At 39.1% G+C, this 57,671-nt stretch carries 46 protein-coding genes, 1 tRNA gene and 1 pseudogene; 28 read left to right on the forward strand and 20 right to left on the reverse strand.

Translation table 11 applies throughout. From position 1 onward, the window contains the following. Together A9J31_RS15520 and A9J31_RS15525 are read left to right on the forward strand one after the other, a co-directional pair. Positions 1–110 (forward strand): annotated as a pseudogene (locus A9J31_RS15520) (IS5/IS1182 family transposase); the annotation flags it as partial. Positions 111–112: 2 nt separating this feature from the next. Further along, positions 113–379 carry a hypothetical protein gene (locus A9J31_RS15525; protein ID WP_155857594.1) on the forward strand — a complete coding sequence of 89 codons (267 nt, stop codon included), beginning with the start codon at positions 113–115 and terminating at the stop codon, positions 377–379. 163 nt (positions 380–542) lie between these two features. Here the strand turns inward: A9J31_RS15525 and metH are convergent, their stop codons facing one another. Continuing rightward, on the reverse strand, positions 543–4,232 hold the full coding sequence (metH, locus tag A9J31_RS02570; protein ID WP_067762287.1) for a methionine synthase: 3,690 nt from the start codon (positions 4,230–4,232) through the stop codon (positions 543–545). A 468-nt stretch (positions 4,233–4,700) separates the two neighbouring features. On the opposite strand from metH, the gene A9J31_RS02575 reads away from it, so the two are divergent. Continuing rightward, entirely contained in the window at positions 4,701–6,317 is a 1,617-nt protein-coding gene (locus A9J31_RS02575) for an inorganic phosphate transporter (RefSeq protein WP_067762289.1), read from the forward strand. 150 nt (positions 6,318–6,467) lie between these two features. Here A9J31_RS02575 and A9J31_RS02580 read toward each other — a convergent pair whose 3' ends face one another. Continuing rightward, the gene (locus A9J31_RS02580; RefSeq protein WP_067762291.1) at positions 6,468–8,015 is read right to left on the reverse strand and encodes a hypothetical protein; all 1,548 of its coding nucleotides are present in this window, start codon (positions 8,013–8,015) and stop codon (positions 6,468–6,470) included. 627 nt (positions 8,016–8,642) lie between these two features. On the opposite strand from A9J31_RS02580, the gene A9J31_RS02585 reads away from it, so the two are divergent. Further along, entirely contained in the window at positions 8,643–8,930 is a 288-nt protein-coding gene (locus A9J31_RS02585) for a DUF7710 domain-containing protein (protein ID WP_245668196.1), read from the forward strand. An 83-nt stretch (positions 8,931–9,013) separates the two neighbouring features. On the opposite strand, the gene A9J31_RS02590 is transcribed toward A9J31_RS02585, so the two are convergent. Next, positions 9,014–9,631 carry a rhomboid family intramembrane serine protease gene (locus tag A9J31_RS02590; protein WP_067762293.1) on the reverse strand — a complete coding sequence of 206 codons (618 nt, stop codon included), beginning with the start codon at positions 9,629–9,631 and terminating at the stop codon, positions 9,014–9,016. Between the two features lie 158 nt (positions 9,632–9,789). Here A9J31_RS02590 and nfuA point away from each other — a divergent pair, with 158 nt between their 5' ends. Both nfuA and A9J31_RS02600 read left to right on the forward strand, forming a co-directional pair. Beyond that, complete coding sequence (nfuA, locus tag A9J31_RS02595) at positions 9,790–10,428, forward strand: Fe-S biogenesis protein NfuA (RefSeq protein WP_067762295.1); 639 nt, start codon at positions 9,790–9,792, stop codon at positions 10,426–10,428. Between the two features lie 245 nt (positions 10,429–10,673). Next, the gene (locus A9J31_RS02600) at positions 10,674–12,869 is read left to right on the forward strand and encodes a TonB-dependent siderophore receptor (protein WP_067762297.1); all 2,196 of its coding nucleotides are present in this window, start codon (positions 10,674–10,676) and stop codon (positions 12,867–12,869) included. A 61-nt stretch (positions 12,870–12,930) separates the two neighbouring features. On the opposite strand, the gene A9J31_RS02605 is transcribed toward A9J31_RS02600, so the two are convergent. Together A9J31_RS02605 and A9J31_RS02610 are read right to left on the reverse strand one after the other, a co-directional pair. Next, entirely contained in the window at positions 12,931–13,938 is a 1,008-nt protein-coding gene (locus A9J31_RS02605) for a hypothetical protein (RefSeq protein WP_067762299.1), read from the reverse strand. 47 nt (positions 13,939–13,985) lie between these two features. Then, a complete protein-coding gene (locus tag A9J31_RS02610) occupies positions 13,986–15,023 on the reverse strand; it encodes an alpha/beta fold hydrolase (protein ID WP_081410247.1) in 1,038 nt (345 codons plus the stop codon). A 334-nt stretch (positions 15,024–15,357) separates the two neighbouring features. On the opposite strand from A9J31_RS02610, the gene A9J31_RS02615 reads away from it, so the two are divergent. After that, entirely contained in the window at positions 15,358–15,972 is a 615-nt protein-coding gene (locus A9J31_RS02615) for a carbonic anhydrase (protein ID WP_067762301.1), read from the forward strand. A 66-nt stretch (positions 15,973–16,038) separates the two neighbouring features. Here A9J31_RS02615 and A9J31_RS02620 read toward each other — a convergent pair whose 3' ends face one another. Beyond that, on the reverse strand, positions 16,039–16,668 hold the full coding sequence (locus A9J31_RS02620; RefSeq protein WP_067762303.1) for an arylesterase: 630 nt from the start codon (positions 16,666–16,668) through the stop codon (positions 16,039–16,041). Positions 16,669–16,679: 11 nt separating this feature from the next. Here A9J31_RS02620 and A9J31_RS02625 point away from each other — a divergent pair, with 11 nt between their 5' ends. Together A9J31_RS02625 and A9J31_RS02630 are read left to right on the forward strand one after the other, a co-directional pair. Continuing rightward, a complete protein-coding gene (locus tag A9J31_RS02625; RefSeq protein WP_067762305.1) occupies positions 16,680–17,405 on the forward strand; it encodes an ABC transporter ATP-binding protein in 726 nt (241 codons plus the stop codon). 2 nt (positions 17,406–17,407) lie between these two features. Beyond that, a complete protein-coding gene (locus A9J31_RS02630) occupies positions 17,408–19,906 on the forward strand; it encodes an ABC transporter permease (protein ID WP_067762307.1) in 2,499 nt (832 codons plus the stop codon). 123 nt (positions 19,907–20,029) lie between these two features. Here A9J31_RS02630 and A9J31_RS02635 read toward each other — a convergent pair whose 3' ends face one another. Continuing rightward, positions 20,030–20,851 carry a rhomboid family intramembrane serine protease gene (locus A9J31_RS02635; RefSeq protein ID WP_067762460.1) on the reverse strand — a complete coding sequence of 274 codons (822 nt, stop codon included), beginning with the start codon at positions 20,849–20,851 and terminating at the stop codon, positions 20,030–20,032. A 78-nt stretch (positions 20,852–20,929) separates the two neighbouring features. Between A9J31_RS02635 and mtgA the strand changes: the two genes are divergently transcribed. Both mtgA and ppk1 read left to right on the forward strand, forming a co-directional pair. Beyond that, positions 20,930–21,607, forward strand: coding sequence for a monofunctional biosynthetic peptidoglycan transglycosylase (mtgA, locus tag A9J31_RS02640; RefSeq protein WP_067762309.1), 678 nt, complete (start codon positions 20,930–20,932; stop codon positions 21,605–21,607). A gap of 144 nt (positions 21,608–21,751) precedes the next feature. Beyond that, positions 21,752–23,833 (forward strand): polyphosphate kinase 1, encoded by a 2,082-nt coding sequence (gene ppk1 / locus A9J31_RS02645; protein WP_067762311.1) that lies wholly within the window; start codon positions 21,752–21,754, stop codon positions 23,831–23,833. A 125-nt stretch (positions 23,834–23,958) separates the two neighbouring features. Here the strand turns inward: ppk1 and A9J31_RS02650 are convergent, their stop codons facing one another. From A9J31_RS02650 to rubA, 5 genes are all read right to left on the reverse strand, one after another. Next, positions 23,959–24,570, reverse strand: a complete 612-nt coding sequence (locus tag A9J31_RS02650; RefSeq protein WP_067762313.1) for a helix-turn-helix domain-containing protein — start codon at positions 24,568–24,570, stop codon at positions 23,959–23,961. A gap of 824 nt (positions 24,571–25,394) precedes the next feature. Next, the gene (oxyR, locus tag A9J31_RS02655; RefSeq protein WP_067762315.1) at positions 25,395–26,300 is read right to left on the reverse strand and encodes a LysR family transcriptional regulator OxyR; all 906 of its coding nucleotides are present in this window, start codon (positions 26,298–26,300) and stop codon (positions 25,395–25,397) included. An 11-nt stretch (positions 26,301–26,311) separates the two neighbouring features. Next, entirely contained in the window at positions 26,312–27,250 is a 939-nt protein-coding gene (gene estB / locus A9J31_RS02660; RefSeq protein ID WP_067762317.1) for an esterase EstB, read from the reverse strand. A gap of 56 nt (positions 27,251–27,306) precedes the next feature. Beyond that, positions 27,307–28,485, reverse strand: coding sequence for an NAD(P)/FAD-dependent oxidoreductase (locus A9J31_RS02665; RefSeq protein WP_067762319.1), 1,179 nt, complete (start codon positions 28,483–28,485; stop codon positions 27,307–27,309). 76 nt (positions 28,486–28,561) lie between these two features. Next, positions 28,562–28,726, reverse strand: a complete 165-nt coding sequence (gene rubA, locus A9J31_RS02670; protein ID WP_067728945.1) for a rubredoxin RubA — start codon at positions 28,724–28,726, stop codon at positions 28,562–28,564. Positions 28,727–29,250: 524 nt separating this feature from the next. Between rubA and A9J31_RS02675 the strand changes: the two genes are divergently transcribed. Further along, positions 29,251–29,796 carry an adenine phosphoribosyltransferase gene (locus A9J31_RS02675; protein ID WP_067762321.1) on the forward strand — a complete coding sequence of 182 codons (546 nt, stop codon included), beginning with the start codon at positions 29,251–29,253 and terminating at the stop codon, positions 29,794–29,796. Positions 29,797–29,924: 128 nt separating this feature from the next. Here A9J31_RS02675 and A9J31_RS02680 read toward each other — a convergent pair whose 3' ends face one another. Continuing rightward, positions 29,925–30,434 carry a YqiA/YcfP family alpha/beta fold hydrolase gene (locus tag A9J31_RS02680; protein WP_067762323.1) on the reverse strand — a complete coding sequence of 170 codons (510 nt, stop codon included), beginning with the start codon at positions 30,432–30,434 and terminating at the stop codon, positions 29,925–29,927. Between the two features lie 460 nt (positions 30,435–30,894). Between A9J31_RS02680 and lysS the strand changes: the two genes are divergently transcribed. Together lysS and A9J31_RS02690 are read left to right on the forward strand one after the other, a co-directional pair. Beyond that, a complete protein-coding gene (gene lysS / locus A9J31_RS02685) occupies positions 30,895–32,421 on the forward strand; it encodes a lysine--tRNA ligase (protein WP_067762325.1) in 1,527 nt (508 codons plus the stop codon). Between the two features lie 165 nt (positions 32,422–32,586). Continuing rightward, positions 32,587–34,038, forward strand: a complete 1,452-nt coding sequence (locus A9J31_RS02690; RefSeq protein WP_067762327.1) for a capsule assembly Wzi family protein — start codon at positions 32,587–32,589, stop codon at positions 34,036–34,038. A 345-nt stretch (positions 34,039–34,383) separates the two neighbouring features. On the opposite strand, the gene trpS is transcribed toward A9J31_RS02690, so the two are convergent. Then, a complete protein-coding gene (gene trpS, locus A9J31_RS02695; protein WP_067762329.1) occupies positions 34,384–35,397 on the reverse strand; it encodes a tryptophan--tRNA ligase in 1,014 nt (337 codons plus the stop codon). Positions 35,398–35,598: 201 nt separating this feature from the next. Between trpS and A9J31_RS02700 the strand changes: the two genes are divergently transcribed. After that, positions 35,599–36,543 (forward strand): DUF808 domain-containing protein, encoded by a 945-nt coding sequence (locus A9J31_RS02700; RefSeq protein ID WP_067762331.1) that lies wholly within the window; start codon positions 35,599–35,601, stop codon positions 36,541–36,543. Between the two features lie 30 nt (positions 36,544–36,573). After that, a complete protein-coding gene (gene ypfJ / locus A9J31_RS02705) occupies positions 36,574–37,479 on the forward strand; it encodes a KPN_02809 family neutral zinc metallopeptidase (protein ID WP_067762333.1) in 906 nt (301 codons plus the stop codon). 59 nt (positions 37,480–37,538) lie between these two features. Here the strand turns inward: ypfJ and A9J31_RS02710 are convergent, their stop codons facing one another. Then, complete coding sequence (locus tag A9J31_RS02710) at positions 37,539–38,096, reverse strand: hypothetical protein (RefSeq protein ID WP_067762461.1); 558 nt, start codon at positions 38,094–38,096, stop codon at positions 37,539–37,541. A gap of 220 nt (positions 38,097–38,316) precedes the next feature. Between A9J31_RS02710 and A9J31_RS02715 the strand changes: the two genes are divergently transcribed. Both A9J31_RS02715 and A9J31_RS02720 read left to right on the forward strand, forming a co-directional pair. Further along, on the forward strand, positions 38,317–39,816 hold the full coding sequence (locus A9J31_RS02715; RefSeq protein WP_067762335.1) for a cation:proton antiporter: 1,500 nt from the start codon (positions 38,317–38,319) through the stop codon (positions 39,814–39,816). 297 nt (positions 39,817–40,113) lie between these two features. Then, entirely contained in the window at positions 40,114–40,431 is a 318-nt protein-coding gene (locus A9J31_RS02720; RefSeq protein ID WP_067762337.1) for an MGMT family protein, read from the forward strand. Between the two features lie 71 nt (positions 40,432–40,502). On the opposite strand, the gene A9J31_RS02725 is transcribed toward A9J31_RS02720, so the two are convergent. Both A9J31_RS02725 and A9J31_RS02730 read right to left on the reverse strand, forming a co-directional pair. After that, positions 40,503–40,943 carry a universal stress protein gene (locus A9J31_RS02725; RefSeq protein WP_067762339.1) on the reverse strand — a complete coding sequence of 147 codons (441 nt, stop codon included), beginning with the start codon at positions 40,941–40,943 and terminating at the stop codon, positions 40,503–40,505. A gap of 271 nt (positions 40,944–41,214) precedes the next feature. Continuing rightward, a complete protein-coding gene (locus tag A9J31_RS02730; RefSeq protein ID WP_067762341.1) occupies positions 41,215–41,619 on the reverse strand; it encodes a hypothetical protein in 405 nt (134 codons plus the stop codon). Between the two features lie 179 nt (positions 41,620–41,798). Between A9J31_RS02730 and A9J31_RS02735 the strand changes: the two genes are divergently transcribed. Continuing rightward, a tRNA-Met gene (locus A9J31_RS02735) sits at positions 41,799–41,875 on the forward strand. Between the two features lie 235 nt (positions 41,876–42,110). On the opposite strand, the gene A9J31_RS02740 is transcribed toward A9J31_RS02735, so the two are convergent. Together A9J31_RS02740 and A9J31_RS02745 are read right to left on the reverse strand one after the other, a co-directional pair. After that, on the reverse strand, positions 42,111–43,736 hold the full coding sequence (locus tag A9J31_RS02740; protein WP_067762343.1) for an NAD+ synthase: 1,626 nt from the start codon (positions 43,734–43,736) through the stop codon (positions 42,111–42,113). A gap of 415 nt (positions 43,737–44,151) precedes the next feature. After that, complete coding sequence (locus A9J31_RS02745; RefSeq protein WP_067762345.1) at positions 44,152–44,652, reverse strand: hypothetical protein; 501 nt, start codon at positions 44,650–44,652, stop codon at positions 44,152–44,154. Between the two features lie 163 nt (positions 44,653–44,815). Between A9J31_RS02745 and A9J31_RS02750 the strand changes: the two genes are divergently transcribed. From A9J31_RS02750 to A9J31_RS02770, 5 genes are all read left to right on the forward strand, one after another. Then, positions 44,816–46,318, forward strand: a complete 1,503-nt coding sequence (locus A9J31_RS02750) for an AAA family ATPase (protein ID WP_067762347.1) — start codon at positions 44,816–44,818, stop codon at positions 46,316–46,318. After that, positions 46,306–47,742 (forward strand): VWA domain-containing protein, encoded by a 1,437-nt coding sequence (locus tag A9J31_RS02755; RefSeq protein WP_067762349.1) that lies wholly within the window; start codon positions 46,306–46,308, stop codon positions 47,740–47,742. Before A9J31_RS02750 ends, A9J31_RS02755 begins: the two co-directional genes overlap by 13 nt. 239 nt (positions 47,743–47,981) lie before the next feature. Further along, the gene (locus A9J31_RS02760; RefSeq protein WP_067762351.1) at positions 47,982–48,938 is read left to right on the forward strand and encodes a metal-dependent hydrolase; all 957 of its coding nucleotides are present in this window, start codon (positions 47,982–47,984) and stop codon (positions 48,936–48,938) included. 14 nt (positions 48,939–48,952) lie between these two features. Next, the gene (locus A9J31_RS02765; RefSeq protein WP_067762353.1) at positions 48,953–49,819 is read left to right on the forward strand and encodes an SDR family NAD(P)-dependent oxidoreductase; all 867 of its coding nucleotides are present in this window, start codon (positions 48,953–48,955) and stop codon (positions 49,817–49,819) included. Positions 49,820–49,821: 2 nt separating this feature from the next. Next, entirely contained in the window at positions 49,822–51,432 is a 1,611-nt protein-coding gene (locus A9J31_RS02770) for a flavin-containing monooxygenase (RefSeq protein WP_081410250.1), read from the forward strand. A gap of 297 nt (positions 51,433–51,729) precedes the next feature. Here A9J31_RS02770 and gltA read toward each other — a convergent pair whose 3' ends face one another. Beyond that, entirely contained in the window at positions 51,730–53,007 is a 1,278-nt protein-coding gene (gene gltA / locus A9J31_RS02775) for a citrate synthase (protein ID WP_067762358.1), read from the reverse strand. 1,028 nt (positions 53,008–54,035) lie between these two features. Between gltA and sdhC the strand changes: the two genes are divergently transcribed. From sdhC to A9J31_RS02795, 4 genes are read left to right on the forward strand one after another with little or no spacing between them, the layout of a single operon-like run. Next, positions 54,036–54,434, forward strand: coding sequence for a succinate dehydrogenase, cytochrome b556 subunit (sdhC, locus tag A9J31_RS02780; RefSeq protein WP_162270468.1), 399 nt, complete (start codon positions 54,036–54,038; stop codon positions 54,432–54,434). Then, positions 54,434–54,799 carry a succinate dehydrogenase, hydrophobic membrane anchor protein gene (gene sdhD, locus A9J31_RS02785; RefSeq protein ID WP_067762362.1) on the forward strand — a complete coding sequence of 122 codons (366 nt, stop codon included), beginning with the start codon at positions 54,434–54,436 and terminating at the stop codon, positions 54,797–54,799. Before sdhC ends, sdhD begins: the two co-directional genes overlap by 1 nt. A gap of 12 nt (positions 54,800–54,811) precedes the next feature. Further along, on the forward strand, positions 54,812–56,710 hold the full coding sequence (locus A9J31_RS02790; RefSeq protein ID WP_067762364.1) for an FAD-binding protein: 1,899 nt from the start codon (positions 54,812–54,814) through the stop codon (positions 56,708–56,710). Between the two features lie 14 nt (positions 56,711–56,724). Continuing rightward, entirely contained in the window at positions 56,725–57,432 is a 708-nt protein-coding gene (locus A9J31_RS02795) for a succinate dehydrogenase iron-sulfur subunit (protein WP_067762365.1), read from the forward strand. The last annotated feature ends 239 nt before the right edge of the window (positions 57,433–57,671 follow it).

Consider the following 57,671-nt stretch of genomic DNA (forward strand, 5'->3'; position numbering starts at 1 on the left):
AACTCAGTGCAAGGAGTTTTGATAGCCAAGTGAATGAGATCCATGCACGTGTAGCAGTTCTTAACAGATTTACGGAATTAGGTCGACCACTTACCCAAGTTACGCCTTAAATTTGGCTCAATTAGGGGCGCTTTGCATTTCAAATCTTTGTGCAACAAAGCCGTTACCATCTGCTGATAATATTATTTTATTTTCTGAGGTCACAAATGATGGAATTGATAGCTCTTTCTCAATAGGAAATAACAATATATATTTTTCTTGGGATAAAGACACTATGAATGGATTAAGTATTTCACAAGTAAAAGCAATTTCAATTACAACAGAAATTGAACTTGGATCACCTCATCCAAGACATACTCAATATAGTGATTGGATTTAATCCCCCCCTTTAATAAAGGGAAGAGTAGTCACGTAATTAAATTGATACGCGACAGTCCCCCTTTGAAAAAGGGGTACTTAGGGGGATTAAATGATTCAATAAAAAAAGCCCTCATTTGAGGGCTTTTTTAGTTCCCCCTTTTATAAAGGGGGATCGAGGGGGATTAATTCACAGAATCATCCAAATTAGGCGCTAACCAACGCTTCGCCTCATCCAAAGTCCAACCTTTACGCGCCGCATAATCCTCAAGCTGATCGCCTGCAATTTTACCCACGTTAAAGTATTGGCTTTCAGGGTTTGCATAATAGAAACCGCTGACAGATGAAGGTGGCCACATTGCAAAACTAGAAGTCAATTGCGTACCAATCTTATCGGTAGAACCTAACCAGTCAAACAATGGCGCTTTTTCTGAATGCTCAGGGCAAGCAGGGTAGCCCGGTGCAGGACGGATGCCCACATACTTCTCTTTAATCAACTCTTCGTTGCTTAAAGTTTCAGATGCTTGGTTGCCCCAGAACTCTTTACGGATACGCTCATGCAAATGCTCAGCAAACGCTTCAGCAAAACGGTCACCCAAAGATTGAGCCAAAATTGCAGAGTAGTCATCGCCTTTGGCTTTGTACTCATTGGCCATTTCTTCCGCACCAAAGATGGATACCGTGAAACCGCCCAAGTAGTCTTCTGCGACACCTTTAGGCGCAATAAAGTCCGCTAATGACAAGTTCGGTTTACCAGTCACTTTGTCAGACTGTTGACGAATGTGATGGAAGGTATGCGTAACCGATTGACCATCTTCGCTGTACACTTCAACCGAATCTGCTGCAGAACGGTTGGCAGGGTAAATACCAAACACAGCACGAGCATCAAAACGTTTGTTGTCGATAATATCTTTCAGCATGGTCTGTGCTTGTTCATACAAGTCAGTCGCTGCTTCACCTACAACTTCATCCGTTAAGATAGCAGGGAATTTACCCGCTAAGCTCCAAGAGATAAAGAACGGTGTCCAGTCAAAATACTCAACCAAAGTGTCTAATGGATAATTGGTTAGGGTTTGTGTACCAATAAAGTTTGGCTTCACAGGCGCATTGGCAGCAAAGTCAATTTTTAAGCCATTTTCTACTGATTCAGCATAAGTCAGTTTGGCTGCTTTAGGCTGTTTATTGGCAATACGCTCACGGACTTTTTCATATTCAGCACGTGTGTCCTCAACAAACTTCGGTTTCATTTCTTTAGAAAGTAAAGTTGTTGCTACACCCACCGCACGAGATGCATCGGCAACATAAATCACCGCATCATTTGAATATTGCGGATCAATTTTTACTGCAGTATGCGCTTTAGATGTGGTTGCACCGCCAATCATCAGCGGAACATTAAAGCCTTTACGTTGCATTTCTTTGGCAACAAACACCATTTCATCTAAAGACGGTGTGATCAGACCTGAGAGACCGATGATATCAACTTTTTCATCAATCGCAGTTTGCAAAATCTTCTCGCAAGGCACCATCACCCCAAGGTCGATGATGTCATAGCCGTTACAGCCTAACACTACGCCTACGATATTTTTACCGATGTCATGGACGTCACCTTTTACGGTCGCCATCAAGACTTTACCTTTAGATTGACCGCCAGACTTTTCAGCTTCAATGAACGGGTTCAACCATGCAACAGCTTGTTTCATGACACGTGCAGATTTTACTACCTGTGGTAGGAACATTTTGCCCGAACCGAACAAATCACCCACCACGTTCATGCCGTCCATGAGTGGGCCTTCAATTACATCTAAAGGACGTTTAGCTTTCAGACGTGCTTCTTCAGTATCTTCATCAATGAATGTGGTGATGCCTTTAACAAGCGCATGTTCAAGACGTTTTTCAACTGGAAGTTCACGCCATTCCAAGTTTTCTACTTGTTTTTGCGCAGCGCCTTGACCGCGGTATTTTTCAGCCACTTCAAGTAGCTTTTCCGTTGCATCGTGCTGACTTTCACCTTGATTTTGGTTCAAGATCACATCTTCAACCGCAGCTTTTAGCTCAGGATCGATATCATCATAAATCGCCATTTGACCTGCGTTGACGATACCCATGGTCATGCCTTGCTTGATGGCATGATAAAGGAACACAGAGTGAATCGCTTCACGTACAGGTTCATTACCACGGAAGGAGAACGATACGTTAGACACACCACCTGAAATCATCGCATGTGGTAAGTTTTGTTTAATCCAACCTGTTGCTTCAATAAAGTCCACAGCATAGTTGTTGTGTTCTTCAATACCCGTTGCAACAGCAAACACGTTTGGGTCAAAAATGATGTCTTCAGCAGGGAAGCCAACTTCATTCACAAGTACATCGTAAGAACGTTTACAGATTTCACGTTTACGTTCAGCGGTATCGGCCTGACCTTTTTCATCAAATGCCATGACAATAACAGCAGCACCGTACTGGCGGCATAGACGCGCTTTGTGTACAAACTCGTCATAACCTTCTTTCAAGGAAATTGAGTTAACAACCGCTTTACCTTGTACACATTTTAAGCCTGCCTCAATGATTTCCCATTTTGATGAGTCAATCATGATAGGCACACGTGAAATTTCAGGCTCAGAAGCGACAAGATTCAGGAAGTGCACCATCGCACCTTCTGAATCGAGCATGCCTTCATCCATGTTGATGTCGATGATTTGCGCGCCGGCTTCAACTTGCTGCTGTGCAACATCGAGTGCTTCTGCAAAGTTTTCTTCACGGATTAAGCGTAAGAATTTTTTAGAACCTGTTACGTTGGTACGTTCACCCACGTTCACAAAAAGTGATTCTTCAGTGATGTTAAATGGCTCTAAACCACTTAAACGACACGCAGGTTTTGTTTCAGGTACTTGGCGCGGTGTAATGTCTTTAACTGCATTGTAAATTGCGCGGATGTGATCAGGCGTTGTACCACAACAACCACCGGTAATGTTAATCAAACCGCTTTCAGCAAATTCTTTAATAAAGGCAGCTGTTTCTTCAGGGGTTTCATCATATCCACCGAAGGCATTTGGCAAGCCTGCGTTTGGATGTGCTGAAACAAAAGTATCAGCAACGTCAGCAATGGTTTTGACGTGTGGACGCATGGCATCTGCACCCAAGGCACAGTTGAAACCAATTGATAGCAAGTCGCCGTGACGAACAGAGTTCCAGAACGCCTCTGCGGTTTGGCCTGTTAATGTACGACCTGAGGCATCGGTAATGGTGCCTGAAATCATCAATGGCAATTCGTAGCCAATTTGGTTGAAGACTTCTTTCACTGCAAAGATTGCTGCTTTACAGTTTAATGTATCAAATACTGTCTCAATCAGGAGAATGTCCGCACCACCTTCGATCAGGGCATGTGCAGCTTCAATATAGTTTTCTTTCAGTGCATCAAAGGTGATGTTACGGAACGCAGGGTCATTTACATTGGGTGAAATTGAGCAGGTACGTGATGTTGGCCCGAGTACACCTGCAACAAAACGCGGTTTTTCTGGCGTTGAATATTTTTTGCAGGCTTCTTTGGCAATACGTGCTGCTTCACGGTTAATCTCAGGAACAAGATCTTCCATGTGGTAGTCAGACATTGAAACACGTGTGCCGTTAAAGCTGTTGGTTTCGATAATGTCTGCACCCGCATCAAGATAAGCTTCATGAATACCTTGAATGATTTGAGGTTGTGTTAAGACTAAAAGGTCATTATTGCCTTTGAGGTCAGAAGCCCAGTCCGCAAAACGCTCACCACGGTAGTCAGCTTCTTCGAGTTTATGACGCTGAATCATGGTACCCATGGCACCGTCGATAATCAGAATACGTTGAGCTAGCAGCTCTTTTAGGGTGGCAAGCGTGGACATAAATAACCCCAATCCGATGGAATATAAAATCGGCAAATATATTAACAGAATTCAATGCAGTTTTATTGATATTCAATCGGTTCGAATGAGCCGTTAATATCAGATTGTTGAAAAAACACACGTATTTGATTGCGTTGTGTTTAGAGTAAATATTTGGAAAGCTTCATAAATTTGTCATATACCTAAGGCATGATTGAAAAATCATCGACAGCTAGGACAATGATGACAAGAAATATGACAAGGCCATATTGTTATTGAAACATTGGGTTTCAAACTAAAATCAACTTTTAAAATTGATGATAAGTATTTGAATTATTTTGCGAATACATAGTATTTTGGTTGGTTTTTTCAGACGAGCAAATACAAATAAAGCATGAAATATTGCTTTATATGACACCACTTTGTCATATAATTGTCACAATTAAATTGAACAATATGGGGATTCTAAAATCCTCTATTCTTGCCTGCATGAATTCTAAACAAACTCCCGTAGATTCAGCGCACACGTCGACAGCAACAAAGTCGACGAATGTTCATGTGCCAACACCGAAATTCTTTATGCTGGTGTTCCTGACGTTGATCATTTCAACGTTAATCTATATTGGCTTTCAGGTCACTGCCGACTTGGCACACGTTCCGCCTTTAAGTCTTTATTCCATGATTTTACTGGGCACTGCCTTATTCATCGCACTTGGCTTTGAATTCGTGAATGGTTTCCACGATACAGCCAATGCTGTAGCCACTGTTATTTATACCAATGCTTTATCTGCACCTGTTGCTGTGATGTGGGCAGGTTTTTGTAACTTCCTAGGTGTAATGGTGGCAAGTGGTGCAGTTGCTTACGGTATCATTGCTTTGCTACCAGTCGAATTGATTATGAACGTCGGTTCTGGTGCAGGCTTTGCCATGGTATTTGCCATGCTTATTGCCGCGATTCTTTGGAATTTAGGTACGTGGTTCTTAGGTATTCCAGCATCTAGCTCTCATACACTGATTGGTTCTATCTTAGGTGTGGGCATCATGAACTATCTGTTAAATGCAGGTGGTGCTAGCGGCGTGGATATGGAACAAGTGATGAAAGTGGGTAAAGCATTACTGTTTTCACCACTGATTGGCTTTGCTTTCGCAGCAGTTGTGTTCCTATTGGTGAAAAAAATCTTCAGCAAACAGCTTGAACTCTTTCAGCCACCTGAAGGTAATAAACCACCGCCACCATTAATCCGCGCAATTCTGATCTTTACTTGTACTGGTGTAAGTTTCGCGCACGGTTCAAACGATGGTCAAAAAGGCATGGGTTTAATCATGTTGATTTTGATCGGTTGTGTACCTTTAGCTTACTCGCTAAATAAAAACCTCGACAATCAACACATCCAATCTTTCCATCAATTATCGGCGCAAACTGCAACTGCAATTTATCCAAATCATGATGAAATTGCGGATGAAAAAGCGCGTGACATACTAACCAAATACATTCAAACCAAAGAAATTACACCTGATGTTGTCCCTGCTTTAGCAAGTATGACGGATCACCTAGGTGAGCGTGTTGGTCAATATGGCGACTTAAAAGATATTCCTGAACAAGAAGTATCTTCAATCCGAAATGACATGTATTTAAGTACGACGGCTTTTAAACGTCTTGATAAATCTGAGCAACTTCCAGCAATGGCAGAAGCACAAGAGAAGACTGTTAAAGAATACCGTAGCAATTTAGATTCCTTCCTTCAATACATCCCAACCTGGGTGAAAGTTGCGGTTGCACTTGCACTTGGTCTAGGAACAATGGTGGGCTGGAAGCGTATTGTTGTGACTGTGGGTGAGCGTATTGGTAAAAACCATATGACCTATGGTCAAGGTATGTCTGCAGAGCTTGTGGCAATGTCTACAATTGCAGCGGCTGATGGTTTTGGTATGCCAGTGTCAACTACACACGTATTGAACTCTGCTGTAGCTGGTACCATGGTTGCGAACAAATCAGGTTTGAACTTTAATACAGTGAAAACTATTCTTTCAGCGTGGATTTTCACACTACCAGCAACCATCTGTTTATCAGGCTGCTTATACTGGTTGTTCTTGAAAGTTTTCTAAGATGTTTTCAATATAAAAAACGCTGCAATCGCAGCGTTTTTTTATGCTTTAAAGTTTGGTAAATAGTGCTAACCATTATTGTTTAGCACGTTAAGAAAGCATGTTGAGCACTTTTATAAATACAAATTTCAAATGAAGGATTTTCGCTATTTATTTCTTTAATTTACCAAGCATTTTGTCCAAAGGCAGTTTGTCATTGGCGAAGCCATAGAGTGCAGCAAATGGTAATGCGGTACGTGCGAGATAGGCTACACGCCACAAGCCGCCGTGATTGGCACCAGACATTATCAGCTCAAGTGGATGATCTAGTGGTGTTTCTGGGTTTGCCACAGATGAAGGATTACGTAAATCATGAATCCACAGCGCAGCCATCAAGGCATTGGTCGTTTCAGGATTAAATGACTCAACATCAAACAGTTTGGCACCATTAAATGCGGCTTTTAATAATGGATTCTTTGTGACTGAGCGTGTTGTGGTAGAGGGTGCAATATTAATACTTACACGTTGACCTTGATGGCGAGCAACGGTTGCACGCCATTGTTGAATTCGTTTCGCAAGTGCATAGTTGGGGCCTTGTTCAACCACTAAACAGTCGGCAATTCCGTAAGATTTTCCATTTTCAGCTAAAGTCGTTTGGTTATTATTTTGTTTAAAAAAGTGCTGTGCAGAAATCTTAGCAACACTTTGAGTTAATAATTTTTGAACTTTGCCACGTGCTTGATATTTATCTTGAGCAGCATTCACGATTTCTTCAGGAACAGCATATACATCTGTTGGTGTACACATAAACATAAGGCTTGTGTCGGCCTTTTGTTGGCTGACATAATCCATAATACTGTCCATGGCCATTGCTACGCGCACATGTTTTTCACCATCTAAATAAGCAATAGCTGCCAAGTCAAGTTGATGTTCACTTTGTGCAAGCCACTGTGCTACTTCAGGGATATGTGTCAGTAAATTAGCACCTAATTTTTGTTTCAGTTCCTGAATAGGTGTGTCTGCACTGAGCGCTTCAAGACTAGGGGCGTATAACGTTGCATTGCCTTCTTGAATAGTATTTAAAATACGATCCCATACTCGTTCATTATTAAGATCAATAGCGACAATATTGGCTTTCCACTTGGCAAGCCAGGTCAGTGGGCCAGCTTCTGAGGCTGCACCAAATAGCACCATGGTACGATCTGAAAGGTCAAACCATTCTGGGTGCGCCACCGCTTCGCGTAGAGCATCCGCATGACTTGGTTCAACGACACCAGCATCTTGCCATTTTTGGATTTGTTGAAGTAGAGCATCGCCTTGTAGTTTTTGCCCGTGATAGGGTACATACCATTCGGGAACTGCATTACTTTCACCTTTAAGTTTAATGGTGTGCAGAGGTTGAATAGGTAAATTCATCATTTCATCTAGGGAAATTTTTTCCTGATCACGATAAAAGTTAAAACTATGTTTGGCTTTATTTAAACCGTTGGCTGCAATACTCAATGCAGCTTCCGGACTTTGAATACCTTGTTCAACCAAGGCTTTAAAATATTCAGGATATTTCTTACGCCAGTTTTTTTCCTGTTTTGCACGTACAGAGCTTTGGTGATCTACAGAAGCTAAAGCCTCTGCAATAATTTCACGACCGGTTTTGGAGCTACTTGGTTTTTGAGTAGCAGACGAAATAGGGAACTGAAGACCTTCAATAGAACTGGACATGCAAAATATCTCACCTGACGTTGTCATTAATATACAGATGTATACATTATCTATGCCAATTTAAAAACTCAGGTGGCATAAACTGCCAAAATTGTATGAATTAACATGAATCATGACGTATTTTTGAAATAACCTAAGTACTTAAACTTGAAAAAGCCTTCTATTAAGAAAGCCTTCTTGTTACAAAGGTACGGAATTAACATTGCCTTTTTTGGCTTGTCCAAGTGGACGAAATTCACCATTCCAGTGTGGCTATTTGCTACGATCAGGGTCTACGACAATGCTCCCTTCACGAGTATGAACTGCTCAGGCAGATAGAAAACTCAAAACAAAGCAGCCCAACAATCATTGTGATTTTTTTCATTTGAACATTCCTTTTTATTATTCATTTATAGCCTAAATTACAGCATGCGTGTGTTGTGTATACATTTGAAATAAGCGATCACTAATTTTATTGGTTCATGACTCAGTTGAAGTAATTACTTATTTAAGTCGTGTTAAATACGCTTCTAAGATTAAGGTTTTGTTACGAATAATTCGGGTCAAATTACAGAAAATGTATTTAAGTGTGATATGTGTCACACTTATTATTGAGGTGTGAATAAAGAGAAAAATGGGGGCATAATTGTGTCGAACAAAGTTTATATATTCAATGCCATGCGCCCTGGCTTTGCGAGTGCAGTTTTTTCGAGTTTTGATCTTGCACAGGCTTGGATACAAAAAAATTTCGTCTGTGGGATTCTTACTGAATATCCACTTGATCAGAGTTGTTATGATTGGGCTAAACAATACGGACATTTTAAGGATAAGTCACCGATTGATCGTGCACCCATTTTTATTGCCAACTTTGTTTCTGCCTATCAAAAAACTTGGCATTTTGAACATGGTGAGCTATTACAACCTATGGATGCTTGAAAGTTAAATGATGATTTAAAAGATATAATAAAAAAGGATTCTAAAACTAGAATCCTTTTTTGTTTGAGCGCTAATATTCTATTTTAAAACGGAATATCTAAAAGTTTGTTTAAGAAATGAGGGATTAACTTTGGCTCTAGAATAATCGTCATGACGATACCATATGCCGCTCCCCACAAATGTGCACTGTGGTTAATATTACTGTTGCCACGTTTGCCAGACCAAATGCTATAAGCAACGTACAGTACCGCGAAGATGATCGCGGGAACAGGAATGAAGAATACAAAGATTAATTTCCATGGTTCAAACAAGATATAGGCAAATAGCACAGCAGAAACCGCCCCTGAAGCACCTAAACTAGCCCAATGTGTATCATGTTTATGTTTTAAATAGCTCGGAATAATGGCTGCAATCAAACCACTTAAATAGAACAGCACAAAACCCATGTCAAAAAAGTATTGGCGATAAAAACTTTCAATGACAGAGCCAAAGAAGAATAGGGTAATCATGTTAAATAGAAGGTGAGCACCGTCGGCATGAATAAAGCCGTGGCTGATAAATCGATCATATTCACCACGTTGTAGCGCAGGTGGCCAAAATAACAGACGATTCATGACTTTCTGATTTGAAAAGGCGATAAGGGAAATGACCACAGTAATCAGAATAATTGTCACAGTGTGGTTAAACGGTAATCCCAACATAAATGGCTATTCTACTTGTTAAAATTTATCTTTAATAATGCCATTAAAAAGCGTGAAAGCGTGAACTTTCAGAATAATTCCGACAATTTTAGTTGATTTTTTCGTAATGCACCGCATCTTAAGCTAAAATAGCCGCTTCAGCTTGAGGAAATATTGTCATGTCGACTGAGAACAACAGCACAGCAGTTGCTGAAGAAATTCCAAACCTATTGATCACACCAACTGCTCAAGAGTATTTGAAGGATCTTTTGGATAAACAAAACACACCAGGTATTGGTGTTCGAGTTTTTGTGGAAAATCCGGGGACGCCGCGTGCTGAATGTTGTATGGCTTACAGTGCACCTGAAGAAGTTGTACCGACAGACTATAAACAGGATTACCCAGATTTTCCTGCCTATGTCGATGCACCATCTATTCCATATTTGTTAGATGCTGTTATTGATTACAATAAAGACCGTTTTGGTGGCCAGCTGACTTTCCGTGCACCAAACTCTAAAGTGCCGCGTGTTGGCCCTGATGCATCTGTGGAAGAACGTATTACTTACGTACTTCAGTCTGAGATTAATCCAGGTTTAGCGGGTCACGGTGGTAACTGTGCATTGGTTGAAGTTGTTGAAGATGAAGAGCATGGTTTAACTGCCGTACTTAAATTTGGTGGTGGTTGCCAAGGTTGTTCTTCTATTGATTTAACGCTTAAACAAGGCGTTGAAACAACTTTAAAACAGCATGTACCTGAATTGATGCGTGTTGTTGACCAAACAGACCATAGTCAGTCTGAGGGTGCTTATTTTAAATAAGCATTCGTGAAGAAAAGCCGCTTTATGCGGTTTTTTTTTGCCCAAAGTTTTTGGAACTGAACAAAAAATAAATAGGACAACTTTGTACAAAGCATAGAAAAATTGGTTTTTACTTAGGGAATCAGTAATTTCCTATTTGTTAATGAGAATGATTATTAAAATTAGTTGCAATATTATTTTTGTTAGTTACAATGCGCAACATAACATTCAATATTTATCCATAAATTAAGTATTTGGAAACACCAATGACGAATAAAATACTGCGCTCTGCACTGACACTTTCAGTTTTAAGTGCCATGGTTAGCTTAACTCATGCTGAAGAAACACAAAAAGAAGTGAATGATGCGGCTGTAACTAAGATGGAAACGATTGTTATTACAGCTGAAGAGCAGGTGAAACAGTCATTAGGTGCTTCAAAAATTACTGCTGAAGATTTGGAAAAATTACCTGTCGTAAATGACATTTCAGAATATGTACGCCGCATGCCAGGTGTAAATTTGACAGGTAATAGTGCAACTGGCCAGCGCGGAAATAACCGCCAAATTGATATTCGCGGGATGGGGCCAGAGAATACCCTGATCTTGGTTGATGGTAAGCCGGTAAATTCACGCAATTCAGTTCGTTATGGTTGGCGTGGAGAACGTGATACTCGCGGTGATTCAAACTGGGTGCCGGCAGATGCTATTGAGTCAATCGAAGTATTACGCGGCCCAGCGGCAGCACGTTATGGCTCTGGTGCAATGGGTGGTGTGGTCAACATCAAAACTAAGAAAGTCACCAATGACGTACATGGTTCAGTCGAAGTTTTTACCAATCAGCCTGAAAACTCAAAAGAAGGTGCGAGCCACCGCGAAAGCTTTAACTTAAGCGGTCCAATTCTAAAAGACGTTTTGTCATATCGCTTATATGGCAATTACAATAAAACGGACTCTGATGCAGCAGATATCAATGGCCTTATGGAAAACGGCGCACGTATGGCCGGACGTGAAGGTGTTGAGAATAAAGATATTGCAGGGCGATTGGCTTGGCAATTAAATGATCAGCAAGTTTTAATGTTCGATGCTTCTGTCGGACGTCAAGGTAACCGTTTTGCGGGTGATAGCCAAAACAGTGTCTTTGATCCAGCAGATCCGAATAAGGCACCGATTCTTTCTGCTTTAATTGGTGAAGAAACTAATACAGTTTATCGTGACAGCTTTGCCTTAACACACGAAGGGACTTGGGATTGGGGTGATACGAAGCTCATTTCGCAATACGACAAAACGAAAAACAAACGTTTGCCTGAAGGTACCGGAGGGAGTACTGAAGGTCAGATTAACAGCCTAGAAAACAAACAAACATCTGTTCTAGAAACCTTACGTTTTAATGCTGAAGCAAATATTCCATTCGACTTGTATAAGCCGCAGGTACTCACAGTTGGTGCTGAGTGGATAGAAGATGAATTTACTGATGTAGTGAATACTAAAGCAGGTGAAGGTGGTTTTGGGGATGAGTTAACCTCAGGTGATCGCTCTCAAATGGATTCAAGAATTGCTTCAGCTTATGTTGAAAATAATATGAATCTTAGTGATACAACGGATCTTGTTTTGGGTCTACGCTACGATAACCACAGTAAATCTGGTGATAACTGGAGTCCAAGTTTAAATATTACCCAAAGAATTGGCGATTATTGGACGTTAAAAGGTGGTGTTGCTAAAGCGTATAAAGCACCGAACTTATACCAAAATGCTGAAGGTTATTTACTAAGTACCAGAGGTAATGGATGCCCAATTGGCTTAACCCAATGCGTGTTACAAGGTAATGAAGATTTGAAACCTGAAACTTCAATTAATAAAGAAATTGGAGTGCAATTCGAAAAAGACATTGTAAATGCTAGTTTTGCTTGGTTCCGAAATGATTATAAAAATAAAATTGTTTCAGGTGATACTATGCTTGAACAAGTGATTATCGGTGGGACGACATACAACGTACTACAATGGATGAATACACCGAAAGCATTAGTAGAAGGTGTTGAGGGGAGTATTACATTGGACTGGGGAGATATTTCTTGGACCAATAATGTAACGTATATGATTAACTCTGAAGATAAACGTACAGGTAATCCACTATCAATCATTCCAAACTATACAATTAATTCGATCTTAAATTACGATATTTCAGATCGTTTAGATGCAAATTTTGTATATACGCAATATGGTCGACAAAAGCCTCGTCAGTATGAAGAAATAAGTTTAGAAAACAAGGATGGTCTTGCACTCGAATCAGTGAAAAGTTACGGTCTTGCAGGGATTAACTTTGGTTATAAATTTACTAAAGACTTTAGTGGTCGTATTGGCGTAAGTAACTTGTTTGACGAAAAAAAGCTACGTGACAAGACTGTTAACCAAACTTATAACGAACCGGGTCGTGCATATTATGCAAGCTTAAAATATCAGTTCTAAGTTTTTAAATAATACCAAAAAATAAAAAAGCCGCAGTCGCGGCTTTTTTATTTTGATAACTTTAAGATACAATACCTAATATTTTTAACGTCTCATCAGCATAATAGAACTGTTCTAAATAATGACGTGAACGCTCACGCAAATAGCCTGAACCAATCATTTTTTGAATAATCGGGTTTAATAAATTGTTAAGTTCATGTTGAACCAAAGCTTCATCAATATTTAAGTCACGTAGCAATAAATCAAATGGACGTTCCTGATTACGTATGTACCAAGCATACACGCCATCATGCACTTGCTGTTTCATATAATCAGATTGACGCATAAAGTCCCAGATTTCATGCCCTAAACCGACAGTTTGAGGTAAATCTTGAACTTCAATATAGTTTTTTAAGACAGAAACAGGCATCGCTTTAATTTTATGCCATAAGTTGGCTTGAAAATGATAAAGCTTATTATCATCAAAATGCTGATTCAGTACAGACTCACTCATCTGACTCAATTTCAAAATATTCTTTTGCAAATACTTCGTGATGGTACTGTCAAGATTGGTGTCTGTAACGTTTTCTAAAACCGATTTACCCATCTTCATAAAGCGAGAGACGCCGGGCACAGATTTGGCAATTACAGAGTTGTCTAAATAATCTTGTATCGCATGTTGAATGAGTTGGCTAATCATGGCTGAAAAAGCAGGGTTGTTGACCATGGTGTGAATCAAACGCTGACGATGACCTTGTTTACTTGCAACATATTGCGCAATTTTATCAATTGTCAGTACAGGAATAATTTCAGCAATGGTTGTTTGATCATTCGCTGGATGAATTAGCGCAAACTTAATATGTTCGGCAATCTGCTCAATTAAAAACTGAGTAGCTTGAGTATTTAAGATCTGCTTTTGCAGCAAAGCATTGATTTGTTCAAAAGTCCAAATCTGTTGTAAAGGCTGTTTACGAAACCACTGATAAAACTGGGTAAACTCGGTTGCAACTGTTTCAGACTGCGAAAATTGCTGATCTAAAAAGTTGAGTTGAGCCTCAATGAGCTGCTCAATCATCGGGTTTTTCTGCATACTTTCCTTAAATACCCATTTGTAGGGCATGAATTATTAGCGATACCTCAGTTTAACTGAATCAGTTTATCTGCCAAAGGATTTTTAAATTTCTGACTTTTTGCAAGGAATGGGAGGTAATGATCAGCAACTTGTTGTTCTGCTTCAATCATGGGCATATGGCCAACATTATTCAAAATTACCGGTGTTTCGGCACGTTTTAATAATGATTTTAATTCACCAGCAACTTCTACATTAAAAATTTTATCTTGTTTTCCCCAAAGAATGAGTGTGGGCGCTTCAACGGTACGAGTTAAACGTGCAAAAGTCTCAGGCGTATAAATGCGATTTAAGGTGACCACTTGATCAATCATTTTACTGGTTTGGGGCGCTCGTGAAATAAGTAAATTTTCTTGAGCTTTCTTTAATGGGGTTGGAACGCTTGGCGGATTTTGCATTAACTTATGCATAACATCATCCAAATCACCGGGCTTTGAAACAATCAAATTTTTCAATGAATATGGATCACGGGTATAACTGGTATTGGCCTGCTTATAGATGCCCGCACTGTTGAGTAAAAATAAGCTTTGGGTATCAAATGGATATTGAGATGCGTAAACCGTGGCAATTGATCCACCTAAAGAATGACCTGCAACATTCAGCCGATCTTCAATATCAATTTTGGTTACGAATTGTCGTAATTGCTCAGTAACATTTGGTACAGACACGTCAAAGTCTGCAGGGACGCGGGTATCACCATTGGCAGGTAGGTCAGGAATAATAACGTGATAATAGGGAGTCAGGTAATGTGCAACCCGATTCCAGTTATCACGTGTGCCACCTAAACCATGGAGTAATAGTATAGAAGGATTGGTACGAACACCGCCTTCACTATAGCTCCAAGTGATATTGCCGACTTGTACTGTGCGTGAAACTAGGCCAGCGGTTTTACGATCTTGATTGAGATAATTTTGTAGGATAGATGGTGTCGATAAGGTATTCGTTGGTGTTTGTGTTGCAGCTATGCTATTCGAGCCTGCAATGAACATACAACTCAATATCGCAAGTTTAAATATGCCAGAAACCACGCAACGATGTCCTTGCATTGACCTTAACCCCTAGTAACTATATTTGATGCAATTTTTATGATCATTTATATGACAATTATCTGAATTAGCCTTAAAAGCCAATTGCTATGTTTATGAAATATATTGTAAATAAAAAATGACAGTTGTCACTGATTAGTTTTTTGATGTAGTTGTAGTTCAGCTATAAAAGTGTGAACCATTGCTGAAAAAATAATATTTTCAGATTAATGATTATTTGCAATTTGTACCAAATCCATCTGAATAATAAAAAATCGATAGCTATTCTTTTGCAAGTGACAATCGTTCTGAGTGGGATTAATATATTGCAACTTCAGATAAGGGTAATCAGAACATGCTAACAGCAGCAGAAGCTTTAGATCGTTTAAAAAAGGGAAATACTCGTTTTGTTCAAGGTGAAACGAACCATCCTAAACTTTTAACGCATCAGCAACGCGCTGAAATGGCAGGAAGCCAAGAGCCTTTTGCGATTATTTTGGGTTGTTCAGATTCGCGCGTTCCTGCTGAAATGGTTTTTGACCAAGGCTTAGGCGATTTATTTGTCATTCGTGTAGCAGGTAATATTGTTGCACCATCGCAAGTTGGTAGTGTTGAATTTGCGGCAGAAAGTTTTGGTTGCCCAGTTGTAATTGTATTAGGTCATACTCACTGCGGCGCAATCCATTCGACGATTGAAGCCTTAATGAACCCGGCAACACCTCCATCTGCAAATCTGATGTCGATTGTGAACCGTGTGCGCCCATCTGTAGAAATTTTAATGCAAACTGAATTGAAAGATGATTTAGATAAATTGTCTATGCATGCAGTTCGTTCAAATGTATTTGCATCTGTGAATCAACTTCGTCATGGCTCAGCAGTATTAGAAAACTTGATTGCTCAAGGTAAATTAAAAGTTGTTGGTGCAGAATATTCACTTGAAACAGGTGAAGTAAGTTTTTACGATTTTTAAAATTTTAAAATTTAAATGAATAAAGGCGCTCAAATGAAGCGCCTTTTTAATTTTTAGTAAATATTTTTACAAACTGCTTTTAATCATCGGATAGGCTGTATTGAGCAGAATTGGCTGAGCCTTTGCATTTGGGTGAATTTGATCTTTTTGCATCAGTGTTTTTTGTCCTGCAACACCTTGCATAAAAAATGGCAGAAGTTTTGCATTGTATTTTTGGCTGACAATTTTGTAGTTTTGTTCAAATGCCTTGCTATAAGCCGTACCGTAGTTTGGTGGAATTTTCATCCCAAATACGATGACCTTCGCTTTAGCCTGTTGGCTCTTTTGCACTAACTGCGCTAAATTTTTTTCAATGAGTGCAGGGGGTTGACCACGTAAGCCATCATTGCCACCCAGTTCAATAATCACAATATCGGGACGATGGCTTTGCAATAATTTCGGCAGTCGTGCCAAAGCGCCACTGGTGGTTTCGCCGCTCACACTTGCATTGACCACTTTATGTTGTTTCGGATACTGTTGGTCTAAACGTTTTTGAAGTAAATGAACCCAGCCTTGCTGTATATTCATGCCATAGCCTGCACTGATGCTGTCACCCACGACCATAATGGTTTTTGCAGCCAAGAGCATCGGGCTTAAACACATGCTTAAACCCAACAAGTAAGAACACAAACGAATTTTTTGAATGCGATTTTGCATATAGGGATGTTATGAGCCAACACACGACAGATACCGCCATCATGCCACAGCCGATTATTTCTGCACAGCAATTGACACAAAACATACAACTGAATGATAAGCAGTTGAGCATTTTTGAAGATCTTAATCTAGAGATTTTTGCGGGCGAGCAAGTGGCTATAACTGGTCGATCTGGTTCAGGAAAATCAACTTTGTTGGGGATATTAGCGACGCTTGATCAAGCCAGTCATGGTCAGTTGCAAGTATGTGGTCAAGATATCCAGCATTTAGATGAAGAGCAGCGCGCGAAAATACGTTTGGCGCATATTGGCTTTGTATTTCAATCGTTTCAATTATTGCCACATTTAACGGCATTAGAAAATGTGATGTTGCCGCTGCGCTTAAAAAATGATTTCAACCTAAAAGAGGCTGAGCAAAAAGCCCTTCAGTTATTGGCAAGAGTTGGTTTAAATCGTCAAGCACAGCAAACACCAAAGGTACTATCTGGTGGTGAACAACAACGGGTTGCAATAGCACGTGCCTTAGTCAGCGAGCCAGACATTATTTTTGCAGATGAGCCAACAGGTAATTTGGATGCAGCAACGGCATATGATATTGAACAATTGTTATTTCAGTTGAATCGCGAGATGGGTACGACATTGGTTTTGGTTACGCATGATGTCGCGTTAGCGCAGCAATGTCAGCGACATTTTGAAATAGTACATGGCAAGCTGATCGAACATCGACTAGGAGATTAAGCATGAATCTCCTGGCATTGTTTAAACCCTTATTACAACAAAGCTTCAAAACGACAGGTATTTATCTACTTATCATCGCTTTAACTTTGGCGATTAGTGCTACTACTGCATTAAAGTTTAGTAATGAGCAAATTCAAAACGCAGTGGCATTGCAAGCGGCTGAAATGTTGGCTGCCGATTTGGTATTGACCGATAACGAACACATTCCAGATGTATGGCAAAAAAAAGCTACGCAAGATGGTTTAGCGCAATCTAATGTTACCCTATTTAGCAGTATGGCGCATACAGCTGATCAATTTGTGATGGTCAATGTGAAAGCTGTAGATGCCAATTTTCCTTTACGTGGAGAACTCAGAACTTCACCGACACTCAATCGATCGATTCAAGCTGGAGAGGTGTGGCTCAGTCAGCGTGCGATGGAATTATTACAGGTCAAGTTGGGAGATACTGTACAGATTGCAGATGCATCTTTTCGATTTACAGCACAAATTTCCCATGACTCAAATCAAGAACTTGGTTTTGGCGGTTTTTCACCGACTGTAATCATTGCACAATCGGAAGTTGCTCGAACTAATGCAATTCAGGTGGGCAGCCGTATTGAGTATCGCTTATTACTTGCTGGGCAGGTGCAACAAACGAAAACCTATGAAAAGCAATTTAAACAAATCGTGGGTCATGATGCAGACACTACGTTTGATGAAACTCAAGCGCAACAACAGGATTCATCTCAAACGAGCTTGAAACTGCGTAATGCCAGTGAAGGTAATAGCCGCTTAATGAAACCGATCGCCAATTTAGAAACGTTTTTGCAATTGGCCAATATCTTAACAATCTTACTCTGTGGAATTGCCATTGCCTTAAGTAGTCAGCGTTATGTGCAACAAAATCAAGATGCCATTGCATTGATGAGATGTGTTGGTGCGACGAAGCAACAAATTTTAATGGCGTATTTAGCACTGCTGGCTGTGGTCTTTGTTATTTCTATTGTGCTAGGTAGTGTGATTGGATTAGGGCTTGGATTTGTGTTGCTACAGTTAATGCTGCAACTCATTCCACATTTGGCGCTTGAATTTTCAGCCTGGTCTATGCTGATTGGGCCGCTGCCTATTGCGATGTTAACCAGTGTGATTGTATTGCTTGGTTTCGTGGTTCCAAGTTTATGGCAATTGCTTAAAACGCCACCTGCACGGATTATTCGTCAGCATGAGCGTTCAGTTCGTTCCATGTTATGGATGTTGATCACTGGCACGTTGGGCTTACTCATTTTTTGCGTCATTTTAACGGAAAATCTACAACTGACCTTATGGGTTGTAGGTGCAATTATTGTGCTTTGTTTAGGGCTTTATGCGTTGATTTGGCTAGGGTTGAAAAGCTTAAAGGGCCTACGTATTAAATTATCTGCTTATATCCGGACGCCATATCAAACTGCCTTTCAAATTACCGCACTGGCTTTGGGTTTGAGTCTGATCACTGTTTTAGCTGTGTTACGTACTGACTTACTAGAGCGTTGGCAGCAGCAATTACCTGAAGGTACGCCTAACCAGTTTGTTTATGGCTTACCACCTTTTGAATTGGCTGACTTCCAACAGCAACTTAATTTGCATGGTTGGAAGGGTACTCCTATGTATCCAAACATTCGAGGTCGTTTGGTTGCAAAAAATGATTTGCCATTTTCAGAAACATTGCTAAAGACCAATAACTCTTTAAGGCGCGAGCTGAATTTGACCCAAGCAGCGACTTTCCCTAAAGATAATCAAATTATCACGGGCCAAACTGCGTTTGAAAAAATAGGAGAGGTTTCTGTTGAAGTCAAAACTGCGCAAGCTTTAGGAATTCAAATTGGCGATCAACTCACTTTCAGTTTACCTGAGGGGCTACTACAAGCCAAAGTGATTAATCTACGCAGTGTGGAATGGGAAAGTTTTAGTCCTAATTTTTTCTTTATATTTTCGCCCCAAACCATGGATGAAAATGCCGGAAGTTATTTAGGCAGTTTCTATGTACCGGAGCAAGACAAAGGGCAATTGATTCAGCTGATTCAGCAATTTTCTAATACAGTATTTATTGATGTCAGTTTAATTTTAGATGAGATCAAGCGTATTGTTGCGGTATTGGTACAGATCATAAGTCTTTTGGCATTGTTGGTCAGTGTCTCAGGTATTTTGGTGTTAATTGCCTGTTTAAACCTGTTAATGGATGAACGTAAAAAAGAAGTTGCACTGTTACGCTCATTTGGAAATTCTAAACGTAAGCTCAAAGCGATGCTGAGTACGGAAATTGGTTTAATTGGTTTTATTTCAGGTGTGGTGGGATGTGTGTTTGCTGAGGTGATTAGTGCGATTGCCAGCTATAAAATGGAGTTGATCATTCAACCCCATTGGGAAATATGGCTGATTTTACCGATGTGTATGACACTGATATGTGCGTTGATTGGTCGTTATCGATTGAGCTATTTATGTGATATTCCACCTTTAGAAAGCTTGCGTGATATTAATAATTAATCTCTTAATCGTGAAACCCTAATCATTATTATGAAACCTGAGTCATTGAATCTCAAAATATGCAAAATAGGGCGCAAACATCGCGCTCTATTTATTTAACAGATGTGATTTTCGTGGTAGCAATTAGCCAGCCAAGGATTTCTTCATTAGTAGAATAAAGTGTTCCCAAAGTGGGGCAATTGGCTGAATTAACTGTTGGCAATATTGATAAAAAAAGTAAATGATGATGATGCCAAGCATAAGACCCACGATTTTAAATAGGATGGCCTTTTGTATTTTTTCACCGATATACCAGATGAAAGCCAACAGTGCACCCATTAACATACCACCGATATGAGCTGCATTATTGATCCCGCTAATCATAAAACCCATGGCTAAGTTAATCCCCATCACCATCAGCAAGGTTTTTTTATCAAGTAAAAAGCGTTGGCCTGGCAAAATAGGCATCAATGAAAGAATAGTTAGGGCAGCACCTAAGCCCATAACTGCGCCTGATGCACCTGCGCCAATACTTGGGAATAAACTCTGATCAGCTGTTCCTGCTGCAAGGAGGGCATAGCTGTCTTGAATCGTTAAATAGCCACTCAGTAAACTGCCCATCAACCCAGCGAGAAGGTACAGACCGATAAAATAAATACGTCCAAGCATTTGTTCAGCAATGCTGCCAAAAATATACAATGCCCACATATTCAGCATGAGGTGAATTAAGCCAAAATGAAAAAACATGCTAGTGAATAAGCGGATGGGTTCCTCTAAAAAGGTTAAAGGTGCATAATCAGCACCCCATCGTAGTGCATCGAGAGTGTCGGGGTGGCTGATGTTCATGCCATTTAAAATCTGCCAGCCAAACAGTCCGACATTGATGGCGATGAGCAGTGCTGTAATCCACCAAAGTTGGATTTGTAGTTTGCTGGTTGATACAGCGGGAGGCTTAAGTTCAGACATGCTATTCTTGTACTGTGTCAATGTATTTAAAAATAAGCTTAACATGAAAAAACAGAATTTCCGGAGTAACGCACTGACATGAAAGCCTTTATTGTTCGTACATTGTTAATTCTTGTCAGCTTGTTCCTACTCGTACAGCTTTGGATTTTTAGTAGTTTGGTGTGGTGGCGTACACATCCTGTCGAATCGACCATGATGATGCGTCTTGATTATTGGTCAGAGCCGTCTAAACCGATTAAGCATGAATGGCGTGATTATGACCAAATTAGTGACTATGTAAAACATGCTGTAGTTGCTGCGGAAGATGGTAAATTTTTACAGCATAAAGGCTTTGACTGGGAAGGTATGCAGTTTGCGCTAGAGCGTAATAAGGACAAAGGTAAAGTTGTTGCAGGTGGTTCAACGATTTCACAACAATTGGCTAAAAATTTATTTTTATACAATAAGCGTTCTTTTATTCGTAAAGGTCAAGAAGCAATTGCTACTTGGATGATGGAACGAATGTGGTCGAAAGAACGCATTTTAGAGGTGTATCTTAACTCTGTTGAGTTTGGCGATAATATTTATGGTGTTGAAGCAGCAACACAGCATTATTTTGGTAAAAGCTCACGTAGTTTAAGTCGTGAACAGGCTGCGTTTATTGCAGCAATTTTACCGAATCCTAAATACTATGATGAAAATCGAAATGATAGAAAGCTAAACTATCGTAAACGGTTGATCCAAAAATATATGCGTTACAGCCACATTCCAAATTAAATGATTTGAAATATTCTAAAATATCGAAGCATCGTTTTGAAATGAAACAAAAAGCCCATTTTTATGGGCTTTTTTTATGAAATTGTCACAAATTTGAAGCATACTTAAAGCAGAACATCACACATTGTTAATTATGGGTTTGAGATGAATACCGCAGCTGAAGTCACGCCAGTTCCAACTGAATATACTTATAATGATCGCTATATCAATCGTGAACTTTCGATTCTCGATTTCCATCTGCGTGTACTTGAACAAGCGGTTGACCCCATTCATCCATTATTAGAGCGGATGAATTTCTTACTGATTTTCTCGCGTAATCTCGATGAGTTTTTTGAAATTCGTGTTGCAGGGATGATGGAGCAGCTCGATTTAGGTAATGAAAGTCGTAGCCCTGATGGCTTAACTCCGAAACAGGTGTTAGATGAAATTTCTGCGACAGCGCATGCTGCAATTGAACGCCAGTATCGTATTTTAAATCAGGAAATTTTACCTAAACTGCGTGAGGAAGATATTTGCTTCTTACGCCGTGGGGAATTAACGCCTGCACAATCGGCTTGGGTAAAAAAGTATTTCCAAGAACAAGTTGCACCAGTATTAACCCCAATCAGTTTAGACCCTGCGCATCCATTTCCACGTTTGGTGAATAAGTCTTTGAACTTTATTGTCACTTTGGAAGGAAAGGATGCCTTTGGTCGTCAAATTGACCTTGCTGTTGTACCTGCGCCACGCTCATTACCGCGTGTTGTACGTTTACCAGATGAATTAACTGGTGGTAAAGAACATCATGTGATGTTATCGGCCATTATTCATGAACATGTATCAGATTTATTCCCAGGTATGACGGCAACTGGTTGTTACCAATTCCGTGTCACACGTAATGCAGATTTGGCCTTAAATGAAGACGTAGAAGATTTAGCCAAAGCACTGAAAGGCGAGTTGAATTCACGTCGTTTTGGTCGTGCTGTGCGTTTAGAGGTTACGGAAAATTGTCCACAACATATTTATGATTATTTGCTGGATGAGTTTGATTTAGAAGAAGAGCAACTTTATAAAGTGGATGGGCCTGTCAACCTTGCTCGTTTACTCTCAAACTTCAAGCGTCCACATCTTCGTTATGATGCTCACATTCCTGTGATTCCAAAAGTGCTGAAAAAGTCAGAAAACATTTTCAGTGCCATGCAAAAGCAAGATATTTTATTGCATCATCCGTTTGAATCTTTTGCACCAGTCATTAACTTATTGCGTGAAGCAGCACGCGATCCACAAGTTTTAGCAATTAAGCAAACGTTGTATCGCAGTGGGGCAGACTCAGAAATTGTACAAGTGCTGGCAGAAGCAGCACGTAATGGTAAAGAAGTCACTGCTGTGATTGAGCTGCGTGCACGTTTTGATGAGGAATCAAACATTGCTGTAGCGAATGTATTACAAGAAGCTGGAGCAGTAGTTGTTTACGGTATCGTTGGCTATAAAACCCATGCCAAAATGATTTTGGTGGTACGCCGTGAAAATAACAAACTGGTACGCTATGTACACTTAGGTACAGGTAATTACCATGCAGGCAATGCACGTATTTATACCGATTATGGTTTGCTTACAACTGATAAAGAGCTATGTGAAGATGTGCATCGTATCTTCCAAGAACTAACTGGTATGGGCAAAATGGCTAAACTGAAAAAGTTATTACATGCGCCATTTACATTACATGCTCAACTCATCAATTTTATTGATACTGAAATTGCCAATGCTAAAGCTGGGAAACCGGCACAAATTATTGTCAAAGTGAATGCCTTAACAGAAGTTCAACTCATCAATAAATTGTATGAAGCATCACAAGCTGGTGTGCAAATTGATTTGATCATTCGTTCGATATGCTGCCTACGTCCAGGTTTGCCAGGTCTATCTGAAAATATCCGCGTACGATCAATTGTTGGACGTTTTCTTGAGCATACCCGTGTGTATTATTTCAGCAACAATGGCAATGCCCGTATTTACTGCTCAAGTGCGGATTGGATGGATCGTAACTTATTCAACCGTGTTGAAGCATGTTTTCCAATTGAAGATCCAGCTTTGAAGAAACGTATTTATCAACTTGGATTGGTTAATTATCTAAAAGATAATCAGCAAGCTTGGTTGTTACAAAGTGATGGTCGATGGATTCGCACCAAGGTGCAAGATGGTGAGATACCGCATAATTCTCAACGCGTGTTACTTGAAGAAATTAAATAAGCAAATTATGTGTTTTTATCTGATTGTTTAACTTGAATAGAGGAAGCTTCGGCTTCCTTTTTCAATTTTAATAATTATGTTTGGCAGAGTTTGAATCACATTTAAATGATGGGGTAAAGATAAGTCTAAGCATAATTGATCAATTTACGATAAATGTTTTTTATAAAACCATCAATTTGATAGGTGGAAAGTTTGAGTTCATCGACCATTTGTTCTTGTGTCGCACTGTGGCTCACCATATTGAGTATTTGATATTCTGCTGGTTTTAAACTTAATTTATGTTCCTGTTCAGATTGATTGCTAAAGGTTTCATTCAGCAAATAAGATGCAAAACTTTGATGCAAAGAAGCACCTCCACGCAAAATAACTTTTAATTGTTTATACGTATCTTCAGCTGGCTGATCCATTAATAAATATGCTGTAGCACCGAGTTGTAAAGCATGTAGAGTTAAATCAGTGGATTGTGTTTTCACTAATATAATCAAACTACTCGAAGGATATATTTTTTTAATTTTTTGAATAAAAGCGATATCAGATTGTTGTGTTACCGCAAAGAAAATAAGATTAGGCAATTGATTGAAAATATTGAATTCAGCATCTTTCAAGTTTGAAGTATATGTGACAATTTCTTCAGGGTAGCCTAAATCTTTAAGGATGTGGCAAAGTAAAGTTTTCGACGTGACCATCTGGTGATCAATGATCAAGACTGGAACTGGTAATAAAAATTCGCTTGGCATAAATAGCCCCTATTATTTTTTTAATCGAATTGCATTTGCCTAATGTGCGTTATTTAGATGTGAAAAAAAATACCTGAAACTAGGTATTTGATTGCTAAAGTATATTTAAGTTATTGTGATTCATTATATTTTTTATAATGTTTGATTTTTGATTGTTTATGCTACGCATATAGAAGCTTTTATGGTGTTTTAGTACACAAATTATGTTTAATGTAGTTTTTATGAAAGCAATAAAATAATTTTGTATCGCTGTCGAGATAAGCAATTTTGGAGAACTGTAAAGTTATTCTAAATAATAAATTTTATTTTTTAAGGTTTTTTTGGTGCGTTTTTGAATTAGAATTCTGTTAATTTTACCCAATTAATAAGACCAAAGTATAATTATTCTAATTAAGACTCAATATTTTCACTTTTGCTAAAATATATATCTGCAGTGATGAGATTAATTAATCTGTGAATGACTTAACCTAAATATATTTTATCTTATTGTATATCTGGTTTTTTATTCTCAAATGCAGATTAAAATACCCAATTATAGGGATTTAATCATGGTGAGCTTAATCTTAATATAGTTTGTATCTTCTTACTTATCTGGCTAGTGTGAAGATGATATTAAGGGTAGGACACTCAAATTGTCATACATATTCCTTATAGGGCTACTTGAATGAGTAAGCCCTTTTTCTTTACTATTTTGTAGTAAATATTCATTTATTATTTTATAGAAATAATTTGATCTAACTTTTTCTTAAACAAATTTTAACGATATTTAAATAAAAAAGAGAGCATCAATGCTCTCTTTTAAAAACTCCAAAGAACTTAATAACTTAATGTAAGTCACTAGTGATCTTTTGCAGAATTTGCAGTAATACATCAAACTCGCTTTGTAGTGGTGTACTCTTACGTGTCACTAAAGCAAGGGTACGACTTGGGCCGGCTTCAATTTCTTTAACAGCCAAATCAGGGTTTGCTTTAATCATATTGGTATGAATAGCAATCTCAGGTAAGAGTGTAAAGCCGAGGTCAGCAGAGACCATTTCAACCAATGTCGGTAAAGAGCTCGCTTTTAAGCGATGATCATTTTTACGTTCACCAATTGGGCATGCGCTTAATGCATGGTCACGTAAGCAATGTCCTTCTTCTAAAAGCATCAAACGTGAAATATCTAGATCATCCAGTGATTTTGCTTGGACTGCATTTTGATCTGCTTTGTTGTAGACCAAGAATAAAGTTTCTTTGGTAACTTCGGCAACTTTTAATCCACGAGTATCAAAAGGAAGGGCAAGCAGAACCATATCAAGGTTACCATGCTCTAACTTCTCTACGATTTTTTCACTTTGTGCTTCGTGTAAGTGCAACTGAATTTTTGGCAATTGCTTGTGGACTTCTTCGAGCAATGGCGCAAGTAAGAAAGGTGCAATTGTTGGAATTACCCCTAAGTGCAGATCACCTGTCAACGGTTCACTCATTTCACGACTTAAGCGCATTAAGTCTTGGGCATCAGCCAATAGAACACGGGCTCGGCCAACAACTTGCTCGCCAAGAGGGGTTAAACGTACATTTTGTCGGTCGCGTTCGACCAATACACCACCTAATAAACGCTCAAGTTCCATGATCCCGCCAGACAAAGTTGACTGGGTGACAAAAGAACGACGCGCAGCTTCAGTAAAATGCAGCGTTTCTGACAGTGTTACTAGATATGACAGCTGTCTTAAAGATGGTAATGCAGCCATAGTGTCCTAATTTATGTTTTAAAGTGATCAGCAAACAAACCGCTAAGATATGGAATAAAATGCGGTGGGATATCATGCCCCATTCCATCAATTAATTCAAACTTAGCACCTGAAATTGCCTTTGCAACTGCCTTACCATGGCTTGGCGGTAGCAAACGGTCGCATGACCCATGAACGACAAGGGTTTTATGCTGAATCTGTTTGTCTAGTTGCAGCAGGGAACCTGTACATAATATTGCTAAAAACTGTTGAAGTACACCCGCTGGATAATAACTTCGCTTATACAGTTTACGCGCAGTCTGTAGTGCTTCGAGCTGATTAATATAGCCTGGCGAGCCTATAATATTAAAAACGCGCAAGCTATGATCAATAATACCATCTTCGTCTCTAGATTTCGGTTTTTCAATCAGACTAAAGAGTTGTTTGGGAAAAGGGGGAGGAAGCAACGGTTGAATGTTACTGGTAAAGAGCAAGCTTAATTTTTCAACTTTATCCGGGAATCGCGCAGCAACAATTTGTGCAATCATGCCGCCCATCGATGCTCCTAAGATGTGTACTTTATCTAAACCCATACGATCAATCAGTAGCGCAACATCATCGGCCATATCATATAAATCGTAGGGTGCGCCCTGGTTTTCTAAACCCAAAGCAAAACGACCCATCAATTTAAATGTATTTAAGCGTGGCCCCGAATTACGAATTTTACTTGAAAGGCCAATATCACGGTTATCGAAGCGTATAACTCGATAGCCTTGATCAATCAAAGATTTACAGAAAAAGTCAGGCCAATACAACATTTGTGCCCCTAGACCCATTATCAGTAATACGGCTGGATGATCTGGGTTACCGCCAGCTTCTACATGCAATTCAATGCCATTACCCAAATCAACACGAGTTTCATGCATAAAAGATGTGTAAGGTGAGACATTAAACTGAAGGGCACTATTCATTATTGTTTTTCCTAAAAAAGGACGTCTTGTTTACAGGACGTCCTTGTATTTAAACCTTAAACTGAAGCGGGAATCAAGTCTGGAACCTGCTTAGTCAAAGTTAAACGTTGCTTCGCTGCTGTAGCACCCAATAATACAAATCCACGCAGTACACCATCAGCATCAATAGCACGAGCAATCATACCATCGTCCAATTCTTCAGTTTCCCATTGAATTTCAACATCAATAGGTGCGGGAAGTACGGTTAATGGTGCAGCAGGAGTTTTTACCGCTACAGGCATTGCTGGATAATGCACTGCTGTTTGTTCGCCATTTAAGGTTTTCGCCAAAGCGCGAGCCTGTTGCATAATTGGCATCACATACGGAAGTAATGTCCCATTCACTTCAGCACAGTCGCCTACTGCAAAGATGTCAGCTAAGTTGGTTTCTAGGCCGGTATTGGTTAATATACCACGACTGGTATGAATTCCAGCTGCTTTTGCCAAGTTAATCTCTGGTTGTAAACCGATTGCTGACAGTACAACATCTGAAACCAGTGTTTGACCATTTGCAAGGTTGACGAGATAGTCACCATTATCAATACGCGACACTTTTTCAACAGTTGTGCCTAATACAAACTGAATACCTGTTTCTTCAAGATTTGTTTGAAATTGATCTGCAACATGTGCAGGCAATAAGCGCCCCAAAGGTTGTGGAGCTAAGTCGACTACGGTAACTTGTGCGCCTGTGTTTTGTAAGTCATTGGCGAATTCACAACCAATTAAACCCGCACCTAAAATAACAACCCGTTTGTCGCTACGCGCCTCAAGTTGCTTACGAAAGGCTTTGTAATGGTTAAGATTGTTCACGACATGAATGTCATCACTGCCATCACCCGCAATTGCAAGGCGAATCGGATTGGCACCTACAGCTAGTACAAGTTTTGAATAGTTTAGTGTGTTGAGTTGAGCATCTTTTTCGTAACTTAAGCTGTGTGAACTTGCATCAATGCTTTTTACCCAACTGTTATTAATGATTTGCATATTTAGTTGTGCAGACATTTTTGCTGCATCGCCTAAGGCAATTTGTTCAGGTGCTTTATTGGCAACGAGAGCATTTGACAGGGTTGGTTTTGCATAGTTATAGGCATCATCTGCACAGATCATGATAAGTTCTTGTTCAGGATTTAACTTGCGTAACTCACGTGCTACGGCATAGCCCGCCATACCAGAACCAATAATGACGATAGGGTGCATACTCAACTCCAAATGCGATTTATATTTTTACAGGCAAAAAAAAGACCATAGCGAAGATGGTCTTTGAATGTGGTTATTAGATTTCAACCATTTCAAAATCTATTTTTGATACGCCACAATCTGGGCAAGTCCAGTCATCGGGGATGTCTTCCCATTTAGTACCAGCAACAATTCCGTCTTGAGGCCAGCCTTCTGCTTCGTCATAAATCCATCCACAAACGATGCATTGATACTTTTTCATTCCATTCTCCAAAAACTGACGCAAAATAAGGTCAGTAAAAATTTCATTCCTGTACAGGTAATCTTTGCCTTATACAGTAGACGCTTATGTTAAATTTTTACGCAGTTCTGACTATAAAGTAAAGTGGCTAAGAGTTTAATCAGCGAAATTAAAAGCAGAATGGCAGTCGAGGACAATAAATATCTTTAAATACCTAAATCTTTCGATTTTTGTTAGACAAAACAACTTTGGTCTGGACTAGTTTTGGTTAGACAGTGATTTCATCGCTCCAAGAGCAAAGCTATTTTGTTTCACTTTTCATGCGATTAAGACTAAAGTCGCGCAGAAAAAAATCGATGAATCAGTTATTTTATAATTAGATAAATACATATTTGATATTTATTAAATAAATAAAATAATAAAATCAATATTTTATGTAAAATTGCTGTATTTTAATCAGTCACTATTCTATGTCTATCACTGTATTTTTTTTTGAATAAGCGTTAAAATTCACACATTCCTTCCTTATTTATTTTTCTTCTATTATGAGTAATTCTACTGCTGCTGCACTGTGGTCTAACATTCGTACTGTCCAAGATTTCCCTAAACCAGGGATTAGCTTCTTTGACCTTACACCGTTATTCATGAATAACATTGGTCCATTAACAGACGCTTTGATTGCAAGTATTCCTGCAGAAAAATTAGCAGAAGTAGATAGCTTTATTGCTGTTGAAGCGCGTGGCTTTGTATTGGCAAGCTTGCTTGCACAGCGTACAGGTAAAGGTCTTGTTTTAGTTCGTAAAGCAGGCAAGTTACCACCCCCAGTTGTAGGTGTAGGCTATAGCTTAGAATACGGTCTAGATCGTTTAGAAATGTCTGCAGAAATTCAATCACAAAAAGTAATTATTGTGGACGATGTGTTGGCAACAGGTGGTACTTTGCGCGCAGTTAAACAGTTAGCTGAAAAATGTCATCACGAAGTTTTGGGTGCAAGCATTTTCCTTGATCTTCCTGATTTGCACAAAGATTTAGGGATGCAGATTTGGTCTGTTCTTGACGATAAATCACGTCCAGAAGTTGCTGCAGCATAATTTAAAATGCGTTGATATGTCTTAAGTTGATACGTTTGAAATTGAAAAAAGGCTTTGTTGATGACAAGGCCTTTTTTTATGATTATTTTTTATAGATAGAAGTTGAAGAATAAAGACCTGAAAATAGTTTAGTATTGATGTAGATAATTTTCTTCAATCAGTTGAATAAGTTGATTTATATTTTCAGGGCAGGCCAAGCGATGATGACCGCCTTGGACAGATTGAATTTGCATATAGTCTTCCAGCTGATGTTCAACCCGATGCATATCTAAAATTTCATCACCAAGTTCCAAATAGGCGATCTGAGGAATATCATGATCCAAGTCGGCATCGTTAATGGCCGGATAATCATCTCTAAAATCTGGATATAAACTCGGATTGGCAATCACGCAAGGAATACGATGAAATAGCGACATTTTTAATGCCCAATAGCCTCCAAGGCTATGACCTACAATAATATCCGGGCGAATCTTTTCTATACTTTCATGATAAAAATCGGCAACCGTTTGAAAATTTAAGTTGCGATAGTCCACTTCAATACAAAACTTATGCTTTGCATCAATGGCATGGAATTTTGTAGATTCACGCGATGAATCTAAACCATGTAAAAACAGAATTTTAGATGAGCTTACGGTCATTGTTTTTCTACGCACTGTTTTCAAATATTTTCTGAGTTGAATATTTTACTTTTCAACGAATTTATGTGCTTATTGTAGTCAATTTAGACGCTTTAATAATCTAGCTATTGGTCTAATTCGTCTGTCAAATAAAGACTTTAGTCTTAAATTGGTTTCGAAACCCTATGAAAGGTTAGAAGGGCGAGTAGTTGATTTTATTTGATATTTTTTATGTTAATCGTAACGGGTATGGGTATTTTTTAAAAGAATATATAGGTGTGGTTTGCTATATTAAATGCAGCGCTTAAGCATTTGGCAAGGTGAACTCAAAATATTCCAAAATGGGGGATACATGGCTGAAAGCGTTAAATTTGCTTGAATCATTTTAATTTTATTAAAAATGCTGAATGCGCTTACTGCTCAAGCGGAAGTAAATCTGCTATGCTATGCAACTTCCGATTTTTAACTATTTGAGACAGAGATGACGCAACATAACGCTCAATCGACTTCTGAACAAGCCATTTCCGAAAACGATTTAATTGCACAGCGTCATGCCAAGTTAGAGCACATCAAAGAGCACGCCAAGGAAACAGGTGTTAGCCCGTGGCCTAACACATTTAAGCGTGAACACTATGCACAAGATCTACAAGACCAGTTTGCTGATAAATCAAAAGAAGAAATTGAAGCAGGTGAACAGGTTCATGTAAAAGTCGCTGGTCGTGTGATGTTGAACCGTGGTTCATTCATTGTAATCCAAGACATGACGGGCCGTATCCAGCTTTATGTACCACGTAAAGAATTGGCTGCTGATGTGCTAGCAACAATTAAAGGTCTAGACCTTGGTGATATCATTGCAATCGAAGGCTATATCGGTCGCTCTGGTAAAGGTGATCTTTATGTTCACATTGAACATTTTGAGCTTTTAACTAAGTCTCTTCGTCCTCTTCCAGATAAATTCCACGGTTTAACAGATACTGAAGTTAAATACCGTAAGCGTTATCTTGATCTCATCATGAATGAAGAAACACGTAAAACTTTTGAAATTCGTGCAAAAGTGGTGTCTGGTATTCGTTCATATTTGAGCAATGAACGTTTCATGGAAGTTGAAACACCGATGATGCATGTGATTCCAGGTGGTGCGTCTGCGCGTCCATTTGAGACTCATCACAATGCTTTAGATATGCCATTGTTCTTACGTATCGCACCTGAGCTTTACTTGAAACGTTTGGTCGTTGGCGGTTTTGAACGCGTATTTGAAATCAACCGTAACTTCCGTAATGAAGGTGTGTCTACACGTCACAACCCAGAATTTACCATGATCGAATTCTACCAAGCTTATGCAGATTACAAAGACTTGATGGCTTTGACTGAAAATATGCTTGAGAAACTTGCAATTGATATCTTGGGTTCTACTGATGTTCCTTATGGTGAAGAAGTGTATAGCTTCAAAGGTCCATTCAAGAAAATCTCAATGTTTGATGCGATTCTTGAACACAATCCTACATTCACACCTGAAAATGTTTCTGACCGTGAGTTCCTTGCGAACTTCATTAAAAATGAACTGAAAGAGCAAGTTAAACCAGGCTTTGGTTTAGGTAAACTTCAAACTATCGTGTTTGAAGAAACAGTAGAAACTCAGTTACGTCAGCCGACATTTATTACTGAATATCCAGCGGAAACGTCGCCATTGGCACGTCGTAATGATGACAACCCACATATTACAGATCGTTTTGAGTTCTTTATTGGTGGCCGTGAGTTAGCGAATGGCTTCTCGGAATTAAATGACCCAATTGACCAAGCTGAACGTTTCCAAGCACAAGTTGCTGAAAAAGATGCAGGCGATGATGAAGCTATGCATTATGATGCTGATTTCATTGAAGCACTTGAATATGGTCTACCTCCTACCGCAGGTGAAGGTATTGGTATCGACCGTTTGGTAATGTTATTTGCCAATGCTGCAAGTATCCGTGAAGTGATCTTATTCCCGCATATGCGTCATAAAAACTAATTACAAGTTTTAGTCAAAAAAAGTCCGCTTAATGCGGGCTTTTTTGTTTTTAAGGGCAAGTTGTTAAATAAGGCTAAAATATATAGCAGAGGATACAGTTTCACTCTTGAATAATTGAGTTGAAAAATTTAGGGTGGGCTGTGAATTAAACTTGAGAAAAAAAGCATGTATTTAAGAAAATCACTCTATGCTGCTGTGTTATTGGGTATGTCTATACCTGTGTTTGCACAAGGGATTGTTTTAAATGATGAAGAACTCCGTGCAGATTTAAATTGGTTAAATCAACAGGGTGTAATTCAAATTAGTACATCAACATGGCCAATGAGTGGTGATGAGATTAAGCGTGCATTAACTCAAGCTCGAGCACAAACACCTACTCAGCAAAAAGTCATACAAAGTGTACAAACAAAATTAAATGCTGAAAATTCTTTATTGAAAGCTGAGTTATTTGCAGAATCTGATCAAAAAACAATTCCTCAAAATTTTGGTGATCATCAGAAAGCCCAGTATCAAGCTGCGGTAGAGTTGAATCTTGGTGGTGAGAATTGGGATGGTCGATTGCGTGTAAATGCTGAGGACAAACAGCAAATTAATAATGATCAAGATGTAAATGTAGAAGGAAGTTACATTGCGGGTAAATTGTGGAATCAATGGTTAATTGCGGGTCAAATACCAACGTACTGGGGGCCGGGTCATGACGGTAGTTTAATACGTGGTGATGCAAGTCGTCCTGTGTATGGTTTTACTGCGCAACGTGCTGAACAGAACGCTTTTGATACACGATGGTTATCTTGGATCGGTCCATGGCAATACCAAGCTTTTGCTGGTCAATTAGATGATTATTCTGCAGTTCCTGATGCAAAATTAGTTGGTTTGCGCTTGACGGCTCAACCTACGTCATACCTAGAATTGGGTGCTTCACGTTCGATTCAGTGGGGCGGGGAAGGAAGACCTGAAAGCTTTAGCTCTCTTTGGGATGCTTTCGTTGGTAATAAAGATAATGGTGGTACTGGAGAGGCTGACCCGTCAAATCAGGTTGCAGGTTTTGATGCTAGACTTAACTTGCAACCTTTATTCGATTTGCCAGCAAGTTTATATGCGCAATATGTAGGTGAAGATGAGGCAGGTGGTTTACCTGCGAAAAGTATGTATTTAGCTGGTGTAGATTACTCGTCAAGCTTAAAAAATATGCCTTATCAGCTTTATGCAGAATGGGTAGATACGCGCACTAATGGTAGTGCTAAAGGTATCTCTTATAATCACTCAATCTATAAAGATGGGTATTATCAACACGGTTATTCTTTAGGTCATGCACTTGGTGGAGATGGTCAAATGGTTTCAGTAGGTGGTCATATGCGTATTGATCCGTTAAACCGTTTAAATGGCCGTGTTTTGTTCGCTAAAGTGAGTCAAACTGAGCGTTCTGCATTAAATAATGCTGCATTTCCTGAGCAGGATGAGTTAGCAGCTTTAGATGTGACATGGACGCATTATCTTCGCCCAGATATGCCACTTAAAATTAATGGGTGGGTGAGTGATTCAGATCTAAATGGTAATGATGCTGGAGCATCTATCGGTATTGAATTGCCATTAGATAAACGATTATTTCATTACTAATATACTTATCAAAAAGTCCGCTTAATGCGGGCTTTTTTTATGGCTTAAATTCTATGACTCAAATTAGGGACAAAAAAATACGCAATGATTGGGGTATTCACTGCGTATAACAACGAATCTGTTTTCACAGGTTCGGTAAAGGAGAAATGTTATGAATTGGGGAATTCATAAAACATAAAAAGATAATAAAGTGAACCACCAGTCATTTCATTGGTGTTCACGTTAAGTCATGTTACCTAACGTTAAAATTAAGGAGATTCTGTGAAGTTAATCATATTGTTTTTTGAGTATTAAAAAAGCCTTTCATTTTGAAAGGCTTTTTAGCTACAGAAAGAAACTAAATGTTTAGAAGTGGAATACACCAAGACCAGATTTAATTTCATCTAAAGTTTGCTGTGTGATATCGCGGCACTTGTCAGTACCTGTTTTTAAAATATCCATGATGTAATCAGGATCTTTTTGTAGTTCCATACGACGTTCACGTATCGGGCCAATTAGCTCTTTTAACACAGCTTCAAGACGTTTTTTCACTGTACCATCACCTAAACCTCCACGGCGATAGTGTGCTTTTAACTCTTCAATTTCTTCTTTGTTGGTATCAAACGCATCTAAATAAGTGAATACAACGTTGCCTTCGACTTGACCTGGATCTTCAATACGAAGATGGTTCGGGTCGGTGTACATCGCATTGACAGCTTTTTTGATGTCTTTGTCTGACGCATCAAGCACGATGGTGTTGCCTAATGATTTGGACATTTTTGCTTTACCATCAAAGCCAGGTAAGCGACCTACATTTGAAAGTAATGCTTTACATTCAGGCAAAACTTCTCGACCAATTTGACGGTTCAAACGACGAACGATTTCGTTGGTTTGTTCGATCATTGGAATTTGGTCTTCACCGACTGGTACGACAGATGCTTTAAATGCTGTGATGTCAGCGGCTTGAGCCACTGGGTAGCATAAGAAGCCAGCTGGAATATCACGTTCAAAACCACGCATTTGAATTTCAGATTTAATCGTAGGGTTACGTTCTAAACGTGAAACTGTCACGAAGTTAAGATAGAGCATTGTCAGTTCATTTAATGCAGGTAAGCATGATTGAACACAAATTGTTGTTTTAGTTGGGTCAATGCCCACAGCTAGATAGTCTGTAGCAACTTCAATAATATTGCGACGTACTTTTTCAAAATTGTCAGCATTATCTGTTAATGCCTGTGCATCAGCTAAAAGAAGGTGCTGATGATGAGAATCTTGTAAACCCACACGTGAACGTAAAGAACCTACAAAATGACCTAAATGTAATTGTCCAGTTGGACGGTCACCAGTCAAAATCACTGGACGATTATCTTGAGTACTCATTATCTGTTCCAAGAGGTAGTCAATGCTACGGCTATATATCAAAGAATGGCACCATTGTACGGCATTCTTTTTTTGAATGTTACTGACGCGGCACATTTGGCTGAAATTTGAGTGATTTTTTTGTTATATATTAAAAAACTAAATACAAATATTTGATCAATTCACCTTACAATATTAAAAAATGCCCTAAGGATAAAAATAATGGCCAGTAGCTTATTAATATTACTTGATGATATAGCAACGGTGCTCGACGATGTCGCGGTCATGAGTAAAATGGCTGCCAAAAAAACTGCAGGCGTGTTAGGGGATGATCTCGCATTAAATGCCCAACAGGTGAGTGGAGTGCGTTCTGAGCGAGAGCTTCCGGTTGTATGGGCGGTTGCAAAAGGCTCATTTGTAAATAAATTAATTCTTGTTCCTGCTGCTTTACTGATTAGCGTAGTCGCACCTTGGTTGATTACGCCACTGCTAATGATAGGTGGTTTATTTTTATGCTATGAAGGCGTAGAAAAAGTACTGCATAGTTTGCATCATAAAAAAGCTAAAACAGAAGAAACGGCTAGTGCTGAAATGCAGAAAATCGAGACCGATTTAGCCACCTTTGAAAAAGAAAAAGTCAAAGGGGCGATACGAACTGATTTTATTTTGTCAGCCGAAATTGTAGTGATTTCACTAGGTACTGTGGCCGCAGCTGCATTTGGTACCAAAGTCATGGTGCTTTCAGTGATTGCTATCGTAATGACTGTAGGTGTGTATGGCTTTGTGGCCATGATTGTAAAAATTGATGATTTAGGTCTTTATTTAACAGAGCAGGCTTCAAGCTTTAAACAAAAAATTGGACGTGGATTGCTTGCATTTGCGCCTAAATTAATGAAAACCCTTACAATTGTCGGAACAATTGCAATGTTTCTGGTCGGCGGCGGTATTATTACCCATGGTGTGCCGCTGTTACATCATTTTATTGAAGGTTCTGTTGATTATGCTGAGCATATTCCGACAGTGGGTAGTATTTTTGGTGCTTTAACACCGACTTTGATTAATTTGGTTATTGGGTTTATTGCAGGTTTAATTGTGCTGTGTGTTGTATCGATGATCCAAAAAGTCTGGCCGAAGTCAGATAAGTCATCATCAAATAAAACACATTGATATTCAATATTTTCTATAAGGAAGATCACTATGCGCTGGAAAGGTCGAAGAGTTAGCTCGAATGTGGAAGACCGTCGCGGTGGTGGCGGTGCTAAGGCTGGCGGTATCAGTATATTGGGTTTAGTTGTTGCATTTGTGGCTTGGAAGTTTTTTGGTGTCGATCCGCAGCAGGCGTATCAAGCAACCAAGCAAGTCACCTCACAAGGTCAAAGTGCTGAAGTTAAAGGTTTGGACAATCCAACCCCTGAACAACAGGAGGCTATGCAATTCGTGGGTACGGTGCTTGCTGATACTGAGGATACTTGGACCAAAGTATTTCAAGAGCAGTTAAATGCGCAATATAAACCGCCTAAATTAGTGATGTTTAATGGTGTGGTAAATTCAGGCTGTGGTACAGCTCAAGCTGCTATGGGTCCATTTTATTGCCCAGCCGATCAAAAAGTTTATATAGATACAGCATTCTTTAAAGATATGCGTAGTCAAATGGGTATTTCTGGTGAGCAAAACCAAACTGAATTGAATCGAAATGATCAAGCCGGAGATTTTGCCCAAGCCTATGTGGTTTCACATGAAGTGGGACATCATATTCAAACGATTTTAGGTATTTCTGAACAAGTTCAGCAAGCCCGTGCCCAAGCGTCAAAAGCTGAAGGTAATCGTTATTCAGTTATGCAGGAGTTGCAGGCAGATTGCTTTGCTGGAATTTGGGCGCATCATAATCAACAGCGTACGCAATTCTTGGAACAAGGCGATGTTGAAGAAGCAATGGATGCTGCACATAAAATCGGTGATGACTACTTGCAAAAAAGTGCGACAGGACAAGTGGTTCCAGATAGTTTCACCCATGGTACGAGTCAGCAACGTATGAAGTGGTTCGAAATTGGTTTGAAATCTGGCAGCATTAATAGCTGTGATACATTCAATCAACCGATTTAAAACTCAAAAATAAAAAAAGAGGATCTTGTTATCCTCTTTTTTTAAACTTGTATTGTCGCTTATTTATTTAAGAATGATTTGAAATTACGAATAATTCGAATGCTGACATACATTGCAGCTAATGCAAATAAAGCCACACCAAACACAATAAATTTCAAGCCTGAAATATCATGTTGATAGAACTGTTTCAATTGGTTCTCATCGTAATTTAGCGTTGTTTGCTTTTTGCTACGACTATCCGTAAACGTAACATTTTTAATGTAACTTAACTGACGCGTCTGTAATAATTCGATATGTTGAATTTGTCGTGTGTGGCTTTGATTATAGTCGTCGAGGCAGATATCTGAGAGATAGTGCTCGCAGTTGATCTTGGCAATAAATCCATTGTTTGCCACCACAATAAAAATGGCGTTGTCAGGAGATTTATTATTCGATACAAGCACCAATTGCTCTTGAACGTTTGAATCTAGAGAAATAGTTTTTGCTTTTTGATAATGCGTTTCAGCTTGTAAAATTTCTTGTGTTTTACTGATACAAGTCCAGATTAAAGCGGCGGTAATTAAAAAAATTACACCTGCAAAAAAAAGACGGAATACGGTTTTAATGGTTTGGTGCATAAGAATCAGTAATCGTGCTAAATGTGCAATTAAACGAGCAAAGAACTCATATTTTAAATGATCTGCTGATTTGAATGTGTTAAAAAACTTAAATGATACATGCACGTGATTTTAAATTCGGTACAATATTTAAAAATTAAATGCTAAAAAATTTAGTATTTATTTTATAAATACCTATATCTCACTATGTAGGCGACATAGCACCAAAATTGGGAATGAAATGGGAAATTACTTTTTTCTTCAAGTTTTTACAGTTATTTTTGCGCTCTCAATCGCAACTACAATATTTAATAAGCGGATATTAGGCTTTCCGCAAGCTATTGGTGTTCCTATTGTTTCCGCCATCTTTGTATTTATCTTGCAGTGGGGTGCAAGCCTGTTAAATGGTAACCAATTCGTTACCATTAATTTACACAATATTGAAGAAGCAGTTCGCCATATTGATTTTTATGACTTTCTAATCAATGGTGTGATCTGCTTTATTTTGACTTCATCAGCACTCAAATTTAAAGTTTCTGACTTACGTTTACATTGGAAACCCATCAGTATTTTAGCCAGTATCGCGCTTGTATTGTGTGCCTGTTTTTTTGGTGTTGTGCTGTATGGCTATCAATTTCTTATCGGCAATCACGTCGACCTTGTTGTACTGCTGTTATTAGGTGCAGCATTAGGTGCGACTGACCCAATTGGGGTAAAAGGGGTTTTAAGCTCGGTTCGCGCACCACATCATTTGATCGTGAAGCTAGAAGGTGAATCACTGTTTAATGATGCTATGTGTATCGCGGTCTTCATGACATTGCTAAATGTATTACAGGGCGAGCATTTCACTGTTTTGGGAACGCTTGAAACCTTACTCTATGAAATCGTGGTTGCGGTCATTATTGGTTGGGCATTTGGTCTGGGTATTTTACGTCTACTGCGTGGCAAGCATGAAATGGAATCCCTTATCCTAACGACTGCATTACTGGCTTGTGGATCTTATTTGGTTGCGCTATTTGCCCATGCATCTGCACCAATTGCATGTGTAATTGGTGGTTTAATCGTGGGAAATAAGTGGAAAGAGATTTTACAAGATCGTGAAATTCGCGAAGTAAATCATTTTTGGCATACGGTCGAAGGGATTATTAATTCTTTCCTATTCACCTTGATTGGTTTGGAATTATTTATTCTTGATTTAAGTTTCAGCCTGATCTTAGGGGGGATAGTTGCTTTCATTATTTTGCATGCGTCACGCTTCGCAGCCAACTATTTATCTTTTGCATTTTTCCCAAGTTTTCGCAAAAAAAGTTATAACGGTAGTTTAGCTATACTCTCGTGGGGAGGGGTGCGTGGTGGTATTTCGCTCGCCTTAATTCTTGCGGTTGCAAACATTCCAGAGCTTAGTGAATACAGTAGTATATTGATTGGTTATACCTTTATTGCGGTATTAATGTCTGGTCTTGTATGTGGTCTTGGCTTGCCAGCGGTAATGAATGCCTTTTACTACAACCCAAATGAAGAAAAGACTGGCTTTAAAGGTTGGTATCAACGTATGTGCCATAAGATGAATAAAAAGGGCTTTCAATACATTGTGGGGGAAGATATTCATGGCAATGAAACCATAACAGTGTATAACCCAGATGCATTGATTGATACTAAAGCAGATGATGGTGTTGCGGCTGTACATAATCCAGAGAAAGTACAAAAAGTTCGTCGCTTGGAAAATCCAGAGAACTTTTAACAAAGGATTGGACTGGTATTTTTTATATATCATGAAAAGGAATGCTTTAGCATTCCTTTTTTGATCAGTATTTGACAGAACTTTTTCTAACTATTGATGGCTAACTGTATTCGTATGGGGATGAACATAAAGATATCTCTACATTTGGCGACGCGTGATTTAACTTGTGTTCATACGTATGCTTGTTTAAATGTACCCAAGGTGGCAAAAGAATCGTATTTATACAGGGTGTAAATGTTGTGAACAGCACTATTAAATCATTGTGTAAGATGCGCATGGGAAGGAAAGGAACAACATTTGAAAAATAGTAATGAGTTAGCTATTCCAATTTTGGCTGTGATTCAACAGATTCCAAAAGGGAGAGTTGCGAGTTATGGACAAATTGCAAAATTAGCAGGTTTACCTAAACATGCTCGTTTAGTTGGCTATGTCCTCAAACATCTTGATCCTGCATCGAATATCCCATGGTATCGCGTGATTAATTCACAAGGTAAATTGAGCCTGGCTAAATTAGATGAGTATGGGCAAAACATTCAGCAATTGAAGTTACAAGATGAAGGTGTATACATGCTGAATGGCAAAGTAAATTTAAAGCATTATCAGTGGCAACCATAGCTCAGTGAATTGGGACATTAAAAAAGCCATCTACAATGAGAAGGCTTTTTGTACTTAGACTTTAAGTTAGCTTATTTGCGTACTACAAGTACTGGCACGTCAGATGCACCCAATACACTTTGAGCTACGCTGCCTAAGAAGAATTTTTTGATACCTGTACGGCCGTGTGAACCAATAATAATTAAGTCTGCATGGCTTTCTTCAGCAGCTTTTACAAGCTCAGCATGTACAACTTGTCCTTCAAGTAAGCGAGTTTCTACTATTACACCTTCAGCCGAAAATTTTTCTTTCGCTTCTTCAAGTGTATTTAGAATTGAAGCACGTGCGCGTTCAATTAAGTCATTGGTTTGAGATGCAGAAATATATTCAGCGGCAATATAAGGGTCAAGTGTGAGTACTTGCACCACAGTAATTTTACTGCCAAATGCTTTGGCAAATTCAACAGCTTTAGCAACCGCTGCATAAGAAGTTTCTGAACCGTCAACTGGAACTAAAATATTATTTAAAGCCATTTTATTTCTCCTTCTAAGATGAACTACGCTCATCAATCAAAACAACATTATTAACATTAAAATATTGGTTATAGTTTAATCATACGCTGTTTTGAAACTGAATAAAACCTAGTAAATACATAGGGATAAATAACTAAACATAAAAATAAACGATATAAAGCATGGGCTTAGCTTAGCCAAATTATGCAATGGCAAAACGCTTTGAAGTTGTAAAAATATTTAACGGAATGAGAACTCCAAGTTGCATGAATTTATAAGCATTTAAAGAATATTATTCACATTGAATAGATTGGGCATCGAGTTTAAATTTTGGTGCAACCTGTTCAAATTGCTTTAATTTTTCAAAGTCAGCGGGGTTAAAAATTTGTTCTTGTAGCTTTTTAATCTTGTTTGCACTGACATGATGTATTTGTGCACAGTGGAGCGCAATTTGATTATTCTTCGCAATGTTATGAACAGCAATAGAATCATTTAGATTTAAACGGACAATTGGTTGCTGCGCTTTGCTAAGTTGAGCGAGGCTGCGCTTCTGTTGCATGCTTAGTAAAGTCTGTCCATTGATCCATTGTGCTACATCACGGCGCACACCGTTATAATCGACAAATATAGGAGAGATCAATTGGCAGCCTACCAGACTACTGATGACACAGCTCAACACTAAGATTGATTTCTTCATATTATGCTCAATGGGTAAAACCCTAATATCTAACAATAAAATGTGATAAATACGATAAAAATTGTCATATTTGATTAAATAATATCATGTTGAAGTCTGCTTGTTTAAACTCTGAACAAATACGCATATTTATGCTTGACGCTGCTGCATGAAATCTACATAATGCCCACACAGTTTAAGGCTATGTAGCTCAGTTGGTTAGAGCACCGCACTCATAATGCGGGGGTCACAAGTTCAAGTCTCGTCATAGCCACCATTTTTATAGACCAAGCTCTCAGCTTGGTCTCTTTTTTTGTGCTTTAAGAAAGTAAAAACAAGATTCAGTATAACGTTATTAATAATGTAGTTTGCAAAAACGATCAAAACAGATTTTATATTTAAATTTTCAAGTTCAAGTTCAAGATTGAAATGCAATTTATCCTTTAAATTGTATTTAAAATTCACAGATATAATAAAGCCCAGTCGAAACTGGGCTTTTAGTCATCTTTAAATTAGATGCCAGGTTTCCAACCATTCACGATTGGGTAGCGGCGTTCACGGCTAAAGGCACGTGAGCTAATACGTGGACCAATGGCACCTTGGCGACGTTTGTATTCATTTAAATCGACTAAACGAATGACTTTTTTCACGACGTCAGCATCAAAGCCTTTTGCAATAATGTCATCTTGGCTCATATCTTCTTCAATGTATGCATACAAAATTGCATCCAATACATCGTATTCAGGAAGTGAGTCTTGGTCTTTTTGATCTGGACGAAGCTCAGCAGAAGGTGGGCGTGTAATTACACGTTCTGGAATGACTGGTGTCTCAGAAATGCTATTACGGTATTTGGCAAGTTCAAACACAATCGTTTTGTATACATCTTTTAAAACTGCATAACCACCGACCATGTCACCATAAAGCGTGCAGTAACCGACAGACAATTCAGACTTGTTACCTGTTGATAGAACCAAGTTACCAAATTTGTTTGAAAGTGCCATTAACAGTGTGCCACGTGAGCGTGCTTGAAGATTTTCTTCTGTAGCATCGGCAGGTGAGTCACCAAAGAATGGGAACAATGTTTGCATGAAACCGTTCACAATTGGATTGATCTCAGCAATACCAAATGTAACGCCCATGTTTTTCGCTTGTTCAGCAGCATCTTCAACACTGATTTGAGCTGTATAGGTGTATGGCATCATCACAGCTTGAACTTTATCTGCACCAATTGCATCAGCAGCAATGGCTAGTGTTAATGCAGAGTCAATACCACCAGATAAACCAAGAATCACACCAGGGAAGCCAGAACGTTGAACATAGTCACGCGTTGCAATTACAAGGCTTTGATAAATTTCAGCCATAGTGTCGAGTACGGGAACAATATTGCCTTTCTTATAGGCTTTTTGATCGGCATCGTATTCTACAAAGTAAAGGTCTTCGACAAAACTTGGTGCTTGTACAACGACTTCACCTGCATTGTTGATCACAAAACTTGTACCATCAAATACAAGGTCATCTTGACCACCAACTTGGTTGCAATAAACCAAATTAATATTCAATTGTTTGGTTAATGCAGACATAGTTTCAATACGATGTTGTGGTTTACCTACTTCGTAAGGAGACGCATTAAGTACGAGTGCTGTTTCTACATTGAGTTGTGCCAATTGTTGTACGGTTGGGAGAGCCCAAACGTCTTCACAAATAAGTACACCAAATTTATGACCTAGATATTCAAATACAAGATGTTGATGGCCTTCGTTGAAATAACGTTTTTCATCAAATACGCTGTAATTTGGTAGGTTTTGCTTGTTATAAATACCCAACACTTGACCATTTTTCATGACTGCTGCTGAGTTATAACGCTGACCATCTTCAGTTTGATTGACAAAACCAAACACTAAAACGATATCTTGGATTGACGCCAATTGTTCGAACGCTTGTTGAGTGCGTTTATTTAAACTTGGGCGTAGCAATAAGTCTTCAGCAGGATAACCTACTGTAGATAGCTCAGGAAAAACAATAATATCTACATTCTGTTCTTTTGCAGCATTGGCTTGTTGAAGCATTTTTGCTGCATTTGATTCTAGGTTACCAATATGTGGAGAGAACTGAGCAAGTGCAATTTTAAAACTATTCATTCCAACTAAATCCTATTCCTATAGGTGAATACACTTAACACACTGATTTGTATCATTGTAATTATTCAGCGAGTGTATTTAGATACGAAAAATACTGCCGAAAGGCGAAAACTAAATACCATCATCGTATGATAATCAAACCGCATTTATTGCGTGGCAAAAAAGGCTAGCCCTATTTTATCTGAAATTAAGCGAGATACTAGGGTTATTGATAGCTTTTAAAAGGTTGACCATAGATATTCATAATAAATGTGACCATGATGCGGCTTTTTTATTCAATATGGCTATCTTTGGACTCATTTTCCCCCCAAGCTTTATGCATGTTTAATCGTAATTTTTAGCTGCTGATGGTGAGTTGTGAATTTGCTTTAAGTGTCGGTTTTTACTTAAGTCATTACAGCATTTAAACTAAAAATCAATGTATTGATTCCTTCATTAAAATAATGTTTTCAATACGCTTAAGGTAGATGTCGCGGGCGATATCGCCTTGTTGCTCAATGTTGTAATCAAAATAGGCTTTGTTAGGTTTTAGCTGGTAGTGATATGGATTGTATTTTTTGAAACTACAAAAATAAGCCAACTGTAAGATTGCCCCGAAAACTAGAACATTGATGTTTTTTTGATGTTGATAAACGTGGGCCATCTCGTGGATAAAAAGAGCACGATAGCCTAAACGTTCTTGTGAATAATCATCTTTATACAATAAATTTCGCGCATGGATATAGCCACTCGGTGCCATGACCACATTGGATGCTTGCCAAGGCAAAAATGGATGATTCATGATTTTGACCTGCTGATAATCAATTAAATCCCCAAATACTTCACGGCACATGGTGATTTCACCTTGTGTCAACATTCGCCATTTAAAACTTTCGAGTTTTAATAGCTTAATGAGTGGAGGTAAGTAATTTAGCATAAAGGGGAGTGATAAAAAATAGCCTATTTACAATCTACTATAACCTGAATATGTCGTTGAAATGTGTATTTATAATGCTAAATCGCACAGGAAAATGTAGCTAAATGCAGCTTATTATTTGATACAGCGCTACAATTTGGTTTTAGGTTTTATAGATAGCAGCATGCGAGCACGTATCAATACTTTAATTTCTGAAATTAGCAAAAATATGTATGAACGTGAGCAAATTATTGCTTTAAGTTTGCTTGCTGGTATTGCTGGAATGAATACCTTTTTGTATGGTCTACCAGGTACTGCAAAGAGTTTGATTTCAAGACGCATCGCTTCGGCCTTTGAAGTGCACGACTATTTTGAATATTTGATGAATCGTTTTAGCACACCTGAGGAAATTTTTGGACCCGTATCTATTAAAGCCTTAAAAGAAGATCAATACATTCGTAAAACTGAACACTATTTGCCGCGTGCTGATTTTGCTTTTCTCGATGAAATTTGGAAAGCTAGTCCTGCGATTTTAAATACATTATTAACTTTGGTGAATGAACGCAGTTTTAAAAATGGTGAAATCATTCAAAAAGTACCTTTAAATGTATTAATCAGTGCCTCTAATGAAATTCCAGAACAGAATCAGGGTTTGGATGCATTATATGACCGTTTCATTCTGAGATTAGAAGTACCGCCGATTACCGAAGCAAATAATTTTCATGCTTTATTGCAAGCGAAACCATCTAAAGTGACTGTAGAGGTCGATGCAGCATTAAAAATTAAAAAAGCTGAGCTTGACGATTGGCGTGAGCAAATTTATGCCATTGAATTGCCTGCGCCGATTTTGCATATTTTTGACTTAATCAAACATCGACTTAAGCATAACTTTGAAGATCATGTGATTTATGTTTCAGATCGTCGTTGGCAGCGTGTGGCATATTTGGTGAAAGCATGTGCTTTTTTGAATGATCGTCAGCAGGTGATCGTCAGTGATCTATTGATCTTAAAGCATTGTTTATGGAATCAACCGGAAGATATTGAATTTATAGCCACACAGTTAGATGACATACTGGCTGAACAAGCTTTGAATGATGGCTTGGACTATGAGAAATTAGTATCTGAAAAAGATCAGCTTGAGCAGCGCGTTTTAAATTATTTTTATTATACCGATGATGTGTATGAGTCATATCTCATTCAGGGCAAGGATTATTTGCGTGCGGTAACCAATTTAGATCGCCATTATAAAGATAAATTACTTTACCTTGAGCTGGATAAAATGGACACCAAAAAGGACTTTTTTGCCTTGGATGAAACAGGTGAAGAAGTGCGAGGTATTGTGTGTAATTTTAATGGCGTGCGAGTATGCACATTAAAAGGTGGTTATTATGGTTTAGAAGAGGTCGTCACGCCGTATATTAAATATCATAAGGGCGCTGCACGAAGCACATTGTCAGCACAGGATAAATACACTTTATTGCAGGAAGTGCAGGCACTAAAATCGAAATTTTTACATGCATCCCATACACATGCTGAACGCTATAAAGTACAAAAAGATCAGTTCCAGTCGGCTTTTGTAGTGAAAGATGATATTGAAAAATTACAACAAGCCATTGAGCAACAACAAGCGCGTTATCAGCTTCAATTACAGGATTGTGAGCGTCTGGAACAGTTATGTCGCAATTAAAACCGACACGACAACAAACCCAATCGGCACTCGATGAATTAAGTTCGCAGCTTTATGATGAATTAAAACAATCCAGCTTAAAACATTGGTTGGATGATCATAAAGTGGCAAAAAAGCTCGATCAAAAAATTCAGGAATGGGCCTTTCAGGCAAAGTCGAGTTTAGATCAGCAACATCCTTATTTACATGCTCAACAGCAGCTAGAACATTGGTTAAAGGCTGAGTTCTCTGTTGCTGAATTAAAGCAGTTGATGGATGAATATGCCGACTTTAATCAAAGTTTGGGACAACTTGAGTTAACTGGATATTGGCAAGTTCAAAATGATATTCAGTTATTGTCGCCACAAAACATTGCCTTGCAAGCTGCTTTGGTAAAACAGAAATGGCAACGTAAGTTAATGGAAGCTGTCGCACATTGGGAGTTTGAGCAACTCAGTTTGCAGCGAGATACTTTTTTAGAAGAAATAAAAGACTTTCTGGCGACCTTGGCGAAAATGGCAAAATATCAAGATAGCTTGGGTTTTGAGACAGGAATTTTCATTGATTATTCTAAGGGGCAACTGACTGAACAAGACATGCAGCATTTTGAGCAGTGGGCCAGTTGTTTAGAGCAAGATGCTGAGTTAAAGCGTTTATGTCATCAAATTGGTAGTGCTCAGCCGCACAAACCTCGTAAGCGCTTAAATGCAACACTCAGTGCAACGCCAGAGCAATATGTAGAGCAATCGGCACAAGAAGAAATCACTGGTATTAAATTGGCGCATGACTTAAGTCTGGCATTGCCAAGTGAGTTAGCATTATTGGCAGATCCAGATTTACAGATTTTATTTGATTTAAAATTTCTAGAAGCTAATTTGATGAGCTTTAATATGCAAGGCCAGCAACATGGTCGTGTTATTGAAGACCAGCATCAGAAGCGACAACGAATGGGGCAGAAAGGTCCGATGCTGATTTGTTTAGATACCAGTGGCTCTATGAATGGGCAACCTGAACTGATATCTAAAGCCATTTGTTTATATTTGAGTATGCAAGCCTTACGTGAAAAACGTGCAATGTACATTGTGAATTTTTCGACCAATATTACGGCGCTGAACGTAAAGCGTGACGGTGGGCTTGATGATGTTATTCATTTTTTGGCACAGTCGTTTCATGGCGGGACGGATATTTTGCCAGCAATGAGTCATGCTGTAGAAATGCTAAAACAGCCACAATTTGCTCATGCCGATGTTGTGGTCATTTCCGATTTTATTATGGGACATTTGACAGACGAGTTAATGCAGGAAATTAGTCAGTATAAAGAGCAAGGCAATGGTTTCTATGCAGTGGCCATTGGCAATATTCGATTAGATCATTTGGATGAAAGCCTGTTTGATCATCAATGGATCTACCAATCAAATCGTGGCGAAGTAGTGCAACTGCACTGAATTTAAACTCAGAACTTAAAATTACGCTGACCTTAAATGATAAGGTTTTGAGCCCTTTAGCAGTAAAGTTTTAAAGATTGTCAGACAAAGAAAATCTTTGAGCAAATTTGCAAATCGATAGGTTGATTTTGCTAATGGGTTCACATTTTTTCTACCTTAGTTTGTTCTCAATACATGTGTTTTGACCTGTTACCAACATGATGTCAGTGCAGGAAAACACCCATATTGAGAGACGAACTATGAGCGCTTTTCAACCGATTAAAAAAACATTAGCTCGCGTATTTTCATCGCCTGTATTTGATGCGACGAAACAGTCTGCTGTTGTTCCGATTCGCCATATGAAATTTGATTTTGAAGCGGATAAAATTGACCCTAAATTTTATATGAATGCGGAATTGGCTAGTGCCTATTTTGGCTCTTTGTCTATTTTCTTAACACGCGGTGAAGATTTAGTGATTGATACGGCGCGCTACCACCGTGATTTCATTGATGATCCTATACTTAAGCAACGTGTAACATCATTGATTGGTCAGGAAGCCATTCACTCACGTATGCATGAAGAATTAAATGAAGCATATAAGTTACAAGGTTTGCCAGTATCAATCTTTAGAAAACTTGAACACTACGTATTTGAGTATGGATTTGAGCGTTTACCCCAACCAATGAAATTGTCTTTAATGGCAGCAATTGAGCATTTTACGGCAGTCCTTGCTGAATACATGATGAATCATGAAGAAGTGTTTTTTAGCTCACAAGATGAAAAGCAGCGTGCGATTTGGATGTGGCACATGCTAGAAGAATCTGAACATAAAGATATTGCTTATGATGTCTTCCAAAAACTATCAAATAATTATGCTTTACGTGTCGCTGGTTTTTTTCCGGCCTTAATTACTATCTTATTATTAATTTCATTTGCTTCATTCTTTGCACCGTTTTATCGCAAACCTTCGAACTTAATAAGTTTGGATTATTGGAAAGATTTGCCACGTAGCGTTGGACTGATTTTTGGGCTTAAAGATGGTGTATATGGCAGTAGCATCAAACACATATTTGATTATCTGCGTCCAAGTTTCCATCCAAATGATTATGACACTTCAGCCTTTCTTGAATACTACAAAAAACGGCTATTAAATCCAGTGGATGGGGTGTTGACGCCATATTTTGTTAAAGAATTTACCCCTGCATTAAAAGTATAAGAAAGGATAAAACCATGGGTCTATTTGGAAAAAAGAACAAGCCAAGCGAAAATGCCTATGCAGTGGTCACTGGTGCAGGTAGTGGTATTGGGCGAAGCTTTGCTTTGGAGTTGGCACGTCGGGGCGGGACAGTGGTCTGTGCCGATATTCATTTAGAGGCAGCGCAAGAAACAGTTGATCAAATTCAGTCTACAACCTCATCAAATGCTTATGCGGTGCAGTGTGATGTGGGTAAGGCTGAACAAGTGCAAGCACTGGCAGAGCAAGCAGAGCAGTTGATGGGGCACGACGTAACCTTGGTGATCAACAATGCAGGCGTCGGGCTTGGTGGTAAAGTTGATGAACTCACCCTAGATGATTGGCAATGGTGTATGCATGTCAATCTTTGGGGTGTCGTACATGGCTGTCACTACTTCGTACCAAAGTTAAAACAAAATAAGCAGGGTGGTGCGATTATTAATGTTGCTTCTGCTGCGGCATATACTGCTGCACCTGAAATGACAGCATATAACGTGACGAAGTCGAGTGTGCTGGCATTGTCTGAAACTTTATCGGCAGAGCTGCGATCGGCAAATATCCGTGTGAATGTACTGTGCCCAACATTGGTGCCGACCAATATCATGAAAAATGGTCGCTTACCTAATCGATATTCAGGCCTGGCTGATCAATTGCTGATGAATCATGCATTTACGACTAGCCATGATGTAGTCAATTTGACCTTGAATAATTTAGATGCAGGGAAGTTGTATACCATTCCACAACCTGATGCCAAATTATTTTGGTGGTTAAAACGTTTATCCCCGCAAACCTATACCCGTTTATTGGGGGTGGGTTATCCCATATTTAACAACTATATTAAAAAGTCGGGAGCAAAAGCATGAACATGCCGACACAATTACATGACGATGATGTAAAAGCATTAGATCAAGAGAAAACTCAAACTAAAAAGCCTACAACGCATACTAATGCACGTCGTTCTGCATCGTCTTCTGCCAAAGCTAAAAAAGCCGCACAAGACCGATCAGACTCAGAACCAAGCCTAAAAAATCAAGTGCGTGTCTACGATACCATTGTGATTGGTGCTGGGATATCAGGTTTAGCTGCCGCTCATCAAATGAATGAACGAGGTTATACCGATTATGTGGTTTTGGAAAAAGCCAATCGCGTGGGGGGGACATGGCGCGACAATACCTATCCTGGCTGTGGATGTGATGTGCCTTCAGCGTTGTATTCGTTTTCATTTGCGCCGAGTCATAAATGGAGTCATTTATTTGCCAAGCAACCTGAGATTCTGACCTATTTGGAAGATGTTGCAGAGCAGCATGCGCTTTATCGCAACATTCAGTTCAACTGTGAGCTAATTTCAGCGGAATGGAATGAGCAATTAAAGCAATGGCAATTGGAGACGAGCAAAGGTCAGTATGCGGCAAGAACAGTGATCTTTTCCACTGGGCCGATTACTGAACCACAAATACCTAAAATTAAAGGTATTGAAAGCTTTAAAGGGGAAATGTTCCATTCTGCGCGTTGGAATCATGATTATGATTTAACCGGTAAGCGTATAGCTGTGATTGGTACTGGAGCATCAGCCATACAATTTGTGCCGCAAGTACAACCTTTGGCCAAGGAGTTAATCGTTTTTCAACGGACTGCGCCATGGGTATTACCTAAGGCTGATTTCCCACTGAATGATCGTGCAAAAGGTGTGCTGACACGTTTCCCTGCCATTCAGCAAACATGGCGTAAAAGTGTATCGGGTATCCTAAATGGGATTAACCTAGGCCTACGTAATCCTTCTTTGCTTGAACCAGTAAATTATTTAGGCAAGCAATTGCTGAAAAGCCAAATTCAGGACGATGAATTGCGAGAGAAAGTTACACCAAACTTTTCTATCGGCTGTAAGCGCTTACTCTTTGCTAATAATTACTATCCTGCATTGCAACAAGCAAATGTTGAACTTGTGCCACATGGCCTGGTAGAAATAGAAGGAAATACAGTAATTGCAGCCAATGGTGAGCGGCACGACGTTGATGTGATTATTTGGGGTACAGGCTTTGAGGTGTCGCATCCACCGATTGGAAATCGTGTACGGAATGCACAAGGTCAATTATTGTCAGAACTGTGGAAAGATAGCTCGCCTGAGGCCTTTTTAGGCACAAGTATTGCGCAAGTGCCAAATGCTTTCTTGGTGCTTGGGCCAAATATTTTGGTTTATGATTCCTTTATTGGAATTGCAGAAGCACAAGTTGGTTATATCGTTGATGCTTTGGTACGGATGAAGCAGCAGCGTATTGAAATTAAGCCTAATGTTCTGGCTTATCATAATGCCAAAGTGCAAACGCATTTGCAGACGACAGTGTTCAATCGAGGTGGTTGTAAGAGTTACTATTTGGATGCCAATGGGCGTAATTTTGCTGCTTGGCCATGGTCGCTTAATCAGTTGAAACAGCGTTTAAAACATGCAGATTTGAGTCATTATGATACGGTTGCTTAGATTAGCATGAGTTGAGTATTTTTTATTTATATGGAACGAGACCTAATTTCTTAGAGAAATTGGGTCTTTTTAAATATATTTGGCTGACTCAACTTTTATGATTGCTTGGTGCTGTATAGATAAGCTGCACTTGTTGTGATTGACGATACTTTATAACTTGTGCTTCATTATTAAATCAAATGATGAGTATCTTATTTAGCCGGTATTGAGTGTTTATTTTGAGGCAATAGAATTTCATGGCAATAAAAAAACCACCCCAAAGGGTGGTTTTTTTCAAAATCGGATAATTCTTTCGAATTAACGACCTTGGATATCGCGTTGAGTTTCGCCAGTGTAAAGCTGACGAGGACGACCGATTTTGTATGCAGCGCTGTGCATTTCTAACCAGTGGCTGATCCAACCAACTGTACGTGCAAGAGCGAAGATTACTGTAAACATTTCAGTCGGGATACCAATCGCTTTAAGAATGATACCTGAGTAGAAGTCTACGTTAGGGTAAAGGTTACGTTTGATGAAGTATTCATCAGAAAGCGCAATGCGTTCAAGTTCCATAGCTAAAGCTAATTGTGGATCGTTGATACCAAGTGCAGTTAACACTTCGTCGCAAGTCTCTTTCATTACTTTCGCACGTGGATCGAAGTTTTTGTAAACTCGGTGACCGAAGCCCATAAGTTTAACTTCTTTAGTTTTCACTTTTTCCATGAACGGAGCAACGTTTTCTACAGTGCCGATTTCATCAAGCATCTTAAGAACAGCTTCGTTTGCACCACCGTGAGCAGGACCCCATAGAGCCGCAATACCAGCAGCGATACATGCATACGGGTTAGCACCAGTAGAACCAGCTAGACGTACTGTAGAAGTAGACGCGTTTTGTTCGTGGTCAGCATGAAGCGTGAAAATACGGTCCATTGCTTTCGCAAGAATTGGGTCAACTTTGTAGTCACGGTCTGCAGGAGTAGCAAACATCATGTACAGGAAGTTTTCTGCGTAAGTCAAATCGTTACGTGGGTAAACGAATGGTTGACCAACTGTGTATTTGTAAGTCCAAGCAGCCAGTGTAGGTACTTTAGCGATCAAACGAATCGCAGTGATTTCACGATGGTCGATGTTTTCGATGTCAAGGCTGTTGTGATAGAACGCAGAAAGCGCACCAACAACACCACACATGATCGCCATAGGATGCGCGTCACGACGGAAACCATTGAAGAAGCGGCTAACTTGGTCGTGAACCATAGTGTGGTTACGAACTTTAGCGTCAAATTCAACTTTCTGTTCAGCAGTTGGAAGCTCGCCATTTAGAAGAAGGTAGCAAGTTTCTAAATAGTCTGCTTTAGTAGCAAGCTGGTCAATTGGGTAGCCACGGTGTAATAGAACACCTTTACCGCCGTCAATGAATGTGATTTTAGATTCACAAGCAGCCGTAGAGACAAAACCAGGATCAAAAGTAAAGTGGCCTGCAGCCAATACATCTTTAACATCAATTACATCTGGGCCCAGAGTGCCACTGTAAATTGGTAAGTCAATTTCTTTGCCATCAAGCTGTAAAACGGCTTTTTTGCCAGTTGCTTCAGACATTCAATAGATCTCCTGTCCTGGTGAATGTATATCTGACTCTGAGTGCTAATCTTTTAATGCTCGAATCAGACGGATCAAAAATTTGCTATAAGATTAGTGAGTACTGAAATTTTGTCAATTATACTTATGGATAAAAGTGACGCCTTAATAGAGGCTTAGTCAGAAATTATACATTTAAAAAAATGAGTAAAATCACAGCACGGACGCAGTATAATAAGTCAAATTGCAGGGGAGGTGCAGAATAAAAAAAGCCTGTTGGATTAATTGTAAGCAATTTTTAATTCCTAAAAACTCTGACACTTTTAGATTTATCAAGAGTCACATTTAGCTAAATTATTATAATTTTCGTAACTTACACGCATTCCTTAAAATAAATCGGTCTTTTCTTACTCATAATTAAAACGACTAACTGAGCCTTTAAAAAAAGTTCGTTTGGTTAAAAAATAGCTAATTAAATAGCGAAAAATGATTAAAAAAGGTACTAATTGACGCTATAAATACGTATTGATGATGGATTAATGATCGGTTTTGGTGTGTTGTTGAATTTTATGCACAGACTAAGTGCTTATTTCATTTAATGATCTTTCTATTTAATCATTAATATAAATACCAAACATTTATTTGAATGATTAAGTCTTGGAGAATGGCGAAGATGTTTTTAAAATGTAGTGGGAAAATAAAGGTTTAGATTTGTTCATCTTTAGTCTAAATAAATTTTTCTGCTTATAAACACAAAAACGATTAATAAAATATCTATTTAACTTTTTAAAACCAATGACATAGTTGAAATTTGTTAGATCTACAGCTTCTATGTTGGCAGTAATGTTATTGTTAATGATTCTTATTTAAGGGTTTTTTGTTCAAATCATATATTGTCATCGTTTGTATTTTAATAGTTCACGTTTTATAATTCCCTGTCGTTTATAAGATCAGACAGCTGCAGAGTTTATTATATTGTGTCGTCTGACTATGCCAGCTTTCCTACGAATTAATTCCAACAAACTCCGGATGGAGTTTTTACTTACAGGATGCCCGCTGTGAAAAGCAACAGACCTGTCAATTTGTCCATGGGTCAAGTTTTAGAAGTAAACTTAAAATCCCCTGTGGCTATTGCATCAATATTACACCGTCTATCTGGTGTTATCGTATTTTTACTTGTACCAGTCCTTTTATGGATTCTAGACAAATCACTTTCTTCACCTGAAGGTTTTGCGCAAGTTCAAGAAATCTTCAGTGGTTTCATTGTGCGTTTTGTTGTATGGGTATTTGTAGCCGGCTTACTGTATCACCTCATTGGTGGTATTAAGCATCTACTTGCAGATCTTGGTATTGCCGAAGAACTTCAAAGTGGTCGTATCGCAGCTACTATTTCATTGATCTTGTCTGCAATTAGTATTATTGCAGCGTTTGTATGGATTGTTCTCTAATGAAAAGTGCTACAGGTTTAACAGGATCAGGTTCTCGCGATTGGTTTATCCAACGTGTAAGTGCTGTTGTATTGGCTGTTTATACTATTGTTGTACTGGGTTGGATCCTTTGTAATAGTGGATTTAGCTTCGAACAATGGTATGGCTTTATGATGACAACTCCAATGAAGATTTTATCTTTGTTGTCAGTCTTATCTCTTGTTGCGCATGCTTGGATCGGTATGTGGCAAGTATTCACAGACTATGTGACTACTCGTCAAATGGGTCCTTCGGCGAACGGCTTGCGTTTGGTGCTTACTTCAGCAGTGATTATTGCTGTACTTGCATACGCAATCTGGGCGATCCAGATTTTTTGGGCAAATTGATAGGAAGATATCATGGGCGCTATAACCCCTAAAGAAGATTACACAAATATTCCGCACCAAACTTTCGATGCAGTCATCGTTGGTGGTGGTGGTTCAGGTATGCGTGCTTCTTACCAACTTGCTCAAGCTGGTTTGAAAGTAGCAGTACTAACTAAAGTATTCCCTACGCGTTCACACACTGTAGCAGCGCAGGGTGGTATTGGTGCATCTCTTGGTAACATGCAAGAAGATAACTGGCACTACCACTTCTACGATACAGTTAAAGGTTCTGACTGGTTAGGTGACCAAGACGCAATCGAGTACATGACTCGCGAAGCGCCACAAGTTGTTTATGAACTTGAACACCTAGGTATGCCATTCGACCGTAATGCTGACGGCACAATTTACCAACGTCCATTCGGTGGTCACGCTGCGAACTATGGTGAAAAACCAGTTCCACGTGCTTGTGCTGCTGCTGACCGTACAGGCCACGCACTTCTTCATACGCTTTATCAAAGCAACGTGAAAATGGGCACTCAATTCTTCGTTGAATGGATCGCGCTTGATCTTATTCGTAACGAAGCAGGTGATGTGCTTGGTGTAACAGCGATTGACCAGGAAACAGGTAACATTGCAGTATTCCAAGGTAAAGCAACATTGTTTGCTACTGGTGGTGCTGGTCGTGTTTACCGCGCATCTACAAACGCTTATATCAATACTGGTGATGGTCTTGGTATGGCTGCTCGTGCGGGTATTCCATTACAAGATATGGAATTCTGGCAGTTCCACCCTACAGGTGTAGCGGGCGCTGGTGTATTGTTGACTGAAGGTTGTCGTGGTGAAGGTGCAATCCTTCGTAACGATGCTGGTGAGCCGTTCATGGAACGCTATGCTCCGACACTGAAAGACTTGGCTCCTCGTGACTTCGTTTCACGTTCTATGGACCAAGAAATTAAAGAAGGTCGTGGTTGTGGTCCTAAGAAAGATTACATCTTGCTTGATATGACGCACTTGGGTGCGGATACGATCATGAAACGTCTACCATCTGTATTTGAGATTGGTCGTAAGTTCGCGAACGTTGACATCACGAAAGAGCCGATTCCTGTAGTACCTACTATTCATTATCAAATGGGTGGTATTCCTACAAACATTCATGGTCAAGTGGTTCTTCCAGAAAGCCGTGAAACTGAAGCACTTGTAGCGAATTACAATAAAGAAACTGATGTGTATTCACACAATGGTGGTGAACGTAACTTCACTAAGCCAGTAAAAGGTTTCTATGCAATTGGTGAATGTTCATGTGTATCTGTACACGGTGCGAACCGTCTTGGTACGAACTCACTTCTTGATTTGGTTGTATTTGGTAAGGCAGCTGGTGAACACATCATCGATTACGTGACTAAGCATCACGGTGATGAATATGCGCCACTTCCTACAACTGTTCTTGAGAATACGTTTAAACGTATTAAACAACTTGATGAATCTACTTCAGGTGAGAATGCTCAAGAAGTTGCTGATGCAATCCGTGATATCGTTCAAGATCACGCTGGTGTATTCCGTACATCTGCACTTCTTGAAGAAGGTGTGAAGCAGATTCTTGCAATTGAACCGCGTGTACGCAACATTCACTTGAAAGACAAATCTAAAGTATTCAACACTGCACGTATTGAAGCACTTGAAGTTGAAAACTTGTATGAAGTTGCAAAAGCAACATTAATCTCTGCGGCTGCTCGTAAAGAGTGTCGTGGTGCGCATACAGTTGTTGATTTCGAAGAATCTCCAGATCATCCAGCTTACCCTTATGGTCGTCGTGATGATGAGTGGATGAAGCACACATTATGGTTCTCTGTTGATAACCATCTTGAGTACAAGCCTGTGCGTTACAAACCATTATCGGTTGACGCGATTCCACCTAAACCACGTACATTCTAATTAGGAGAAGTAAGATGAGTAGAGGTACTCGTACATTTAATATCTACCGCTACGATCCTGATAAGGATACAGCACCGTACATGCAAACTTTTAAATTGGAGTTGACTGACAAGCACCGTATGTTGCTTGATGCACTTCTAGCATTGAAAGTACAAGACGAATCTTTAACGTTCCGTCGTTCATGCCGTGAAGGTATCTGTGGTTCTGATGGCGTAAACATCAACGGTAAAAATGGTTTGGCGTGTCTTTGGAATCTAAACGATTTGCCAAACGAAATTACAATCCGTCCTTTACCTGGTTTGCCAGTGGTTAAAGACTTAGTTGTGGATATGAACCAGTTCTACGATCAGTATGACAAAATTCACCCATTCCTAATTAATAACCAACCTGCACCAGCGAAAGAGCGTTTACAGTCTCCTGAAGACCGTGAACATTTAGATGGTTTGTATGAATGTATTCTTTGTGCATGTTGTTCAACTTCATGCCCATCATTCTGGTGGAACCCTGATAAATTCTTGGGTCCTTCAGCATTGTTGAATGCATACCGTTTTATCATCGACTCTCGTGATACAGCAACTCAAGAGCGTTTGGCTCGTCTTGACGACCCATTCTCGTTGTTCCGTTGTAAAGGTATTATGAACTGTGTGTCTGTATGTCCTAAGGGTCTTAACCCAACTAAAGCAATCGGTCACATCCGTAATATGCTTTTAGATTTAGGCTAATAGAGTTAGCAGAAAAAAGAGCGCACCTTGGGTGCGCTTTTTTTTGTCATAGTAAATAGTGATCGTCACGAGAGGAAAAAATTGTAAAAGGTGATGTTTTATTAAGCGTATGATTTTATGGGGAAAGATATATTTAAAGTATAAAACGATAAGTATGTGGTTATTTATTGATGAAACGGACAAGCAAACCTGTCAAATGATTAAGAAAATGTTATTATGTAACGTAATTAAAAGGGAGA

The organism is Acinetobacter gandensis (assembly GCF_001678755.1).
GTDB lineage: Bacteria > Pseudomonadota > Gammaproteobacteria > Pseudomonadales > Moraxellaceae > Acinetobacter > Acinetobacter gandensis.

What these genes read in the sequence shown, in the direction of transcription:
- metH (WP_067762287.1), bottom strand. Translation starts at nt 4,232, where the DNA reads ATGTCCACGCTTGCCACCCTAAAAGAGCTGCTAGCTCAACGTATTCTG.
- A9J31_RS02575 (WP_067762289.1), top strand. Translation starts at nt 4,701, where the DNA reads ATGAATTCTAAACAAACTCCCGTAGATTCAGCGCACACGTCGACAGCA.
- A9J31_RS02580 (WP_067762291.1), bottom strand. Translation starts at nt 8,015, where the DNA reads ATGTCCAGTTCTATTGAAGGTCTTCAGTTCCCTATTTCGTCTGCTACT.
- A9J31_RS02590 (WP_067762293.1), bottom strand. Translation starts at nt 9,631, where the DNA reads ATGTTGGGATTACCGTTTAACCACACTGTGACAATTATTCTGATTACT.
- nfuA (WP_067762295.1), top strand. Translation starts at nt 9,790, where the DNA reads ATGTCGACTGAGAACAACAGCACAGCAGTTGCTGAAGAAATTCCAAAC.
- A9J31_RS02600 (WP_067762297.1), top strand. Translation starts at nt 10,674, where the DNA reads ATGACGAATAAAATACTGCGCTCTGCACTGACACTTTCAGTTTTAAGT.
- A9J31_RS02605 (WP_067762299.1), bottom strand. Translation starts at nt 13,938, where the DNA reads ATGCAGAAAAACCCGATGATTGAGCAGCTCATTGAGGCTCAACTCAAC.
- A9J31_RS02610 (WP_081410247.1), bottom strand. Translation starts at nt 15,023, where the DNA reads ATGCAAGGACATCGTTGCGTGGTTTCTGGCATATTTAAACTTGCGATA.
- A9J31_RS02615 (WP_067762301.1), top strand. Translation starts at nt 15,358, where the DNA reads ATGCTAACAGCAGCAGAAGCTTTAGATCGTTTAAAAAAGGGAAATACT.
- A9J31_RS02620 (WP_067762303.1), bottom strand. Translation starts at nt 16,668, where the DNA reads ATGCAAAATCGCATTCAAAAAATTCGTTTGTGTTCTTACTTGTTGGGT.
- A9J31_RS02625 (WP_067762305.1), top strand. Translation starts at nt 16,680, where the DNA reads ATGAGCCAACACACGACAGATACCGCCATCATGCCACAGCCGATTATT.
- A9J31_RS02630 (WP_067762307.1), top strand. Translation starts at nt 17,408, where the DNA reads ATGAATCTCCTGGCATTGTTTAAACCCTTATTACAACAAAGCTTCAAA.
- A9J31_RS02635 (WP_067762460.1), bottom strand. Translation starts at nt 20,851, where the DNA reads ATGTCTGAACTTAAGCCTCCCGCTGTATCAACCAGCAAACTACAAATC.
- mtgA (WP_067762309.1), top strand. Translation starts at nt 20,930, where the DNA reads ATGAAAGCCTTTATTGTTCGTACATTGTTAATTCTTGTCAGCTTGTTC.
- ppk1 (WP_067762311.1), top strand. Translation starts at nt 21,752, where the DNA reads ATGAATACCGCAGCTGAAGTCACGCCAGTTCCAACTGAATATACTTAT.
- A9J31_RS02650 (WP_067762313.1), bottom strand. Translation starts at nt 24,570, where the DNA reads ATGCCAAGCGAATTTTTATTACCAGTTCCAGTCTTGATCATTGATCAC.
- oxyR (WP_067762315.1), bottom strand. Translation starts at nt 26,300, where the DNA reads ATGGCTGCATTACCATCTTTAAGACAGCTGTCATATCTAGTAACACTG.
- estB (WP_067762317.1), bottom strand. Translation starts at nt 27,250, where the DNA reads ATGAATAGTGCCCTTCAGTTTAATGTCTCACCTTACACATCTTTTATG.
- A9J31_RS02665 (WP_067762319.1), bottom strand. Translation starts at nt 28,485, where the DNA reads ATGCACCCTATCGTCATTATTGGTTCTGGTATGGCGGGCTATGCCGTA.
- rubA (WP_067728945.1), bottom strand. Translation starts at nt 28,726, where the DNA reads ATGAAAAAGTATCAATGCATCGTTTGTGGATGGATTTATGACGAAGCA.
- A9J31_RS02675 (WP_067762321.1), top strand. Translation starts at nt 29,251, where the DNA reads ATGAGTAATTCTACTGCTGCTGCACTGTGGTCTAACATTCGTACTGTC.
- A9J31_RS02680 (WP_067762323.1), bottom strand. Translation starts at nt 30,434, where the DNA reads ATGACCGTAAGCTCATCTAAAATTCTGTTTTTACATGGTTTAGATTCA.
- lysS (WP_067762325.1), top strand. Translation starts at nt 30,895, where the DNA reads ATGACGCAACATAACGCTCAATCGACTTCTGAACAAGCCATTTCCGAA.
- A9J31_RS02690 (WP_067762327.1), top strand. Translation starts at nt 32,587, where the DNA reads ATGTATTTAAGAAAATCACTCTATGCTGCTGTGTTATTGGGTATGTCT.
- trpS (WP_067762329.1), bottom strand. Translation starts at nt 35,397, where the DNA reads ATGAGTACTCAAGATAATCGTCCAGTGATTTTGACTGGTGACCGTCCA.
- A9J31_RS02700 (WP_067762331.1), top strand. Translation starts at nt 35,599, where the DNA reads ATGGCCAGTAGCTTATTAATATTACTTGATGATATAGCAACGGTGCTC.
- ypfJ (WP_067762333.1), top strand. Translation starts at nt 36,574, where the DNA reads ATGCGCTGGAAAGGTCGAAGAGTTAGCTCGAATGTGGAAGACCGTCGC.
- A9J31_RS02710 (WP_067762461.1), bottom strand. Translation starts at nt 38,096, where the DNA reads ATGCACCAAACCATTAAAACCGTATTCCGTCTTTTTTTTGCAGGTGTA.
- A9J31_RS02715 (WP_067762335.1), top strand. Translation starts at nt 38,317, where the DNA reads ATGGGAAATTACTTTTTTCTTCAAGTTTTTACAGTTATTTTTGCGCTC.
- A9J31_RS02725 (WP_067762339.1), bottom strand. Translation starts at nt 40,943, where the DNA reads ATGGCTTTAAATAATATTTTAGTTCCAGTTGACGGTTCAGAAACTTCT.
- A9J31_RS02730 (WP_067762341.1), bottom strand. Translation starts at nt 41,619, where the DNA reads ATGAAGAAATCAATCTTAGTGTTGAGCTGTGTCATCAGTAGTCTGGTA.
- A9J31_RS02740 (WP_067762343.1), bottom strand. Translation starts at nt 43,736, where the DNA reads ATGAATAGTTTTAAAATTGCACTTGCTCAGTTCTCTCCACATATTGGT.
- A9J31_RS02745 (WP_067762345.1), bottom strand. Translation starts at nt 44,652, where the DNA reads ATGCTAAATTACTTACCTCCACTCATTAAGCTATTAAAACTCGAAAGT.
- A9J31_RS02750 (WP_067762347.1), top strand. Translation starts at nt 44,816, where the DNA reads ATGCGAGCACGTATCAATACTTTAATTTCTGAAATTAGCAAAAATATG.
- A9J31_RS02755 (WP_067762349.1), top strand. Translation starts at nt 46,306, where the DNA reads ATGTCGCAATTAAAACCGACACGACAACAAACCCAATCGGCACTCGAT.
- A9J31_RS02760 (WP_067762351.1), top strand. Translation starts at nt 47,982, where the DNA reads ATGAGCGCTTTTCAACCGATTAAAAAAACATTAGCTCGCGTATTTTCA.
- A9J31_RS02765 (WP_067762353.1), top strand. Translation starts at nt 48,953, where the DNA reads ATGGGTCTATTTGGAAAAAAGAACAAGCCAAGCGAAAATGCCTATGCA.
- A9J31_RS02770 (WP_081410250.1), top strand. Translation starts at nt 49,822, where the DNA reads ATGCCGACACAATTACATGACGATGATGTAAAAGCATTAGATCAAGAG.
- gltA (WP_067762358.1), bottom strand. Translation starts at nt 53,007, where the DNA reads ATGTCTGAAGCAACTGGCAAAAAAGCCGTTTTACAGCTTGATGGCAAA.
- sdhC (WP_162270468.1), top strand. Translation starts at nt 54,036, where the DNA reads ATGCCCGCTGTGAAAAGCAACAGACCTGTCAATTTGTCCATGGGTCAA.
- sdhD (WP_067762362.1), top strand. Translation starts at nt 54,434, where the DNA reads ATGAAAAGTGCTACAGGTTTAACAGGATCAGGTTCTCGCGATTGGTTT.
- A9J31_RS02790 (WP_067762364.1), top strand. Translation starts at nt 54,812, where the DNA reads ATGGGCGCTATAACCCCTAAAGAAGATTACACAAATATTCCGCACCAA.
- A9J31_RS02795 (WP_067762365.1), top strand. Translation starts at nt 56,725, where the DNA reads ATGAGTAGAGGTACTCGTACATTTAATATCTACCGCTACGATCCTGAT.